Source organism: Dactylosporangium maewongense (assembly GCF_039531485.1).
Classification (GTDB): domain Bacteria; phylum Actinomycetota; class Actinomycetes; order Mycobacteriales; family Micromonosporaceae; genus Dactylosporangium; species Dactylosporangium maewongense.
Genome location: NZ_BAAAQD010000024.1, coordinates 1 through 57,671 on the forward strand (window position 1 = coordinate 1; position 57,671 = coordinate 57,671).

The 57,671-nt window shown below is 72.4% G+C and carries 38 protein-coding genes and 2 pseudogenes; 15 read left to right on the forward strand and 25 right to left on the reverse strand.

What is annotated here, in order from left to right:
• Nucleotides 1-105: pseudogene (locus tag ABD332_RS43915) on the forward strand (IS982 family transposase); the annotation flags it as partial.
• 42 nt (nt 106-147) lie between these two features.
• On the opposite strand, the gene ABD332_RS43920 reads toward ABD332_RS43915, so the two are convergent.
• The gene (locus ABD332_RS43920; protein ID WP_344510147.1) at nt 148-2,673 is read right to left on the reverse strand and encodes an ABC transporter permease; all 2,526 of its coding nucleotides are present in this window, start codon (nt 2,671-2,673) and stop codon (nt 148-150) included.
• A gap of 50 nt (nt 2,674-2,723) precedes the next feature.
• Here ABD332_RS43920 and ABD332_RS43925 point away from each other — a divergent pair, with 50 nt between their 5' ends.
• The 3 genes from ABD332_RS43925 to ABD332_RS43935 are packed head-to-tail and all read left to right on the forward strand — an operon-like array spanning nt 2,724 to nt 3,832.
• A complete protein-coding gene (locus tag ABD332_RS43925) occupies nt 2,724-3,089 on the forward strand; it encodes a YidH family protein (protein ID WP_344510149.1) in 366 nt (121 codons plus the stop codon).
• Nucleotides 3,090-3,145: 56 nt separating this feature from the next.
• Nucleotides 3,146-3,448: a DUF202 domain-containing protein gene (locus tag ABD332_RS43930; RefSeq protein WP_344510151.1), complete on the forward strand. Its 303-nt coding sequence runs from the start codon at nt 3,146-3,148 to the stop codon at nt 3,446-3,448.
• 27 nt (nt 3,449-3,475) lie between these two features.
• The gene (locus ABD332_RS43935) at nt 3,476-3,832 is read left to right on the forward strand and encodes a PLD nuclease N-terminal domain-containing protein (protein ID WP_344510154.1); all 357 of its coding nucleotides are present in this window, start codon (nt 3,476-3,478) and stop codon (nt 3,830-3,832) included.
• Here ABD332_RS43935 and ABD332_RS43940 read toward each other — a convergent pair.
• Nucleotides 3,810-4,787, reverse strand: coding sequence for a diacylglycerol/lipid kinase family protein (locus ABD332_RS43940; RefSeq protein ID WP_344510156.1), 978 nt, complete (start codon nt 4,785-4,787; stop codon nt 3,810-3,812). The genes ABD332_RS43935 and ABD332_RS43940 overlap by 23 nt on opposite strands.
• A gap of 91 nt (nt 4,788-4,878) precedes the next feature.
• Nucleotides 4,879-5,694 carry a DUF1206 domain-containing protein gene (locus ABD332_RS43945; RefSeq protein ID WP_344510158.1) on the reverse strand — a complete coding sequence of 272 codons (816 nt, stop codon included), beginning with the start codon at nt 5,692-5,694 and terminating at the stop codon, nt 4,879-4,881.
• A 36-nt stretch (nt 5,695-5,730) separates the two neighbouring features.
• Here ABD332_RS43945 and ABD332_RS43950 point away from each other — a divergent pair, with 36 nt between their 5' ends.
• Genes ABD332_RS43950 through ABD332_RS43960 form a run of 3 tightly spaced genes read left to right on the forward strand, consistent with a single transcriptional unit; the run spans nt 5,731 to nt 9,476 of the window.
• A complete protein-coding gene (locus tag ABD332_RS43950; RefSeq protein WP_344510160.1) occupies nt 5,731-7,236 on the forward strand; it encodes a phosphatase PAP2 family protein in 1,506 nt (501 codons plus the stop codon).
• Nucleotides 7,233-8,744 carry a phospholipase D family protein gene (locus tag ABD332_RS43955; RefSeq protein WP_344510162.1) on the forward strand — a complete coding sequence of 504 codons (1,512 nt, stop codon included), beginning with the start codon at nt 7,233-7,235 and terminating at the stop codon, nt 8,742-8,744. Before ABD332_RS43950 ends, ABD332_RS43955 begins: the two co-directional genes overlap by 4 nt.
• Nucleotides 8,745-8,795: 51 nt before the next feature.
• The gene (locus ABD332_RS43960) at nt 8,796-9,476 is read left to right on the forward strand and encodes a phosphonatase-like hydrolase (RefSeq protein WP_344510163.1); all 681 of its coding nucleotides are present in this window, start codon (nt 8,796-8,798) and stop codon (nt 9,474-9,476) included.
• A 665-nt stretch (nt 9,477-10,141) separates the two neighbouring features.
• On the opposite strand, the gene ABD332_RS43965 is transcribed toward ABD332_RS43960, so the two are convergent.
• From ABD332_RS43965 to ABD332_RS43980, 4 genes are all read right to left on the reverse strand, one after another.
• Nucleotides 10,142-11,764 (reverse strand): acetolactate synthase, encoded by a 1,623-nt coding sequence (locus ABD332_RS43965; RefSeq protein ID WP_344510165.1) that lies wholly within the window; start codon nt 11,762-11,764, stop codon nt 10,142-10,144.
• Between the two features lie 64 nt (nt 11,765-11,828).
• Nucleotides 11,829-14,174 carry an Hsp70 family protein gene (locus tag ABD332_RS43970; protein WP_344510167.1) on the reverse strand — a complete coding sequence of 782 codons (2,346 nt, stop codon included), beginning with the start codon at nt 14,172-14,174 and terminating at the stop codon, nt 11,829-11,831.
• Between the two features lie 33 nt (nt 14,175-14,207).
• On the reverse strand, nt 14,208-16,223 hold the full coding sequence (locus tag ABD332_RS43975; RefSeq protein ID WP_344510169.1) for an Hsp70 family protein: 2,016 nt from the start codon (nt 16,221-16,223) through the stop codon (nt 14,208-14,210).
• A gap of 17 nt (nt 16,224-16,240) precedes the next feature.
• Nucleotides 16,241-16,711, reverse strand: coding sequence for a DUF6232 family protein (locus ABD332_RS43980; protein WP_344510171.1), 471 nt, complete (start codon nt 16,709-16,711; stop codon nt 16,241-16,243).
• Between the two features lie 62 nt (nt 16,712-16,773).
• Here ABD332_RS43980 and ABD332_RS43985 point away from each other — a divergent pair, with 62 nt between their 5' ends.
• Entirely contained in the window at nt 16,774-17,547 is a 774-nt protein-coding gene (locus ABD332_RS43985; RefSeq protein WP_344510173.1) for an enoyl-CoA hydratase/isomerase family protein, read from the forward strand.
• A 628-nt stretch (nt 17,548-18,175) separates the two neighbouring features.
• Here ABD332_RS43985 and ABD332_RS43990 read toward each other — a convergent pair.
• The 3 genes from ABD332_RS43990 to ABD332_RS44000 form a co-directional block, all read right to left on the reverse strand.
• Complete coding sequence (locus ABD332_RS43990; RefSeq protein WP_344510175.1) at nt 18,176-19,138, reverse strand: hypothetical protein; 963 nt, start codon at nt 19,136-19,138, stop codon at nt 18,176-18,178.
• Nucleotides 19,120-20,055 (reverse strand): transporter substrate-binding domain-containing protein, encoded by a 936-nt coding sequence (locus ABD332_RS43995; RefSeq protein WP_344510177.1) that lies wholly within the window; start codon nt 20,053-20,055, stop codon nt 19,120-19,122. The genes ABD332_RS43990 and ABD332_RS43995 overlap by 19 nt, the downstream gene beginning before the upstream one ends.
• A 115-nt stretch (nt 20,056-20,170) precedes the next feature.
• Nucleotides 20,171-20,953, reverse strand: a complete 783-nt coding sequence (locus ABD332_RS44000) for an ABC transporter ATP-binding protein (protein ID WP_344510179.1) — start codon at nt 20,951-20,953, stop codon at nt 20,171-20,173.
• Nucleotides 20,954-21,032: 79 nt separating this feature from the next.
• On the opposite strand from ABD332_RS44000, the gene ABD332_RS44005 reads away from it, so the two are divergent.
• Nucleotides 21,033-22,055, forward strand: coding sequence for an ATP-binding cassette domain-containing protein (locus ABD332_RS44005; protein ID WP_344510181.1), 1,023 nt, complete (start codon nt 21,033-21,035; stop codon nt 22,053-22,055).
• Entirely contained in the window at nt 22,052-23,053 is a 1,002-nt protein-coding gene (locus ABD332_RS44010) for an ABC transporter permease subunit (protein ID WP_344510183.1), read from the forward strand. The genes ABD332_RS44005 and ABD332_RS44010 overlap by 4 nt, the downstream gene beginning before the upstream one ends.
• 73 nt (nt 23,054-23,126) lie before the next feature.
• Here ABD332_RS44010 and ABD332_RS44015 read toward each other — a convergent pair whose 3' ends face one another.
• Nucleotides 23,127-24,299, reverse strand: a complete 1,173-nt coding sequence (locus tag ABD332_RS44015; protein WP_344510185.1) for an ROK family transcriptional regulator — start codon at nt 24,297-24,299, stop codon at nt 23,127-23,129.
• 175 nt (nt 24,300-24,474) lie between these two features.
• On the opposite strand from ABD332_RS44015, the gene ABD332_RS44020 reads away from it, so the two are divergent.
• Complete coding sequence (locus ABD332_RS44020) at nt 24,475-25,926, forward strand: glycoside hydrolase family 3 protein (protein ID WP_344510187.1); 1,452 nt, start codon at nt 24,475-24,477, stop codon at nt 25,924-25,926.
• A gap of 39 nt (nt 25,927-25,965) precedes the next feature.
• Here the strand turns inward: ABD332_RS44020 and ABD332_RS44025 are convergent, their stop codons facing one another.
• Nucleotides 25,966-26,943 carry a type IV toxin-antitoxin system AbiEi family antitoxin domain-containing protein gene (locus tag ABD332_RS44025; RefSeq protein WP_344510189.1) on the reverse strand — a complete coding sequence of 326 codons (978 nt, stop codon included), beginning with the start codon at nt 26,941-26,943 and terminating at the stop codon, nt 25,966-25,968.
• A gap of 127 nt (nt 26,944-27,070) precedes the next feature.
• Nucleotides 27,071-31,930 carry an NAD-glutamate dehydrogenase gene (locus ABD332_RS44030; RefSeq protein WP_344510191.1) on the reverse strand — a complete coding sequence of 1,620 codons (4,860 nt, stop codon included), beginning with the start codon at nt 31,928-31,930 and terminating at the stop codon, nt 27,071-27,073.
• A gap of 204 nt (nt 31,931-32,134) precedes the next feature.
• Here ABD332_RS44030 and ABD332_RS44035 point away from each other — a divergent pair, with 204 nt between their 5' ends.
• A complete protein-coding gene (locus ABD332_RS44035; RefSeq protein WP_344510193.1) occupies nt 32,135-34,003 on the forward strand; it encodes a penicillin-binding transpeptidase domain-containing protein in 1,869 nt (622 codons plus the stop codon).
• Nucleotides 34,004-35,193: 1,190 nt separating this feature from the next.
• On the opposite strand, the pseudogene ABD332_RS44040 reads toward ABD332_RS44035, so the two are convergent.
• The 12 genes and pseudogenes from ABD332_RS44040 to ABD332_RS44095 form a co-directional block, all read right to left on the reverse strand.
• Nucleotides 35,194-36,094 (reverse strand): annotated as a pseudogene (locus ABD332_RS44040) (arginase family protein); the annotation flags it as partial.
• Between the two features lie 11 nt (nt 36,095-36,105).
• Nucleotides 36,106-36,987 (reverse strand): tetratricopeptide repeat protein, encoded by an 882-nt coding sequence (locus ABD332_RS44045; RefSeq protein WP_344510195.1) that lies wholly within the window; start codon nt 36,985-36,987, stop codon nt 36,106-36,108.
• Nucleotides 36,988-36,991: 4 nt separating this feature from the next.
• Nucleotides 36,992-37,864, reverse strand: a complete 873-nt coding sequence (locus tag ABD332_RS44050; RefSeq protein ID WP_052387520.1) for an ABC transporter ATP-binding protein — start codon at nt 37,862-37,864, stop codon at nt 36,992-36,994.
• A gap of 11 nt (nt 37,865-37,875) precedes the next feature.
• Nucleotides 37,876-40,890, reverse strand: a complete 3,015-nt coding sequence (locus tag ABD332_RS44055) for an FtsX-like permease family protein (RefSeq protein WP_344510199.1) — start codon at nt 40,888-40,890, stop codon at nt 37,876-37,878.
• Nucleotides 40,891-41,064: 174 nt separating this feature from the next.
• Nucleotides 41,065-44,031 carry an FtsX-like permease family protein gene (locus tag ABD332_RS44060; protein ID WP_344510201.1) on the reverse strand — a complete coding sequence of 989 codons (2,967 nt, stop codon included), beginning with the start codon at nt 44,029-44,031 and terminating at the stop codon, nt 41,065-41,067.
• An 85-nt stretch (nt 44,032-44,116) separates the two neighbouring features.
• The gene (icmA, locus tag ABD332_RS44065) at nt 44,117-45,790 is read right to left on the reverse strand and encodes a coenzyme B12-dependent isobutyryl-CoA mutase large subunit (RefSeq protein ID WP_344510202.1); all 1,674 of its coding nucleotides are present in this window, start codon (nt 45,788-45,790) and stop codon (nt 44,117-44,119) included.
• Nucleotides 45,791-45,915: 125 nt separating this feature from the next.
• On the reverse strand, nt 45,916-46,602 hold the full coding sequence (locus ABD332_RS44070) for an Asp23/Gls24 family envelope stress response protein (protein WP_344510203.1): 687 nt from the start codon (nt 46,600-46,602) through the stop codon (nt 45,916-45,918).
• A gap of 69 nt (nt 46,603-46,671) precedes the next feature.
• Nucleotides 46,672-47,322 (reverse strand): ABC transporter ATP-binding protein, encoded by a 651-nt coding sequence (locus ABD332_RS44075; protein WP_344510205.1) that lies wholly within the window; start codon nt 47,320-47,322, stop codon nt 46,672-46,674.
• Complete coding sequence (locus ABD332_RS44080; RefSeq protein ID WP_344510207.1) at nt 47,319-48,206, reverse strand: ABC transporter ATP-binding protein; 888 nt, start codon at nt 48,204-48,206, stop codon at nt 47,319-47,321. Before ABD332_RS44080 ends, ABD332_RS44075 begins: the two co-directional genes overlap by 4 nt.
• Nucleotides 48,203-51,226: an ABC transporter permease gene (locus ABD332_RS44085; RefSeq protein WP_344510209.1), complete on the reverse strand. Its 3,024-nt coding sequence runs from the start codon at nt 51,224-51,226 to the stop codon at nt 48,203-48,205. Before ABD332_RS44085 ends, ABD332_RS44080 begins: the two co-directional genes overlap by 4 nt.
• Nucleotides 51,227-51,271: 45 nt before the next feature.
• On the reverse strand, nt 51,272-52,249 hold the full coding sequence (gene meaB, locus ABD332_RS44090) for a methylmalonyl Co-A mutase-associated GTPase MeaB (protein ID WP_344510211.1): 978 nt from the start codon (nt 52,247-52,249) through the stop codon (nt 51,272-51,274).
• Nucleotides 52,250-52,457: 208 nt separating this feature from the next.
• Nucleotides 52,458-53,645: an acetyl-CoA C-acetyltransferase gene (locus ABD332_RS44095; RefSeq protein WP_344510213.1), complete on the reverse strand. Its 1,188-nt coding sequence runs from the start codon at nt 53,643-53,645 to the stop codon at nt 52,458-52,460.
• Between the two features lie 73 nt (nt 53,646-53,718).
• On the opposite strand from ABD332_RS44095, the gene mce reads away from it, so the two are divergent.
• The 3 genes from mce to ABD332_RS44110 all read left to right on the forward strand — a co-directional run bounded on the left by mce (nt 53,719) and on the right by ABD332_RS44110 (nt 57,566).
• Nucleotides 53,719-54,195, forward strand: coding sequence for a methylmalonyl-CoA epimerase (gene mce, locus ABD332_RS44100; RefSeq protein WP_344510215.1), 477 nt, complete (start codon nt 53,719-53,721; stop codon nt 54,193-54,195).
• A gap of 158 nt (nt 54,196-54,353) precedes the next feature.
• Complete coding sequence (ccrA, locus tag ABD332_RS44105; protein ID WP_344510217.1) at nt 54,354-55,703, forward strand: crotonyl-CoA carboxylase/reductase; 1,350 nt, start codon at nt 54,354-54,356, stop codon at nt 55,701-55,703.
• 618 nt (nt 55,704-56,321) lie between these two features.
• Nucleotides 56,322-57,566, forward strand: a complete 1,245-nt coding sequence (locus ABD332_RS44110) for a coiled-coil domain-containing protein (protein ID WP_344510219.1) — start codon at nt 56,322-56,324, stop codon at nt 57,564-57,566.
• The last annotated feature ends 105 nt before the right edge of the window (nt 57,567-57,671 follow it).

Genomic DNA, 57,671 nt, shown 5'->3' on the forward strand with positions numbered 1-57,671 from the left:
GCCGTCCGCATCCTGCAACGCCTCCTGGCCATGACCGCCGCGATCTGGCACAACTGGCACACCGGCCAACCCGTCATGCGATCCCTGATCGCTTACGACCACTGAACCCTTGGAATAGACCGTCTAGTCGTCGACCATGACCGCGGCTCAGTCGTCGACCATGACCGCTGCGACCTCGGTGCGCGCCGCCCGCCGGGCGGGCAGCAGCGCGGCCACCGCACCGGCGGCCGCGGCGATGACGACGTAGAGCAGCAGCTGGCCGTACGGCACGACGGGGTACCCATGGCCGAACTGCCGGATCAGCCCCACCGACGCGGCCACGCCGACCAGCACGCCGAACCCGACGCCGACCACCGCGCCGACGAAGGCCATGAGCATCGCCTCGAGCACCAGCATCCCGCGCAGCTGGCCGCGGGACAGCCCGAGCGCCCGCAGCAGGGCCGACTCCCGGGTGCGCTCCAGCACCGACAGGGCGAGGGTGTTGGCGATGCCCGTCAGGCCGATCACGATCGACATGCCCAGCAGCGCGGAGAACACGCCGAGCTGCTCGTCGAGCGTGCCGGTGATCCGGGCCCGCCACTCGGCCTGGCTGCTGACCTGGGTGAGCGGCGCCTCTTTCAGCGCCGCGTCGACCGCCGCCCGCGAGTCGACCGGCGCGACCCCCTCGGCGGCCTTGACCAGCACCTGGTCGGGGTCGCCGGCACCGAACACGGTCGCGTAGTCGCTCCAGTCCAGCAGCGCCTGCCCGTCGGTCGGCGCGTCGTCGTACAGTGCGGCGACGGTCAACGTGAGGGTGCGGACCTGCACGGAGGAGCCGACGCGGGCCCCGATCTCGTCGGCGAAGAACCGGTTGAGCGCGACCGTGCCGGGCTTGAGCGCGCCGGCCGAGCCCGCGGTGATCTCGGGGCGCAGGACGGTGTCGAGGGCGCCGGGCTCCATCGTCCAGATCTGGGTGAACCGGCCGCCGACGTCGCCCTCGCGGCTGCGGGACGCGGCGACCGCGGCCAGCTCGCCGTGCGAGCGCAGGGTCGTCGTCACGGCCAGGGGCACCTTCCGGCTCTGCCCGTTGGGCGTGTAGACGCCGCTGATGATGTAGTCGACCGCGAAGTTCTCGTCGAGCTCCTGCTCGGCCTGCGCCCGCGCGGTCGCCAGCAGCACGCTGAAGACGCTCATCAGCGCCAGGCCGACCATGAGGGCGCTCGTGGTGGCCGCGACCCGCTTCGGGTTGCGCAGGGCGTTGGTGACCGCGAGCCGGCCGGCGGCGCCGAACAGCTTCGCCGGCGCCCAGCCCGCCCACGCCGTCAGCCGCGACACGATCAGCGGCGCCGCGATCACGATGCCGGTGAACACGAAGATGGCGCCCAGGAACACGATGGGCACGCCGCTGAACCCCGGCACCCTCGTGCCGGCGAGCATCAGCAGCGCACCGCCGGCCGCGGGCACCCCGGCCAGGACGATCCGCAGCAGCCGCCGGCCGGGCGCGACCTCGGCCAGGGCCGTGGTGCGCAGCGCCGCGATCGGCGGGATGCGGCTCGCGGTCGCGGCCGGCAGCAGCGACGCGATCACCGTGAAGAGCGTGCCGGCGAAGACACCGACCAGCACGGTCGTGGGTGTGACGATCAGCCGGTCGACGCGGACCCCGCTGCCGACGGTGTTGCGCCCGATGAGCAGCCCCTCGCCGACGACGGTGCTCACCAGCAGGCCGCCGAGGGAGGCGACGACGCCGACGACCACCGCCTCCAGGATCACCGAGCCGAACAGCTGCCGCCTGGACGCGCCGACGCAGCGCAGCAGCGCCAGCTCCCGGATCCGCTGCGCGACCAGGATCGCGAACGTGTTGTAGATGACGAACACGGAGACGGCGAGCGCGATCAACCCGAAGCCGAAGATCACGATCAGGAAGCCGTCGACGTACTTGGCGGCGGCCACGGCGTACTCGGCGCGCATCTGCGCACCCGTCATCACCCAGGCCCGGCCGCCGAGGGCCGACTCCAGGCGGGCGGCGAGCTCGGCCTGCGACACGCCCGGCTGCGCGGACACCACGACCTGCGCGTAGCCGTCGGCGCCGGTCAGCGTGCGCATGTCCGCCGGGGTGAGCGCGGCGACGGTGAAGCCCGCGAAGCGCTTGTTGGCGCCGAGATCCATGATGCCGACGAGGGTCAGCGCGACCGGCTTCTGGTCGAGGCCGACCACCGACACCTGCTCGCCGACCTTGAAGCCGTAGATCTCCGCGGTGGTGTCGTCGACCGCGATCTCGCCGGGCCGCTGCGGCTGCCGGCCGGTGCCGACGTCGTACATCGACAGGTGCTCGTCGCCGGGGGTCGACAGCGCCCAGCCGATCCGGCCCAGGTAGGAGATCAGTCGGCCGTTCCGGTCGAGCATGGGCAGCCGCTCGGCCATCCTGCCGTCGGCGTGCGCGACGCCGGGCACGGCCTTGACCTCCTCGACGATGCCGGTCTCGAAGCGCTGCCCCGACTCGCTGAACCCGGACGAGCCCACGGACGCGTCGACGTGCTTCGCGGCGCGCGCGAGATCGTCGTAGAAGGCGGCCTTGGCCGTGTCGCCATAGACCAGGGTGCCGGCGAGGAAACCGACACCGATCATGATGGCCGTAGCGGTCAGCAGCAGCCGGAGCTTGTGCGCCCGGAGCCCGGCGAGAGTTGTACGCAGCATCGGCCGCGACTGTACCCAGAGCAGCTGAGGGGAGTCTGACAATGGTGTCGATGTGGGCACTCATCCGGCGCTGGTTCGACCCCGACGAGGTGCGCTCGGTCGGCGCCACGCCCGACTACCGGTTCTCCCTGGCCAACGAGCGCACGTTCCTGGCCTGGCTGCGCACGGCGCTCGCGCTGGTCGGCGGCGGGCTGGCGGTCGCACAGTTCCTGCCCGGACACCGGCTGCGGATCGTCATCGCCGTGTCACTCTTCGCGCTCGGCGGGCTGGTCGCGATCCGCGCGGTCGACCACTGGGCCCGCAGCGAACGGGCGATGCGGCTGGGTGAGGCGCTGCCACCGTCGCGCTTCCCCGGCATCCTGGCGCTGATCGTCGCGGTGGGGGCGGTCGCGCTGCTGGTGGCGACGTTCCTGTGACGCCCTCCGGCCCGCCCGCGAGACCGCCCGAACCCTCCGACGACGGCCCACACACGGTGCAGCCCTCGGACGACGGGCCGCCGGGCGCGCAGCTGGAGCGCACCATGCTCTCGTGGCGCCGCACGACCGTGTCCTTCACCGCCGTGGCGCTGCTCCTGGCGAGGTTCGCCGTGATCGAGGCACCCCGGCCGGTCGCCCTCGCCGCGGTCGCCGCCGTCGGCCTCACCTGGGCCGTCGCGATTCACCTGATCAGGATGAGAATCGCCGGGCTCACCCGCCCTGTGCGCCGCACACTGCCCCTCGTCGTCACGCTCATCCTCCTGTACAGCCTGACGGGCACCCTCTTGCTGGTGTCATAGGGCGCCCCACTGCGTCATGATGGCGAAATGGGACGTGCGCTGCCCTTTCTCATCGTTCTCGTCGCGACGCTGGTCGCGTTGATCGACTGCCTGTCCACGGACCGCGACGACGTCCGGGGACTGCCCAAGACCGTCTGGTGTCTCGTCATCCTGCTGCTGCCCGTCGTGGGCGTGATCGCCTGGTTCTTCGCGGGCCGACCCTTCACGACCGAACAGCACGCCGGCGTCGCCGCCGCGGGCGGGACCCGTCGCCGGCCGTCGAGGCCCGTCGCCCCCGACGACGACCCCGACTTCCTGCGCAACATCGACACCACCCGGGCCCGCAACGACGCCGAGCTCCTGCGCCGCTGGGAGGAAGACCTCAAGCGCCGCGAGGACGAGTAACCCGCGCCGCCTCCGGTGCTGCCGGCGACTCCGGCGGCTCCAGCGGCGCGGGCGTCCTCGGTACACACAGTGTCAGCGCGGCGGGCGCGATCCGGGCCACGAGCATGCGGGCCGGCGCGACCACGTCGCCGTCCAGCTCGCGGGCCTGGTCCTGGCCGGTGTGCACCTCGACCTTCCGCGCCCGGAAGGTCTCCAGCTGCCGGGTCCCGCCCCGGCGCATGACCACGCCCCAGCCGAGCATGATCCAGTCGGTGAGGTCGCGCGGGGTCAGGACCGCCACGTCGAGCCAGCCGTCGTCCGGCCGCGCGTCCGGCAGCAGCGGGATCCCGCCCTGCAGGCGGCCCACGTTGGCGACGAGGACGCCGCGGGCCCGGCGGCGGATCCAGCGGCCGCCGTCCAGCCGGATCCGCATCAGGACCCGCTTGCGGCTCAGCCTCCGGGCGCCCGCCGCGACGTACGCCAGCCAGCCGAAGCGGCGCTTCGCGGTGTCGGGGGTGGCGTCGAGCATCTCCGCGTCGAAGCCCATGCCCGCCATGACGGTGAACGTGCCGGGGTGCCCGGTGCTGGTGTCGGCGCCGTCCACGATGCCGACGTCGATGCGGCGCCGGTCCCCGTGGATCGCGACCTCGACCGCGGCCCGCACGTCGCGGGTGATGCCCAGGTTGGTGGCGAGCAGGTTCCCGGTGCCGGACGGGACGAGCGCCAGGGCGACGTCCGTGCCGGCGAGCACCGAAGCGACCGCCATCACGGTGCCGTCGCCGCCGCAGACGAACGCCACGTCGACGCCGGCCTCCACCGCCTGGACCGCCATCCCGCAGCCGGGGTCCTCGGGGGTGGTGGTGAGCCACAGCGGCTCCGGCCAGCCCGCCTCGCCGAGCAGGTCGCAGATCTCCCTGCGCCGCTCGTCCAGGTCGAGGACCTTCGACGGGTTGACGATGACCGCGCTGCTGGTCACGCCGCCGCCTCCGCTGCGCTCCGGCGTCGGCCCGACCCGACCTGCAATACCGGCAATACCGGTGAGCGACCCGAGCCGCTCCGCTGGCCGCTCACGTACCCACCTTGCGGAAGCGTGCCTGGAAGAAGCAGTACACCCCGAACGCCGCGACGCCGACAGCGACGGCAAGCAGGAGGAACTTGCCGAACGGCTGGGCGACGAGGGTGTGCAGCGCCGCGTCGAGCCCGCGGGACTTGGCGGGGTCGTTGGTGATCGCGGCCTGGAGCAGCAGGACACCCACGATGCCGAATGCGACCCCCTTGGCGATGTAGCCGATCTGGCCCGCCCTGGTCGCCGCCTTGCGGGTCTTCGGGTTCGCCGCGCCGAAGTTCAGCTTCCGCTCGAACTTGCGCTTCCATCCGTACCAGAGCATCCCGGCACCGAAGGCGAGCACACCCAGCCCGATCAGCCCCACCAGCCAGACCCCGGCGGGCTTCGCCATGATCCCGGCGGTGAACTGCTGCTGCTGGCTGGCGCTGGAGGACGGCGCGCCGGTGATGACCTTGCCGGCGGTCCACGCGAGTGCGGCGTAGATCACGACCCGCCCGGCCGAGGCGACCCGCTCCCAGACCCGCTCCTTGCCCTGCACGTCGCGGTGACCCCAGATCGCGAGGGCGACCTGCCAGAGCGCGAGCGCGACCAGGCAGATGAGCACGAACCACAGCAGCAGCTTGCCGAACGGCTGCTCCGCGAGCTTCTGGAAGGCGCCGGACTGGTCGCCCTCCTGCCCGGCCTCGCCGAACGCGATCTGTGCCGCCACCCAGGCGAGCGCGAGGTGCAGCAGGCCGTACCCGACGAACCCGACCTTGGTCAAATTCTTGAACAGGTCACTCTGCGTGGCGCGGTGTGCTGTGTCGGCGGGGGTCATGTTCTCGTTCTCCCCCGACTGGGCATGTTGGCAAACGTGAGGACGCAGAGATCCGCTCTTTGGCGCATGGCCGGCTTCGGTGCCGCCGCGCTGCTGTTCAGCCTCCTGATCATCGCCGTGCGCGTGCGCTGGGTGCCGCTGGAGTCGGTCGACCGCGGCGTCGCCGAGAGCCTCAACGAGGCTGTCGCCCCGAGTGACTTCCTGGTGACGCTCATGGGCGGTATCAGCAGGATCGGCAGCTTCGGCGTGATGGCCTGGCTGGTCGCGATCGGCACGACGCTCGTGCTGGTCCGCAAGCAGTACAGGCTCGCCGCGTTCCTGGTGGCGACCACCGTCGGCGGGCTCATCCTCGACCCGACGCTGAAGCTGGCCGTCGGCCGGCTGCGGCCGGTCGTCGAGCAGCCCGTCGCGCACGGCGGCGGCAACAGCTTCCCCAGCGGCCACTCGCTCAACTCGCTGATCTGCTACACGGCGCTGCTGCTGGTGTTCCTGCCGGCGCTGCGGCCCCGCTGGCGCAGGCCGGCGGTCATCGCGGTGGGCTTCGTCGTCGCGCTCGTCGGGTTCAGCCGGCTGGCGCTCGGCGTGCACTTCCTGTCCGACGTGATCGGCGGCTGGTCGCTGGGCATCGCCTGGCTCGGGCTGTGCGCCACCGCGTTCGAGCTGATCCGGCACCACGAGGGCCTGCGGGTCACCGAGCCGCTCGAGGAGGGCCTGGAGCCGGAGGCCGCCGACGACCTGCGCCCCACGGAGCCGCACGTGCACCGGCCGGGCACCGCGCGGACCCTCGCCCTGGGCGCCGTCGCCTGGGTCTTCACGTTCGGCACGCTCGTCGCGCTCGGTCTGCCCCTCGCGCGGTACCGCGACGGCAACGGCAACGTCCTGTGGGACTCGACGATCCCGCACTGGTTCGCCGCGCACCGCAGCGACGTCCTCGGCCACGTGTCGATCGTCGGCAGCGAGGTCGGCAACACCCACGCGATCCTCGCGATCGGCCTCGTCATCGGCGCCGTGTCCCTCGCCGCGATCCGCCGCTGGCGGCCGGTGATCTTCCTGGTGGCGGTCATGTTCGGCGAGCTGAGCCTGTTCCTGGCCAGCGCCGCGATCGTCGGCCGGGCCCGGCCCGACGTGGAGAACATGGACGGGCCGATGCCGACGTCGAGCTTCCCGTCCGGGCACGTCGCCGCCACGATCATGATCTGGGCGACCGCGGCCCTGCTGGTCTTCCCGCGGACCCGCGCCTGGTGGCGGTGGGTGCTGCCGGTGCTGGCGGTCGCGATGCCGCTGTGGGTCGCGGTTTCTCGCATGTACCGCGGAATGCACCACCCGACCGACATCGTCGGCAGCGTCCTGCTGGCAGCGCTGTGGCTTTCGGCGATGTACTGGCTGGTCACGCCCAACTGCGACCTCGCCGAGCAGCCGTGCGAGGAGGACCTGGCGGAGCCGGCCGGCGACTTACAGGACGCTCCACCAGCCCGATCCGGCCCACCCGCTCCACCCGCTTCCGGCGCCTCCGTCTCCAAGGCGGCGGGTGCGTCACGATGAAGTCGGACTGGTTCCTCACGGAGGAGGAGCGGGGCAACCCGCACACCAGGATCACAGCGTGGACCGACGGCAACGCCGTCCGGCCGCTGATCGACGGCAAGGCGTACTTCGCCGAGCTGTACACCGCGATCGAACGGATGGAGCGCGGCGACCTGCTGCTGTTCACCGACTGGCGCGGCGACGTCAGCCAGAGGGTCACCAGGAACGGCCCGTCGATCGGCGACGTGCTGTGCGACGCCGCCCGCCGCGGCGTGCGCGTCAAGGGGCTCATCTGGCGCTCGCACTGGAACGCGCTGCAGTTCAGCGCGGCGGAGAACCGGCGCTTCGCCCGGAAGATCGAGGCGGCCGGCGGCGAGTGCCTGCGCGACATGCGGGTCCTCGTCGGCGGCTCGCACCACCAGAAGCTGGTCGTCCTGCGCCACCCCGGCCGGCCGGAGCTGGACCGCGCGTACGTCGGCGGCATCGACCTCTGCCATGGCCGCCGCGACACCCAGTCCCACGAGGGCGACCCGCAGGCGGTCGAGATCACCCCGAAGTACGGCAAGCGCCCACCGTGGCACGACGTGCAGCTGGAGCTGCGCGGCCCGGTGGTCGGCCAGGTCGAGGCCACGTTCCGGGAACGCTGGGAGGACCCGTCGGCGCTGTCGCGCAACCCGCTGCACTGGTTCCAGGGCAAGGTCGAGGACGAGAACCTGGACCCGGACCGGCTGCCGCCGCAGCTTCCCGACCCGCCGCCGGCCGGCTCACTGAGCGTGCAGCTGCTCCGGACATACCCCTACCGGCGCGGCGGCTACCCGTTCGCCCCCGAGGGCGAGTTCAGCGTCGCGCGCGGCTACGGCAAGGCGGTCCGGCGCGCGCGGCGGCTGATCTACCTGGAGGACCAGTACCTCTGGTCGCCGAAGGTCGCCAGCTGCTTCGCCGACGCACTGCGGGAGCACCCGGAGCTGCACCTGATCGCCGTCGTCCCGCGCCATCCGGACCGGCCCGACAAGCTCGGCAGCATGCCGCAGCTGTACGGCCGGGAGCGCGCCCTCGCCATGCTCCGCGAGGCGGGCGGCGACCGGCTGCACGTCTTCAGCCCGGAGAACGCCGCCGGCACCCCCATCTACGTGCACGCCAAGGTCTGCGTCGTGGACGACACCTGGGCCACCACCGGCTCCGACAACGTGTCGCTGCGCTCCTGGACCCACGACTCGGAGCTGACCTGCGCGGTCCTCGACCCCGCCGGCAGCTACGCCCGGGACCTGCGCGAACGGCTGTGCCGGGAGCACCTGGAGCTCGACGAGCTGCCCGAGGGCCCGATCGAGGAGGTCTTCGACGCCTCCGCGAAGGCGCTGCAGGCGTGGCACGACAGCGGCCGGATCGGTCCCCGCCCACCCGGGCGGCTGCTGCCGTACCGCCCACCCACGGTTCCGCGCCGTACCGTCACCTGGGCGCGTGTGGTGTACAACACCATCCACGACCCGGATGGCAGGCCACGGCGGCTGCGCCGGGAGGGTGCCTTCTGAGCGTTTTGCGCCGTTCACCAAGCCGTCTTGTCGGCATGCTCATATTGCGCGATGACAGCGTGGCAGCTCGCCTGCATCGACATGGCGGGGACGACGGTGCGGGACGACGGCCTGGTCGAGCAGGCCTTCACGGTCGCCTTCGCGGGCGAGGGCGTGGCCCCCGGCACCCCGCAGCACGAGCGGATGCTCGCCGTCGTCCGCAAGACGATGGGCCAGAGCCGCATCGAGGTCTTCCGCCTGCTCCTCGACGGTGACGAGAAGCGCGCCCAGGCCGCCAACGAGACCTTCGAGGAGGCCTACGGCCTGCTCGTCGACGAAGGCGCCGTGCTGCCCATCCCCGGCGCGCTGGAGGCCATCAAGACGCTCCGCACGGCGGGGATCAAGGTCGCCCTGACCACCGGCTTCGCCCGCGCCACCCAGGAGGCCATCATGGACGCCCTGGGCTGGTGGGGCCAGGTCGACCTGGTCCTCTCCCCCGCCGACGCCGGCCGCGGCCGCCCCTTCCCAGACTTCATGCTGGTCGCCGCCCTGAAGCTCGGCGTCGAGGACGTCCGCCGCATGCTCGTCGTCGGCGACACCCCGCTCGACCTCATCGCCGGCCGCCGCGCCGGCGCCGGCCTCCTCGTGGGCGTCCTCACCGGCGCCGGCGACCGCCAGGCCCTCCAGTCCTCCGGCGCGGACGAGGTGATCGGCTCGATCGGCTCCCTCCCCCGCCTCCTAGGCCTGGAGTAACCCCACCCCTCGCTTCCCCCGTGATCCGGAAGACTTATCGACGCCAGAGCGACAAATCTCTTCCGGATCACGGGAACAGCGCCGATCGACGCCCGCCTCACATGATCCGGAAGACCTTGTGCACCTATGACTGCACGAAGTCTTCCGGATCACGAGAACGGCAGACAGCGACACCCGCACCGCAACCCGCAGCTCGGCCGAGACCGCACTCCCGCGGCGCTGATCGACGTCCTCAAACCCGTGATCCGGAAGACTTATCGACGCCAGAGCGACGAAAACTCTTCCGGATCATGAGAACTGCGCTGATCGGACGCCGGCGCCACGCGTGATCCGGAAGACCTTGTGCACCTATGACTGCACGAAGTCTTCCGGATCACGAGAACGGCAGACAGCGACACCCGCACCGCGACCCGCAGTCCGAACAAGGCCGGCACGCGTCCAGGAACGCGCAGCAGCAGATGCCGCCGGCACCGCACACCGCGACCGGCCGTGACCGCGCTGATCGACGCCTCCCAAACCCGTGATCCGGAAGACTTATTGACGCCAGAGCGACAAGAACTCTTCCGGATCATGAGGACTGCGCTGATCGGACGCCGGCGCCACGCGTGATCCCGAAGACCTTGTGTACCTATGACTGCACAAGGTCTTCGGGATCATGGCGGGCGCTAGGCGAGGTTGGACGAGCGGGGGTAGGCGTCCTCGGGGTCGGTGAGGACGTTGACCAGGTACGGCACTCCTGAGGCGAACGCCCGCTCGAAGGCGCCCGCGAGGTCGGCCGGCTTCTCGACGGTCTCGCCGGCGCCGCCGAGGGCCTTGACCACGTCGTCGTAGCGGAGGCCGGGCTGCAGGTCGGCGGCGACGTCGTAGCCGTAGATGTTGCGCATCGGGTGCTTCTCCAGGCCCCAGATGCCGTTGTTGCCGACCACGATCACGACGGGCAGCTGCTGGCGGACCAGCGACTCGACGTCCATCAGCGAGAAGCCCGCGGCGCCGTCGCCCATCAGGACGCAGATCTGGCGGTCCGGGTACGTCACCCGGGCGCCCATGGCGTAGCCCATGCCGGTGCCGAGGCAGCCATACGGCCCCGGGTCCAGCCACGTGCCCGGCTGCGACGGCTCGAGGTACTTGCCCGCGTAGGAGACGAAGTCGCCGCCGTCGCCGATCGTGACGGCGTCGTCGGCAAGGACCTTGCGGAGCTCGCCGTAGACCCGGCTCGGCTTGATCGGATCGGTGTCCGCCTCCAGGGCCTGCTGCTCCTTGACCCGGCCGGCGTCCTCCGCGGCCCGCAGCGCCTCGATCCACTCCTCGTGGTCGGCGACCGGTCCACCGTGCGCCGCGAACGCCCCCAGAATCGCGCGCAGGTCGCCCGACGGAGCGGCCGCCGGGGTGACGTGCCCGGCCCGCTGCGACGGCGCGTCGGTGACGTGCACGACCTGCGCCCCGCCGAAGTCGCCGAACCCGAGCCGGAAGTCGAGCGGGGTGCCGACGACGGCGATCACGTCCGCGCCGCCGAACGCCGCCTTGCGCGCCCGCGAGAACGCCAGCGCGTGCGACGGCGGCAGCGTGCCCCGGCCCATACCGTTGGCGAACACGGGGATCCGCAGCGCCTCGGCCGCCTCCCGCAGCGCGGCGGTCGCGTGCCCGGCCCACACGTCAGAGCCCGCGATGATCACGGGCCGCTGCGCGGCGGCGAGCAGCTGGACCGCCCGCGCGACCTCGTCCGGATCCGGTTCTTCAGCCGGTACCGCCGGCGCGGGCGCCAACTCGACGCCGTCCGCCTGCGAGAACACCACCTCCAGCGGCAGGTCCACGAAGACCGGGCCGCGGTGCGGGGTCAGCGCGGCGAGCGCCGCCGCCTGCATGCGGGCGTAGACCTCGTCGGTGGCGAAGATGGTCTCCGCGTGCTTCGTGACCGCGCGGACGATCGGCAGGTGGTCCATCTCCTGCAGGCTGCCCGAGCCCCAGCGGAACTGCGGCGCCCTGCCCCCGATCACGACGACCGGAGCACCGTTGAACGACGCGCTGGTCAGCCCGGACACGCCGTTGGTGACGCCGGGGCCGGCGGTCAGGACGGCAAGGCCCGGACGGCGCTGGAGCTTGGCGACGGCCTCCGCGGCGAACACGGCGGACTGCTCGTGCCGGACGTCGACGATGCGCACGCCGGTCTTGTGGGCGGCGTCGTACAGCGGGAACACGTGCGCACCGGAGAGCGTGAACAGCTCCTCGACCCCGAACCCCCGCAGTGCCGCGAGAGCCAGGTCCCCGCCGTGCCCGTCGATCTGCGTCATGCACCCTCCTCGATCAGCTCCGACCGACGCGAATGTTACTCACTTTCGCCCGCCGGCGGGGGCTTCACCGCACACTCGGGTCGAGCCACCCGGCGACCGGCGGCGGCCAGTGGTCGGTGGTCAGGTAGTAGGAGACATACCCGGCGACGACCGGGGTCACGATCAGCAGCACGAGCACCAGCAGGGTGAGCATCGCACGCGCGAACGGACCCCGCCGCTCACGCTGGCGCGGCCGCCGATCGTCGCGCGGCGTGGGGCGTGACTGCGCCTGCCGCTCCTGCACCGGGCGCTGGCCGCCGGAAGCCTGGCGGATCGGGCCGCCGTGCTCGTCATAGCGCGTCGCGGGCTCGGCCGACGCTCCCCCGGACACGAAGATCTGGCCACCGGCCCTGTTCGGGGGCGCCGACACCGGCGGCCCGCCATAGTTGGCCGGCGGCCCAGACATCGGCTGGTTGTAGTTGGCCGGCGGCGCTGAGGACGGCTGGTTGCGCCCGTACGTCGCGGGCGGCCCAGACATCGGCTGGTTGAAGGCCTGCTGGCCGCCCGCCGGCTGCCCATAGGTCGCCGGCGGCGCGGAGGACGGCTGGTTGCGCCCATACGTCGCGGGCGGCCCAGACATCGGCTGGTTGGTGTTGGCCGGCGGAGCCGACGCGGGCTGACCGTAGCCGGCCGGGGGCGCGGACACCGGCGGCCCGTAGTTGACCGGGGGCGCCGAGGCCGGCACGCCATAGCCGCCCTGCGTGCCCGTGGCCTGCCCACCCGCGTAGTTGCCCGGGGGGGCCGACGCCGGATACGCCGGATACCCACCACCGCCGGCCCCGGGCGGCGCCGACATCGGCACGCCGGACATCGGCGCGTTGCTCCCGGCCGGCTCCGTGGCGAACGTCCCCGCCTCGGGCCACAACGGCGCATCCGCCCCCTGCAACCCACCGCCGCCCTGCCCGGCACCGCCCTGCCCACCGCCGGCCCCGCCGCCCTGACCGCTGCCGGCACCAGGCTGAACCCCACCGCCTTGGCCCGGACCGCCCTGACCCGGACCGCCCTGGCCCGCACCGAACTGGCTGGCACCAGGCCCCCCGCCGGCAGGCTGCCCCGCACCGAACTGCCCCGCCCCGGCCGCACCCGACAGGCCCACCGCGCCGAACTGCCCCGCGCCCGACGGCCCACCCGCCGCGCCGAACTGGCCCGCACCCGACGGCCCGCCCGCCGCGCCGAACTGCGCACCCGCCTGCGGGCCGCCGGACGTCGGCGCCGGAGACTGCCAGTCGACGCCCTGCACCTGCGGGAACCTCCCGGTCGCCGGGCCGGGCGCGGGCGCCGCCGTCGCCTGGATCTCCGTCGAGCCGGTCAGCATGCTGCCCTCAGCGACCACCAGCTCGGGCTGCTCGATCACCACGGGGGCCGTGCCCAGCGCGCGGTGCAGCAGCGTGCCGACCAGGGGCATCCTGCTGGACCCGCCGACCAGGAACACGCCCGCGATGCTGCCCTCGCTCAGCTGCGCCCAGCGCATGACGCCCTGCGTGACGCGGACCGTCTGCTCGAGCAGCGGCTGCGCGAGGCGCTCCAGCTCGTCGCGGGTGAGGTGGACGTCGATGTTGAGCAGCGGCACCGTCAGGTCCGAGGCGGGCTGGCGGGACAGCCGCTCCTTCGCCACCCGCGCGTCGTCGAAGAGCAGCCGCCGGGCCCGGCGGTCCTCGACCGTCTGCGGGCTCATCAGCCGCTGCCACTCCTGCGGCGCCTGTGGCTCGCAGATGGAGGCGATGTGCGCCACGATCGCGTTGTCGACGTCGATGCCGCCGATGTCGTCGCGGCCGTCGACGGCGAGCACCTCGAAGCCACCCTGGGTGCGGGCGACGACGCTGGCGTCGAACGTGCCGGCGCCGAAGTCGTGCACGACGACGACCGAGCCGACGGGCACGTCCTTGCCGAGCACCTGGGTGAAGTAGGCCGCGGCCGCGACCGGCTCGGGCACCAGCCGCACCCGGCCCAGCCCCGCGGCCTGGGCGGCGTCGGAGACGGCGAGCCGGCGGGTGGCGCCCCACGACGCCGGGAAGGTCACGGTCACCTCGGACGCGACGTCGCCGACCGTGCGGGTCCACTCGTCGCGGACGCGCCGCAGGACGGTGGCGACGAGCTCGTTGACGGGGATCTCCCGGTCGCCGAGCAGGACCGTGCCCTCGTCGATGCGACGCTTCGGGTTGGGCTCGAACCGGGCCGGCTCCAGGCGGGCGCTGTGCACCGCGTCGCGACCGACGATGACGGTGCCGCCAGGCTCGGCATAGACAGCGGAGGGCAGCAGCGGAGAGCCGTCGAAGAGCAGCGCACGGGACCGGCCGTCTGGCCACCGCACCACGGCGACGGTGTTGGAGGTGCCGAAGTCGACACCGAGCCGAATCCCTGGCGTTGGCATGCCCCGAAGTCTAGGCGCCGGGTACGACGGTTCTCACTCCTCGGCGTCTGCCGTCGCGTTGCCGACTGAAGGCGCTGGTGGACGCAGCGGACGGACCCAGGCACGGGCGCTCGGCAGCAGGAGCAGCAGCGCCGATCCCAGGTACACACCAGTGACCGCCAGCCAGGCGGGCTGGTGCGCCCCCGAGGCGGTGTACGCGCCACCGAACGCGAGCAGCACGCACAGCGCGATCGGATACCACAGGTGCCCGTTGCTGCCGCGGCGCAGCCGCCGCGCGCCGTGCGTGTACAGGATCGCGAACGCGAGCGAGCCCAGCCCGGCGTACAGGCCTGCCTGCCAGCCCGCGGCCGTCAGCTCCTCCGTGTCGCTCACCTTGTAGACGACCAGCACGAGGGCGACCAGGCCGGTCGAGATGTACATGAGCACGCCGTACAGGGTCAGGAAGCCCGCGGGCCAGCGGATCGCACCGGGCGCGATCCGACGCGGCGGTGGCGGCACGGGCGGCATGACGTACTGCGGCACGTAGACGACCTGCGGCGGAGGCGGCTGGTAGAACACGGGCCGCGGCGGATACACCTGTTGCGGCGGCATCCGGTGTACCGGCGGTGCGGGGCTGAACGGCACGGCACCCGGCGAGACCGGCCCACTCGCACCCGAGACCGGCGCGACGCCCGGCCCGGCACCGGCCGGCGACACCGGCATCACGACCGGCGACCCAGCCGGCGGCAGCACGCCCGGAGGCGTCACGGCCGGCGTCACGGCCGGCGGGAGCAACCCAGAAGGCGGCGGCACCGGCGACCCGACCGGCGGCAGCGGCCCACGCGGCACGGGTGGCACGGACGGGGTCACCGGCGACCCCGGGGGCGGGACCACGACGGCGGGCGACGGCGCCGGCCGTACCGGCGAAACAACCGCGACAGGAGGCTGCGACGGCGACGCGACGGACGCCGAACCCCTGGGGCGGGCGGCCGGGACCACGGCGGCGGACGGCTTGTCGATCCGCGCGCCGACCAGGACGCTGCCCTCGGCGACCACCATCTCCGGCTGCTCGATCGTCACCGGCGGCTTGCCGAACGCGCGGTGCAGCTCGGTGGCGACCAGCGGGATCTGGCTCGCCCCGCCGACCAGGAAGATGCCCGCGACCTGCCCGGCCGTGACCCGCGACAGCCGGACGGTCTCGGTCAGCACCCGCACCGAGCGCTCCACCAGCGGCCGCGCCGCCGCCTCGAACTCGTCGCGGGTGAGCTGCACGTCGACGTCCAGCAGCGGGACCAGGACCGTGACGGAGGAGGCGCGCGACAGTCGCTCCTTCGCCTCCCGGACCTCGTCGCGCAGCAGCCGGGCGGCCCGCGCCTCCTCGATCGTCGACGGCGCGACCAGCCGCTGCCAGCGCTCCGGCGGCAGGGTCCGGCCGATCATCGCGAGGACGACCTCGTCGAAGTCGAGCCCGCCGAGGTCGTCGCGGCCGTCGACGGCGAGCACCTCGAAGCCGTCCGCGGTGCGCGCGACGACGCTGCCGTCGAACGTGCCGGCGCCCAGGTCGTAGACCACGACGGCGGAGCCGACGGGCACCATGTGGCGCAGCACCCGCACGAAGTAGGTGGCGGCGGCGACCGGCTCGGGGACCAGGGTCGCGGCCGGGAGGTCCGCCGCCCGCACCGCGGCCGCCAACGCCTTGCGACGGGTGGACGCCCAGTTGGCGGGGTGTGTCACGGTGACCGCCTCGGGCGGACCACCGGCCGTGCGGGCGAACTCGGCGCGCACCCGCCGGAAGACGGCGACCAGCAGGTCGTGGACCGGCACCTCCTGCTCGCCCAGGAAGACGTGACCGTCGTCGATGCGGCGCTTCGGGTTGGGCTCGAAGCTGGCCGGGGCGCGCCGGGCGCTGTGCAGTGCGTCGCGGCCGACGACGAGCTCGCCGTCCTCCCAGAACGTCGCCGACGGCAGCAGCGGGGTGCCGTCGAAGAGCAGCGGCCGGGCCCGGCCGTCGGGCCAGCGGGCCACGGCGACGGTGTGCGACGTGCCGAAGTCCACGCCCAGGGCCACCATGCCCGGAATCCTAAGGGTTACGCGGACTGCTCCACTGCCCGCTGCAAGGCGCGGTAGATCTGCCCGAACTTCGGTGAGTCCGTGGTCGAGTAGATCATCGACTCGCCCTGCCGGGTGCGCACCCAGATCTCGTGCACGCCCTTGCCGTGGTCGTGCGCCCGGTCGAGCAGGTCCAGCAGCCCCTCCACGCTGAAGGCCACGATCCCGCCGATGACGATGATCCCGAGGATGCCGCCCGCGATGTACATCGTGGAGTCCGGCCCGTTGAAGTCGATCCGGCGCGCGGCCGTGCCGGCGGCGATGAGCAGCCCGATGATCAGCAACACCGCCCCGCCGCGGGTCGCGAGCATGTACGCGCCCTGCACCAACCGCCCGGATCGCCGGTGCCAGATGTACGTCAGCGTCTCCAGCGGATACCAGGCGGCGTCGACCTGCACACCGGCGGAGCTGATGTGCACCTCGTGATCGCGGTAGAACGTCGTCGCCATGGCACATCTGACGGTACGCCGGAATACGCTGCGGGCAACGACAACGACGTTGAGGAGACACAGTGGGCGACACCAGGCTGGTCCAGCTGGAGATCGAAGACGGTATCGGCACCATCCGCCTCTCCAGGCCGCCGGTCAACGCGCTGAACATCCAGATCCAGGAGGAGCTGCGCGAGGCCGCCGCGGCCGCGACCACCGATCCTTCGGTGCGGGCGGTCATCCTGTACGGGGGAGACAAGGTCTTCGCGGCCGGCGTCGACATCAAGGAGATGGCCGGAATGGGCTACTCCGAGATGGCCGCCAGGGCCACCGCGCTCACCGGGGCCTTCGACGCCGTCGCGCGCATCCCGAAGCCCGTCGTCGCGGCCGTCAACGGGTACGCCCTGGGCGGCGGCTGCGAGCTCGCCCTGACCGCGGACTGGCGCGTCGCCGCCGAGGACGCGACCCTGGGCCAGCCGGAGATCACTCTCGGCGTCATCCCCGGCGCGGGCGGCACGCAACGCCTGGCCCGCCTCATCGGCCCTGCCCGCGCCAAGGACCTCATCATGACCGGACGCTTCGTGAAGGCCCCCGAGGCGCTGACGATCGGCCTGGTCGACAAGGTCGTCCCCGCCGCCGAGGTGTACGCGACGGCGAAGGCCATGGTCGAGCCGTTTGTCCACGGCCCGGCCCTCGCCCTGCGCGCCGCGAAGCTCGCCGTCGACAACGGCCTGGACATGGACCTCGCCTCCGGCCTGGCCTGGGAGAGCCAGCTGTTCGCCGCCCTGTTCAGCACCGACGACAAGAACGAGGGCATGACCGCCTTCATCGAGAAGCGCAAGCCCAACTTCGCCTGACCCTCACTTCATGATCCCGTGCGATTCAGGGAGCCAGGACCACCAGAACCGCACGGGATCACGAGGCGAACCGCGATCACGGCACGCACGGCACCCACGAGCGCCGCCCGCCACCATGATCGAAGGCCAGCCCTGGCCGCCCGCACAGCCACCCCGCGACTTCGATCACGACGCCCCCAACGGCGCTGGACCGTGTGAGGACGGCAGCCGGGGAACGTCACGCGACCGCAGCACGGACCGCAACCACGAGAACCGACCGCCACCATGATCGAAGAACAGCCCTGGCCGCCCGGACAGCCACCACGCGACTTCGATCACGGTCGACACGGCGACGACCGCCTCACAGAGAAAGACCGCAGCGGCGGCCAAGTCCGCGGTCAGGGTGCGTTGCGCTGGTCGTGAAGCCCAGGGCGCGAGTGCGACATCGGCGATCGGTGCGACGTGCACGGGTCGTGAAACCAACGACGGCAGGTGCTGCGGCGGCGGTCGGTGGGATGTGGGCTGGTTGTGAAAGCCAACGACGGTGTGGAAGGTATCGAACGACGCCCTCGACGGATCCCCGCACGTGGACAGCGACCACCAAAGGCCGCCAACCCAGCGGAAGGCGCGACCGGCACGGAGGGGTAGGTCAGCGGCGGCCCTCGCAGCGGGGGTCGGGCGGGGTGGGCCGGCGGGCCGGGGCGATCCAGCTCAGCGCCGTCTGCTCCACCGACCAGCCGTGCGCGTCGACGGTGCTGGCCGGCGGCCGGTCGCCCGCGTCGCAGAGGACCTTCGCCTGGACGCTGTCGTTGAGGACGAAGTGGACGGTGCCGCTCGTGTCGAGCAGCGTCGTCATCCGGTCGTCGACGGTGATCACCGAGCCGACGAGCAGCCCGTCGTCGGTGTCGACGGCGACCGTCGGCAGGATCGGGGCGCGCAGGAACACGACCCCGACCAGGAACGGCGCCGCGAACGCGGCCACCACGGCCGGCCAGTGCGTCACGGCCCGCGCCGCCCACGCCGGCACCGGCCCGGTCAGCAGCGGCGTCACCAGCGGCGGCAGCGCCAGCAGTACGAACGTGACCGGCTCACCCTCCCGCAGCGCCGCGACGATCGCCGGGCCGAGGAACGCGTACTCCAGCACGGCCGCGACGAACGGCAGCACCACGCCCGTGGCGGCCGCCGCCGCGCCCACGCCGGCCGCCCGCTGCCGCACGACCAGGCCGAGGATCGACAGCGCGACCATGACCAGCAGCGGCAGGAACCGCAGCTGCCAGGTCAGCCCGCCGATCACCAGCGCCACGACGACCACCCAGTCGGGGATCCGCCGGGCGGCAGCGGCCAGCCGGGACGTCGCCGCGGCGGCCGGGTCGCTGAGCTCCAGCAGCGCGCCCAGCACCCGGGTCAGCAGCAGCATCGCCGGAAACACCCACAGCAGCGCGATCACCAGCGTGCTCAGCAGGCCCAGCGGGCTCACGTACTGCACGAAGAGCAGCATGGTCTGCACGTTCTGCCGGCTGAGATACCACAGCCGCAGCACCAGCAGGACGATCGGGAACGTGGGCAGCAACGGCAGCAGCCACTGCCGGTCGCCTACTTCTCCCACGGCCACTGGCGGACGTCCACCTTCGGCACCTCGGGCTGGTGGTCGATCGCCACCTGCTGATTCGGGCTGAACCGCTGCTCGCTGCGCAGGTACTTGTCATACGCCTGCTCCCACCGCCGGTCGGTGGCGTCGTGCGCCGAGCGGTACAGGTACAGGTTCACCAGGGTTTGTAAGGCCTCGTTGTCACCGCAGTTGATCCCCCACCGCTCGTCGCCGGTGAGCCCGACGTCGTGGTGCACGAGGGTCTGCCCGCCGTCCTCCGCGACGAAGCCGGCGAGGATCGCCGCGTCGGTCGTGACCGCGTCGAACTCGCTCGCCTTGAGCCCGGCGACGCAGGCGCTGATCTCGTTCTTGCCCGAGAGGGTCACGCCGGCGGACCTGGCGACCTCGCTGGAGGTGGAGGTGGCCAGGGTGCAGACCCGCTCGCCGCGCAGGTCCTCGAGGCTGCTGACCGGCTTGTGCGCCTTGAGCGTCACCACCGACTGCTGGGTGCTCAGATACGGCCCGGCGAAGCGCACCCCCGGCTGCTCGGACCGCTCCTTGGTGATGCTGAAGCTGGCCACGACCAGGTCGACGGTGACGAACTTGCCGTCGCCCGACCGGGCCTGCATCCTGGCCCGGTCCTCGGTCTCGATCGACAGGAACTTGACCTGGTCGGGGCGGAACCCGAGATCGCCCGCGACGAGATAGGCGATGTCGATGTCGAAGCCGGCATACTCGCCGGTGGTCCTGTCGCGCAGGCTCACGCCCGGGGTGTCGTCCTTGACCCCGATCAGCAGCTCGCTGCGCCCGCCGATGGCCCGCTGGCGCAGGTCGGCCTCCGACGGCGGCCCGACGTCGACGACCACGACGACCGCGACGACGATGACCGCCACGAGCACCACGACCCACGCGACCAGCCGCGCGACCCGGGTCCGGCGCACCGGCGCAGGGTCCGGGCCAGGGCCAGGATCATCGGGTGGATCAACAACTGGATCAGCCACCGTCGAACCCCCCGTTCAGTTACATCGAACGGTACCGCTGGGGTACGACAGTTTTCTAGGCCGCCTGAGCGTGGTAGCGACCGTCCACGATCGACAGTCGCAGCGGCAGGCCGAACGCCGCGGAGAGGTTCTCGGCGGTCACCGTCTCGTGCAGCAGGCCCTGCGCCACGACGCCGCCGTCGCGCATCAGCAGCGCGTGCGTGAACTCCGGCGGGATCTCCTCGACGTGGTGCGTGACCAGCACGATCGCCGGCGAGTCGGGGTCGGCGGCCAGCTCCGACAGGCGCCGCACGAGGTCCTCGCGGGCGCCGAGGTCCAGGCCGGCGGTCGGCTCGTCGAGCAGCAGCAGCTCCGGATCGACCATCAGCGACCGGGCGATCTGCACCCGCTTGCGCTCGCCCTCCGACAGGGTGCCGTAGAGCCGGTCGGCCAGCGCGCCGACGCCGAACTGCTCCAGCAGCGCCTGCGCCCGCGCCTCGTCCATGCGGTCGTACCGCTCGGTGAAGCGCCCGACGACCGCCCACGACGCGGTCACGACCACGTCACGCACCGTCTCGTCGGGCGGCAGCTGCAGCCCGGACGAGGAGAACCCGAGGCGGGTCTTGAGCTCGTTGATGTTGGTGCGACCGAGCCGCTCGCCGAGCACGGTCACCGTGCCACGGGTCGGGTACAGCCGCGCACCGGCGAGATTCAGCAGCGTGGTCTTGCCCGCGCCGTTGGGGCCGAGCACCACCCAGCGCTCGTCGAGCTCCACCTGCCAGCTCACCGATCGGATGAGATCGGACCGGTTGCGGGTCACCGTCGCTTTGTCCACCGCGATGACAAGGTCATCTGACACGGCCCAATCCAACCACGTGCCCGAAGCGCGGAAGGTCCGGCCCCCCACGCTCAGGGCAAAAGCCGTATCGTGCGCGGGGATGAGTGCCGTACTGGAAATCGCCGGTCTGGTGAAGACCTACCAGACACTGTTCGGCAAGCCGCGCGTCGCACTGGACCACCTCGACATGGAGGTCCACCAGGGCCAGATCCACGGGTTCCTCGGACCCAACGGATCTGGCAAGAGCACCACGCTCAAGACGCTGCTCGGGCTGCTGCGCGCCGAGTCCGGTCACATGCGCATCCTCGGCCAGCCGGTGCCGAGGGCACTGCCGCAGGTCGTGTCGCGGGTCGGCGCGATCGTCGAGGCGCCGGCCTTCTTCGGCAACTTCACCGGCCACAAGACGCTGAGCGTGTTGGCGAAGGCGGGTGGCGTACCGAAGCAGCGCGTCGACGTGGTGCTGGACCAGGTCGGTCTCGCCAACCGTGCCGAGGACCAGGTCAAGTCCTACTCCCTCGGCATGCGGCAGCGCCTCGCGGTGGCCTCCGCCCTGCTGAAGGACCCCGAGCTGCTGATCCTCGACGAGCCGAACAACGGCCTCGACCCGGCCGGCATCCGGGAGATGCGCGACCTGCTCCGCGAGCAGGCGGACCGCGGCACGACCGTGGTGATCTCCAGCCACATCCTCGCCGAGATCCAGCAGATCTGCGACTCGGTCACGATCATCTCCCGCGGCCGGCGGGTCGCGGCCGGGCCGGTGTCGGAGGTGCTCGCCGCCAACGACCGCGGCACGTACCGGGTCCGCGTCGACGACACCGAGCGGGCCGCGCAGGTGCTCGCCGACGCCGGCGCGCAGGTCACGCTGTCCGGCGACCAGATCATCGTGCACGACCTCGCCGACCCGGCCTGGGTCTCGCGGGCCCTGGGCGTCAACGACCTGTGGGTCCGCGAGCTCGCCCCGGTCCAGCAGCTGGAGGACGCGTTCCTGCAGCTCACCGGGGGCGGGCCCCGGCGCGGGCAGTTCCGCCCCGTCGACAACTCCGACTGGCCTGAGCAGGACATACCCGTACAACACCCGCAAAACGACAACGGTCAGATCATCGAGAACGGACGGCCCGCATGAACCAGCTGCTGCGGGCCGAGTGGACCCGACTGTTCAGCCGCCGGGTCACGCTGGTGACTCTCGTGCTCATCGCCGGCCTGCTCGCCTTCCTGACGTTCGGGTTCTCGCTGACCCGCAGCAACCCGTCCAGCGAGGAGTACCGCACCGCCACCGAGCGCGCCGCGTCCGCCGCGGCGATCTACGACGAGAACGTCGCGCTGTGCGAGGACGTGCAGAGCGGCGTGCGCACCGGCCCGGCCGGCATGAAGTTCCCGCGTAACTGCGACTACGGCCCCCGCCCCACCGCCGACTCGATGCTCGACTACGGCTTCTCGTTCGCCCGCCAGTGGCCGGAGCTGTTCACGACCGCGGCGATCGTGCTGACGGTGGCCGGCTTCGTGCTCGGCGCGTCGTTCGTGGGCGTCGAGTGGAGCTCCGGCGGCATGCTCAACCTGCTGCTCTGGGCCCCCCGCCGCGGCGCCGTCCTGGGCAGCAAGCTGATCGCGGCCTGTGCCGGCATGGCGCTGGTGGCGGTGGTGTACCTCGCGGTCTGGACGGGCGCGTTCGTCGCCGTGGCCGCCACGAACGACACCGTCAGCACCATGGGCCTGGCGGACTGGTCGTCGCTGCTGATCACGGCCCTGCGGGTGATCCTGCTGACGATGGCCGGCACGGCGCTCGGCTTCGCGATCGCCTCCATCGGGCGGCACACGTCCGCGGCGCTCGGCGTCGGCATCGCGTACCTGCTGATCTACGAGCTCGGAGCGATCATCATCTTCGGGTTGATCGGCGGCACCGACCACTCCGAGAAGTACCGCCTCTCCAGCTACGTCTCCGCCTGGCTGAACAAGTCCTACACGTTCCAGGGCACGTCGGGGTACTGCACCGAGTCCGGCTGCGTGGTGCCGCAGGACACCTTCTGGGGCAGCTGGCAGCAGGGCGGCCTGGTGATCGGCGCGGTCGTGGCGGTCGTGCTGGCCGGCGCCTTCGCCTCGATGCGCCGGCGCGACACCAACTGAGGCGCCGGCGCGACGCCGACCGAGGCGCCGGCCGGCGATCAGGCGGCGTCGCCGAAGACCGCGTCGAGGGCGGTCAGGCCGTGTCGCCGAAGACCTCTTCGCGGACCGCGTCGAGGCCGGTCAGGATGGCGCCGTTGAGGACCGGCTCGCTGGACACCTCGGTGGCGACCACCCGCGGCGACACCACGGCGATCGCGGCGACCTCGTGCTGCACCCGCTGCGCGAGGTCCGCGCCGCCCGCCTGGCCGATCTCGCCGGCGAGGACGACCAGCTCAGGGTCGAGCACCAGCCCCACCGAGGCCACCCCGAGGGAGATCCGGCGGGCCAGCTCGTCGAGGAAGGGGCTGCCGTCGGTACCGGCGGCGATCGCGGCTCTGATGGCGTCGCCCGCACCGGCGGCCTTGAACCCGTGGGACTTGGCGACCGTCTTGACCGCCGCCGCGTCGGTGAGCATGCGGAAGCCGCTCTTCGCCCGGCGGGTCGCGTCGCGGCTGACCTGTGTGCCCGACACGGGCAGGTAGCCGATCTCGCCGGCCGCGCCGACGCTGCCGCGGTGCAGCCGCCCGCCGAGCACGACGGCGGTGCCGACGCCGCGGTCCAGCCAGACCAGCACGAAGTCCTTCGCCCCGATCGCGGCACCGCTGTGCTGCTCGGCGATGGCGGCGAGGTTCACGTCGTTCTCGAACGCGACGGGCCGGCCGAGGTCCTCCCGCAGGGCCGTGAGCAGCCCCCGGTGCCAGCGCGGCAGGTCCCACGCAAACGTGATCTCGCCGCTCTTCGGGTCGACCAGGCCGGGCGTGCCGAGCACGATGCGGCGGATGCGCTCGATCGGCGCACCGGCCTCGGCGGCCGCCTCGACCACGGCGGCGTGGACGACCTTGACCGGGTCGTCCCCCTCGCCGATGGAGACGTCGGTCCGCCCGACGATTTTGCCCGTGATGTCCGCCACGCCGGCGACCACGTGCTGCGGGCCGGCCTCGACGCCGACGACGTACGCGGTCGAGGGCACCACGGCGTACATCTGGGCGTTCGGCCCGCGGCCGCCCGCCTGCTCGCCGACGCGCGCCACCAGGCCGCGCTCCTCCAGCCGCTCCACCAGCTGCGATGCGGTGACCTTGGACAGCCCGGTCAGCTCCCCGAGCTGCGCGCGGGTCAGTGGTCCCTTGCTCAGCAGCAGCTCGAGGGCGGCGCGGTCGTTGAGCGCGCGCAGCAACCTCGGGGTGCCTGGAAGGCGAGCAGAACTCATGGTGACGAACACCCCTAGTATTTAAGAAACTTTCCTATTAGATTGCCTCGGGCAACCTATACCGGAAAGCGTACGGTCACACCACCCGCACGGCCTACGCACATCTGGTCAAGATGCTCCTACGATCGTGGAAAGCGCATCAGTCTCGCACTGGTTCGCGTTGAGGGGGAACACCGTGGCGAACGATCCAGGACTCCGCAGGCTGGCGCTGGGCACGCTGCTCGGCGCGTTCCCGGGCGCACAGGCCCCGGCCTGGGCCGTCGACCTGCTCGGCGAGGGCATGGCCGGCCACCTGCTGTTCGGTTACAACATCGTCGACCGCGACCAGGTCGCCGCGCTGACCGCCCAGCTGCACGCGGCCCGCGACGGCGTGCTCATCGCGATCGACGAGGAGGGCGGCGACGTCACCCGCTTGGCGCACCGGCTCGGCAGCCCGTACCCGGGCAACGCCGCACTCGGCGCGCTGGGCGACCCGGCGATCACCCGCCGCGTGTACCGCACCATCGGCGCCGAGCTCGACCAGCTGGGCCTCAACCTGAACCTGGCGCCCACCGTCGACGTCAACACCGCCGACGACAACCCGATCATCGGCACCCGCAGCTTCGGCGCCGACCCGCACCTGGTCGCGGCGCACACCGCCGCCGCCGTGCTGGGCCTGCAGAGCGCCCGCGTCGCCGCCTGCGCCAAGCACTTCCCGGGCCACGGCGCCACCCTCGCCGACTCGCACCTCGAGCTGCCGACCGTCGACATCACCCTCGACGAGCTGCGCGGCCGCGAGCTGCCCCCGTTCGTCGCCGCCGTCGAGGCCGGCGCCAAGTCGATCATGAGCGCGCACATCCGCGTGCCCGCCCTCACCGGCGACGCCCCGGCCACCTTCAGCCGCGCCGTCCTCGTCGACCTGCTGCGCACCGAGCTCGGCTTCACCGGCGTCGTCGTCACCGACGCCCTGGAGATGCTCGGCGCCGCCCGGTTTGCCGGCAGCACCCAGGCGGGCGCCGTCCTCGCCCTCGCCGCCGGCGCCGACCTGCTCTGCATCGGCGCCGAGGTCGACGAGAAGCTGACCCTCGCCTGCGTCGACGAGATCGTCACCGCCGTCCAGGACGGCCGCCTGCCCCTGGCCCGCCTGGAGGAGGCCGTCGCCCGGGTCCAGGCCCTGTCCGACTGGACCCGCCAGGGCGACCGGACCGACCGGGAGGAGCCCGGCCTCGGGTACCCGGCGGCGCTCAGCGCCGTCCGCATCGAGGGCTCCGTGGACCGCTCCGACGCCCCGCTGATCGTCCAGCTGGAGTCGGAGTCGTCGATCGCCGCGGGCCGCGTTCCGTGGGGCCTCGGCCCGCACGTCAACGGCACCGAGCAGATCCGCGTCGTGGCCGAGCAGACCGCCCCCGAGGAGCTGCGCGCCAGGGCCGGCGCCCGCCCGATCGTCGTCGTGGGCCGCAACGTCCACCGCCTGCCGGGTGCCCGCACCCTGGTCGACACCCTGGCCGCCGCCCACCCCGTCACCGTCGTCGAGATGGGCTGGCCGTCCTCCTGGCGCCCAGCGCACGCCCGCGCCTTCATCACCACCTGGGGCGCCAGCCACGCCAACGGCCGCGCCGCCGCCGAAACCCTGGGCCTCGCCGCCTAACCCTCCCCCCATGATCCGGAAGACCTTGTGTACCTATGACTACACAAAGTCTTCCGGATCATGGGGAGTGCGGCGGCGGACCGAGCGGCGGACCGGGCAGTCGGGGCGACGGCACGGCTGGAGCCTGCCGTGCCAGCCGCCGGCCTTGAGCGCCCGGGCCACCTGGACCGCGGTCGCGCACGGTGCCACCACGTCCGCCCAGCCGTAGCGGAGGGTCCGTTGCCCGGCTGAGGCCGTCGCGTTGTCCCGCCGCTGGTCGCGCCGGCGGTGCTCCTCAGGGTGATAGGCCCGGCCGTCGAGTTCGACGACCGTGGCGAATGCCCGGTACTCGACGTCCCGGTACTGCGTCGCGCCGGACTCCCGGCGACGGGCCTGCCTGCGACCGGTGGGCAGACGGTGCCCGCGCTCCACGTCTTTCAGATACCGCAGCTCCAGTACGGAGCGCGCACCGACGGCGGCGTCGTCGACCGTGGCCTCCAGCAGCCGGCGCCAGCGCATCTTCTTGCGACGGCGCAGCGCGGCCGCCAGCCGGTCCGGCGTGGTCAGGCCGCGGCCGCACGCCGTGGTGAGCCAGCCGATCGCCGTCGCGAGGCGTCGCTCCAGCTCAGCGAGGTCGAGCACGGTGTCCTCGACACGGGTGCGCCGGAGGGCCGGACCCGGCTGGACCGTGTCGGCGAGCCGGGCCCGGTGATGCACCACGACACCCGCCAACGGCCGGATCCGCCGGTTGCCCGGGATCGTGACATGGACATGGTCGGAGGGGCGGTCGACGAGCCCGACCAGTTCGGCTGCGGTGTCATGGCTCAGCGCCGCGCCCGGCCCTGCCCGCAGCAGCACGGCCCAGAGCACCGTGTGTCGGCTCGGCTCGCCGGTGTACGTCCGAAAGATCCCGTCGAACATCGGGACCCAGCGCCCCGCCGCGACGTGCGAGCGGATCGCGCCCAGGCTGACTCCCGCCGAGCGGGCCTGCTGCCGGGTCACCACCCCGCTCTGCGACTCCAGGAGCTCATCAAGCATCCGCCCAGCCTGTCCAGCTCCGGCCAGACGAGGAAGGTCGACCTCCAGCCTGTGGATAACCTCCCCCGTGATCCGGAAGACCTTGTGCACCTATGACTGCACGAAGTCTTCCGGATCATGAGGCGGGTCAGGCGGCGGAGGCGCGGACCAGGGTGCGGATCTGGCGGAGGAGGACGGAGAGGGCGGCGAGGTCGCCAGGGGACTCGGCGAACTCGCCGATGGCGTTGCGGGTGCGGGCGATCGACGTCGCGTTGCTCTGCTCCCACTCGTCGACCCGGGCCTCCGCGTCGTCGGAGGGGGCGGTGCCGTTGAGGACCTCCGCGGTCAGGGCCGCCAGCGCCGCGTACAGGTCATAGCGCAGCGCCATGCGGGCCAGGGTCTGCCAGCGGTCCTCGCGCGGCAGGTTGGAGATCTTCGACAGCAGGTTGTCGATGCGGAAGCGCTCGGAGAGCACGTAGTAGACCGTCGCGACCTCGTTGACCTCGCGGCCGGTCTGCGAGGCGACCTCCACGATGTCGAGCAGGCCGAACCCATACATGATGCGGGTGGTCTGCTCGGCCAGCTTCTCGGGCACGCCGAGGTCGCGCAGCCGGGCAGTGTTGGCCGTCAGGACGTCGCGCTCGCGCCCCCGGAAGAGGGTGTCGAGCTCGCCGAGCAGGCGCGAGATGCCGGGCCGCAGCCGGGCGATCTCGCCGGGCACGTCGATCGGCAGGCGCCGGTTGGAGACCAGCCAGCGCACGGCGCGGTCGAGCAGCCGGCGGATCTCCAGATAGACCTCGGTCTGCGACTCGGTCGGGATCTGGTTGTCGAGGTCCTCGACGGCGGCGCGCAGGGCGTTCAGCCCATACACCTCGCGGATCACGACGGAGGCCCGCAGCACGTCGGCCGAGCCGGCGCCGGTCTCCTCCGAGGCGCGGTGGAAGAAGGACGTCCCGCCGCGGTTGACCGCCTCGTTGACGACGGCGGTGGTGACGATCTCGCGGCGCAGCGGGTGCTCCGCCATCGACTCGACGAAGCGCTCGCGGAGCGCGGTCGGGAAGTAGCCGACGAGCACCTCGTTGGTCCACTCCTCGTCGGGCAGCCCGGAGTCGAGGATCTCGTGCTCGAGCACGATCTTCACGTACGAGAGCATGACGGCGAACTCGGGTGAGGTCAGGCCGACGCCGAGCGCCGCCCTGGAGTCGAGCTCCTCGTCGGTCGGCAGCCCTTCCAGGGCCCGGTCGAGCTGGCCGCGGCGCTCCAGGTCGGCGATGAGCCGCTTGTGGACCGGCAGCAGCGACCGGGACTGGGCGCGGGCGTTGCCCAGCGCGGTGGCCTGGTCGTAGTTGTCGCGCAGGACCAGCTCGCCGACCTCGTCGGTCATCTGGGCCAGCAGCGGGTTGCGCTCGGCCTTGTCGAGCTCGCCGGCGGCGACCGCGCGGTCGAGCAGGATCTTGATGTTGACCTCGTGGTCGGAGCAGTCGACGCCGGCGGAGTTGTCGATGAAGTCGGTGGCGATGCTGCCGCCGCCGAGCGCGAACTCGATCCTGCCCCGCTGGGTCAGGCCGAGGTTGCCGCCCTCGCCGACGACCTTGACCCGCAGCTCCCGGCCGTTGACCCGCAGGTAGTCGTTGGCCTTGTCACCGACGTCGGCGTGCGACTCGCCGGTGGCCTTGACGTAGGTGCCGATCCCACCGTTCCAGAACAGGTCGACGGGGGCGGCGAGGATGGCGTGCATCAGCTCGTTGGGCGTCATGGAGGTCAGCGATGGCGGGATGCCCAGCGCCTCCTTCGCCTCCGCGGTGAGCTGGATCGACTTCGCGGTGCGCGGGTAGACCCCGCCGCCGGCGGAGATGATCGACTTGTCGTAGTCGCCCCAGGACGAGCGGGGCAGTTCGAACAGCCGCTGCCGCTCCGCGAACGACGTCGCGGCGTCGGGCGTGGGGTCGATGAAGATGTGCCGGTGGTCGAACGCGGCCATGAGCCGGATGTGCCGGGACAGCAGCATCCCGTTGCCGAAGACATCGCCGGACATGTCGCCGACGCCGACGACCGTGAAGTCGGTGGTCTGGGTGTCGACGCCGAGCTCGCGGAAGTGCCGCTTGACCGACTCCCAGGCGCCCCGGGCGGTGATGCCCATCTTCTTGTGGTCATAGCCGGCGGAGCCGCCGGAGGCGAACGCGTCGCCGAGCCAGAACCCGTACTTCACCGAGATCTCGTTGGCGATGTCGGAGAACGTCGCGGTGCCCTTGTCCGCGGCGACCACGAGATACGGGTCGTCGGGGTCGTGGCGGACCACGTCGGCCGGGGCCACGACCTTGCCGCCGTCGAGGTTGTCGGTGACGTCGAGCAGGGCGGAGATGAACAGCTGGTAGCAGGCGACGGCCTCGTCGCGGTCGCCCGGGTTCTGCTTCAGGACGAAGCCGCCCTTGGCGCCGGTCGGCACGATGACCGCGTTCTTCACCATCTGGGCCTTGACCAGGCCGAGGATCTCGGTGCGGAAGTCCTCGCGCCGGTCGGACCAGCGCAGGCCACCGCGGGCGACCGAGCCGAAGCGCAGGTGCACACCCTCGAACCTGGGCGAGTAGACGAAGATCTCGAACTTCGGCCGGGGCGCCGGCAGGTCGGGGATCGACTGCGGGTCGAGCTTGAACGCTGTGTAGGACTTCGGCCGGCCCGCCTCGCCGCGCTGGAAGAACGACGTGCGCAGCGTCGCCTGGATCAGGGTCAGGAGCGAGCGCAGGATGCGGTCCTGGTCGAGGCTGGTCACCTCGTCGAGGTCGGCGTGGATCGCCGAGACCAGCTCCTTGGACTGCACGGCGCGGCTCTCCTCCGAAAGCTGCAGCCGCGGGTCGAAGCGGGCCGCGAAGAGCGCCACCAGCTTGGAGGCGATCGCCGGGTACTGCAGCAGCGTGGTCTCCATGTAGTCCTGCGAGAAGACCGTGCCGGCCTGGCGCAGGTACTTGGCGTAGGCGCGGAGGACGACGACCTCGCGCCAGGTGAGGCCGGCCTTGATGACGAGGGTGTTGAAGTTGTCGACCTCGGCCTCGCCGCGCCAGGTGGCGGAGAACGCGTTCTCCAGGTGGGGCCGCACCTCGGCGATCGCCCGCGAGTCGGCGGGCAGCTGCAGGCCGAAGTCGTAGAGGTAGATGGTGCCGTCGGAGCGGACGACCTCGTAGGGCCGCTCGTCGGTGACCCGCACGCCGAGGGAGTGCAGCACCGGCAGGACGGCGGACAGGATCATGGGCTCGCCGTAGCGGTACACCTTGAACCGGATGTCGCTCTCGTCCTGGCGGCGCCGGTAGACGTGCATGACGAGCTGGCCCGGCTCGTCGAGCAGCTCCAGCTTCGCGACGTCCTTCACCGCCTCAAACGGCGTGTGCTCGTCCTTGTAGGTCTCCGAGATCGCCGTGCCATAGCGCTGGTAGAGCTCCTTCGCCTGATGCTCGTCGTCGAGCTTGCGCTCCAGCACGAGCCGGAAGTCGTCGTCCCACAGGCGGGTCGCCTCCGACAGCCGCTCGGTCAGGTCGTCGACGTCGATGTCGCCGGGCGGGTTGCCGGGCTCGGTGCGCACGATGAAGTGGACCCGCGCGAACTTCGACTCGCCGACCCGGGTGGCGTAGTCGACGCCGATGCCGTTGAGCTCGGCGAGCAGGATCTGCTGGATGCGCAGCCGGTTGGCGGTGGTGAACCGGTCCCGGGGCAGGTAGACCAGGCAGGAGATGAACCGGCCGTAGGCGTCGCGGCGCAGGAACAGCCGCAGCTGCCGCCGGCCGGCGAGGCGCAGCACGCTCATCGCGGAGCGGTAGAGCTCATCGGTGGTGATCTGGAAGAGCTCGTCGCGCGGGTAGGTCTCCAGCGTCTCCATGAGGTCCTTGCCGGAGTGGGAGCGCGGCGAGAGGCCCGAGCGCTCCACCACCTCGGCGACCTTGCGCTTGACCACCGGCAGGTCCTGCACGCTGGTGCGGTACGCCGCCGAGGAGAACAGCCCCAGGAAGCGCTTCTCGCCGGTCACGTTGCCGTCGGCGTCGAAGAGCTTGAAGCCGACGTAGTCCAGATACGCCGAGCGGTGCACGGTCGCCCTGGAGTTGGCCTTGGTGATGATCAGCAGGCGCTTCTCCAGGGCCTTGGCGTAGGCCTCGGCGGTCATGGAGCTCAGCACCCGCGGGTGCGGCTGGTCGGCGCGCAGGATGCCCAGGCCGGAGCCGAGGACGGCCTGCAGCAGGTCCTCCCCGTGCTCGCCCTTCACCAGCTTGTACTGCCGGAAGCCCAGGAACGTGAAGTGGTCGTCGGCGAGCCAGCGCAGCAGCTCCACCGAGTCGGTGATGTCCTTGTCGGGCACCGGCAGCTGCGCGCTGCCGAGCTCGTCGGCGAGCGTGAGCGCCTGGGTGCGCATCTTCGGCCAGTCCTCGACCGCTTCGCGCACGTCGTTGAGCACGCGGGCCAGGTCTGTGCGCACGATCTCGAGGTCTTGCTCGTCGCGGATGCGGTCGATCTCGATGCGGATCCAGCTCTCGACGATGTCGCCGGGGGCGGCGTCCTCGGGCTCCACCCCGCCCCGGATCTCCTCCAGGGCGCCCAGCGGCTGGCGGCGCACCACGACGAGCGGGTGGACGAGCAGGTTGACGTCGAGGTTGCGGGCCGACAGCGCGCTGGTGACGGAGTCGACCAGGAACGGCATGTCGTCGGTCACGATCTCCAGCGATGTGCCGCCGGTCACACTGAGCCCAATGCGGAGCTTCAGCTCGCCGGGCACCCGCTGCTGGGCGAGCTCGAGGTGCGACCGGGTGGCCGCCACCATCTTCGCCACCTGGCAGCTGGCCAGCTCCTCGTCGGGGACGAGTCGCCAGTAGTGCGCGACGAGTGTGGGATCGGTGTCCTGCGCTGCCGCGAGGACCACCGCCTCGGCGACGAGGTGCTCAGCGTTGGGCACTGGCTGCTCTAACTCGTCGTCTTCGATCGTTGGCTCGGCGACCGCAGTGCGCACCGTTGCCGTGGGCCGGTTCATCGGTCTGTTCTCCCCTCACCCACGACGCTGTGGGTTGTCCCGCACAGCCTAAGACGTACCCCCGACAATTCTGATCGGCCCAGCGTCGGTTAGCCGATCGACCAGTACGCCCCATACCAATTGTCCAACTTTTCCGATCTTGGGGCGTGCGGATCGTGGCTTTCATGACGCAGAATCGCCCCCATGGCCGTTTCATTTCGTCGCATGATCGCCCTCCTCGCCGGGCTGGCGATGCTCGGCGCCCTGCCCGCCTGCTCCAGCAAGCCGCCGGACGACGCGCTGAAGACGTTCCTCGCGGCGTGGGAGAAGGGCAACATCGCCGGGATGAAGTTCGTGGGCACGGACGGCAAAGCGCTCAGCGGTGACGCGGCGCAGAAGCTGTGGACCACCGTCGCCGGCGACCTCGCCGCCACCCCGCCCAAGCTGACGATCAAGGGTGCGCCCGCGGTCAAGAAGGATGAGGCCAGCGCCGTCGTGACGGTGAAGTGGCCGGTCGCCGAGTCGACGTGGGAGTACGACACCACCGTCCAGGCCAAGCGCGTCGACAAGCAGTGGACCGTGGTCTGGGGCGCCAAGACCATCAACCCGGAGCTGGAGCCCACCGACAAGCTCACCGTGAAGAAGTCGGCCGGTCCGCGCGGCAGCATCCTCGACGGCTCCGGCCAGCCGATCGTGAGCAGCAAGCCCGTGGTCATCATCGGTGTCCAGCCACGCTCCGTCACCGATATCAACATCGTGACGAAGAACCTCACCGACGCGTTCGCCGCGGCCAAGGTGCAGGTCGACCTGTCGACCCTGCCCAACAAGGTGAAGAACGCCAAGCCCGACGCGTTCGTCGAGGTCGTGACGCTGCGCAAGGAGATCTACGACACGATCTCCAACAAGCTCAACTCGACGCCGGGCATCGTCACCCGCAACTCGACGCAGACCCTGGGGCCCTCGGCGCAGTTCGCCCGCGCGCTGATCGGCACGTCCGGCGAGGTGACCAAGGAGATCATGGACAAGAACCCGGGCAAGTACAAAGTCGGCGACGTCGTCGGACTGTCCGGGATCCAACAGAAGTACGACACGGCGCTGCAGGGCAAGCCCGGCGTCTCCGTCATCGTCCCGATGCCGACCGGCACCCCGGACAAGAAGCTCTTCACCACCGAAGCGGCGCCCGGGGCGGCGATCAAGATCACCCTCGACGTCAACATGCAGAACGCGGCCGAGGCGGCCCTCGCCCTCGACACCCGCCGGTCCGCCCTCGTCGCGATCCGCATCAGCGACAACTCGATCGTCGCGGTCGCCAACGGACCCGGCGCGGCCGGCAACAACTTCGCGCTCGTCGGGCAGACCCCGCCCGGCTCGACGTTCAAGACGATCACCGCGCTCGGCGTGCTGAACAAGGGCACGACCGGCGAGACGGTGGTCCCGTGCCCGAAGACCCTCACCGTCGACGGCCGCACGTTCAAGAACTCCCACGACATGGAGCTCGGCAACGTGCCGCTGCGGACCGACTTCGCGAAGTCGTGCAACACCGCGTTCGCGTCCCTCGCCCCGCAGCTCGCGCCCGACGGCCTGGCGCAGACCGCGCAGAGCGTCGGCATCGGCATCCCGTGGGACCTCGGCGTCGACGTCTTCACCGGCAAGGTCTCCGCGAACGGCTCCAAGTCCGAGCAGGCCGCGGCCGCGTTCGGGCAGGGCACCACGCTGTCCTCGCCGGTCGCCCTGGCCGGCGCGGCCGCCGCGATCGCCCGCGGCCAGTGGAAGCAGCCGCAGCTCGTGCTCGACCCCGCGCCGAAGAACCCCTCACAGGACGGCCCGCAGCTCAGCCAGGCCGCGCTGGACCCGCTGCGGCAGATGATGCGCGAGGTCGTCACCGTCGGCACCGCCGACCAGCTCAAGAACCTGCCCGGCGACCTGCGGGGCAAGACCGGCACCGCGGAGTACGACAACGACCCCGCCCACACGCACTCGTGGTTCATGGGGTACCGCGGCGACATCGCCTTCTGCGTCTTCGTGGAAAACGGTGGCGCGAGCACCGCGGCGGCCGTCCCGATCGCCGGGAAGTTCTTCCAGACCATCGGCTGACAACCGACCGGCCCCACTCGCCGCCGCGGGTGGGGCCGCGTCGTGTCAATGCTGCTTCGGTGTCGGTTCTTCCTCGGGTGTACGAGCTGCAGGCACCACATCGGTCAGCGGCCCTTCGGGCCCCTCGACGGGCGTCCTGGACTGCGCCGGCACGAACGGCACGACGGCGCCATGGCCGGCGGGCGCGGCGGCGTCCTCGGGCTGGTCGGCGCGCCGGGCGAGCCGCCCCGACACGGGCGGCGCGGAGATCGGCGCGAGGGTCAGGGCCAGCCGGGGAGCCCGGCGCCCCTTGCGCCCCGGACGCCCGAACGGCAGCGCACCGCCCTGCTCGACCGGCTCCTCGGCGGGCTGCTCGACGGGCTCGCCCGCGACCTCGGTGACCTCTGTGACCTCTGTGACCTCGGTGACCTCCGCCGCCTCGGCCGCACCGCCGACGGCCACCCAGTCGTCGTCCACCTCGCCGAGCGCCGCCTCGGCATCCACGTCGATCGGCTTGCGGGTGGTGATCCCGATCACGGCGCCGCGACTGTACGCCGGAAGCAACGGCGCGTCGGCCTTCCCCTCCTCCGCACGCCCGGCCCTCCGGCCCGCGGCCAGGTCGACCACCGCCCCGGTCCGCACGTCCACCCAGCCGAGGGGCGGCAGCTCGACCCCGACCGTCGCGGTGTCGCCGGGCTCCGGGGAGGCCGGCTCCAACCCCGCGGCATCCGACGGCTCGCCGTTCTCATCCAAGTGGATGAACTTGATCGGGGGGAGGAGCCCGGCTTCCGGCCCGAGCTCCAGGTCCGGCTCCGGCTCGAACTGCAGCTCCGGCCCGAACTCCACGTCCGGCTCCGGCTCGCTGGCTGGCTCGGGCTCTGCGTCGGACTCGAACTCCGGCTCCGCCCCGTCCTCGGCGACGTCGTGGGGCAGCGCGGCGCCGACCGGCTCGACATCCTGGTCCGGCTCCTGGTCCAGGTCCGGCTCCTGGTCCAGGTCCGGCTCCTGGTCCACATCCAGGCCCAGGTCCAGGTCCACATCCAGGTCCAGCGCTGGCTCCAGGTCCGGCTCCTGGTCCAGCTCCGTGTCTGGCTCCGGGGCGGCGGGCGGCGGCGGGGTGGGGAGTGCCGGGGTGAGCAGGTCCGTGTGCAGCGGCGGAGCCGACACCACCGGGGTGAGGTCGGTGGCGGCCAGGGCCGACGACGTGACGAGGGGCTCCAGGCCGGCGACGAGGACGTCGGTGACCTCGCGGGCGTACTGGCCGTCGGGGTCGTAGTCCGGGTCGAAGACGGTGACCTGCACGCCCACGCAGCGTGGGTCGGAGACCAGGCCGCTGAGCAGGATCTCCAGCTCCCGGTAGGCGATCCCGCCCACGTCGGGCGCGTCGACGGCCGGCATCACCGCCGGGTCCAGGACGTCGACGTCGACGTGCACCCAGAAGCCCGCGCAGTCGCGCAGCTGGTCGCGGGCCCACTGGGCGGAGCGGGCCGCGCCGTGCGAGCGCAGCTCCGGCACCGCCCGGGCGACGATCCCCGCGGCCTGCAGATCCAGGCGATACTCGTCGTGGGTGCGGATGCCCAGCAGGACGACGTCGACGTCGCGGAAGTACGGCCGGCGCTGCTCGATCGAGGCGAGGTTGCTCTGCCCGCGGCCGGTCGCCAGGGCGAGCGCCTCACCCGCGGCGGCGCCGACGTAGGAGGCGTTGCCCTCGTGGCGGAAGTCGGAGTGGCCGTCGACGTAGACCAGGCCGATCCGGCCGGCGAGGTCGGCCGAGTATCGCCGCATCGCCAGTCCCGCGCCGAGCAGGATCGAGCAGTCGCCGCCGAGGACGACCGGGAAGTCGCCGGAGGCGAGGATGGCGCCGATCCGGTCGGCCAGCCGGCGGACGAAGACGGCGATCTCGTCGGCCTGCGCGACGCCGTCGCCGGGCTGCCAGCCGGCCGGATCATACCGCGAGGGGGTGATGCACCCCGCGTCGCGGGCGCCCAGCCGGGCCAGCAGGCCGCTGTCGCGCAGCGCGCCGGGAGCTTTCGCGCAGCCGGGGACCGAGGTTGCGGTCGGTGGCCGCAACCCCAGGTTGCTCGGTGCGTCGACGACGGCGATCCGGCGCATCCCGCCCCGGCTCAGAACAGCGCGCTCGCCAGCGCCCGGCGGGCTTTGGCGACCGCGGGGTCGTCGGGCCCCGCGACGGTGAACAGCGAGACGAGGTGCTTGCGCACCGTCTCGCGGTCGTCGCCGGGGGTGCGGCGGACAAGGTCGATGAGGCGCTTGTAGGCCAGGTCGGCCTGGCCGGTGAGCACCTCGATGTCGGCGGCGAGCAGCTGGGAGGGGATGTCCTCACCCGCCGCCGCCAGGACCGCCGCCGGGTCGAGCCCGGAGGTGCGGCGCAGCAGGGCGACCTGGGCCAGGCCCGACTCGGCGATCGGGTCGGCCGGCGTGTCGGCGAGGATGGCGCGGTAGGCCCCCTCGGCACCGTCGAGGTCGCCGTCCATGAGGGCGTCGTCCGCGGCGAGCAGGCGCGGGTCGTCGCCGCGCTGGACCTCGATGCCGGCGGCCTTGAGCACCGCGTCGATCCACTGGCGGAGGTGGGTCTCGGGCAGCATCTGGTTGAACGCGTCGACGGGCTGCCCACCGACGATCGCGACGACGAACGGGATGCCCTGGATGCGGAACATCTGGGCGAGCCGCGGGTTGGCCTCGATGTCGACGCGGCCGAGCAGCCAGGTGCCATCACCTTCGGCGGCGAGCTTCTCCAGCAGCGGGGAGAACTGCTGGTGCGGCTGGCTGTCGGCGACGTAGAAGTCCAGGACGACCGGGGTCGTGACCGAACGCTGCAGGGCGGCGTCCTGGAAATTGGCCTCGGTGACGTCGAACACGAACGCCGAGCTCGGCGCGGCGGAGGGTTGGGCAGATCGCTGCGCCGCGGCCTGATTGCTCCGGGCCAGGGCTCCGAGGTCCACCGCCCCGCGGGTGAAGATCGACTGGGTCTGCCTTGGGTCGCTCATGGAGCTAGTTTTGCACGTGCCCCAAGTGGTCCGCCGCAAGTGACCGGTCGGATCCCCCTGCCACCAGTGTGACGGCGCCGTCGATGTGCTCCACGGTGAAGAGGGTGCCGGGCGGGAAGTCGCCGAGGACCTCCGGCGGCAGCTGGACGGTGCCGTCCCCGGCGACGACGGCGAAGTCCTGCCCGTCGCGGCCTTCGGCGCCGACGCGGCCGTCGCGGATGGTGACGGCGCGGCCGAGGCGGGTGCCCACGTCACCGTCGTGGGTGACGACGACGATGGTCGTGTTGCGCTCCTGGTTGACGGTCTCCAAGGCCTCGAGGACCTCGTCGCGGCCGGCGGTGTCGAGCTGGCTGGTGGGCTCGTCGACGAGCAGGAGACCGGGCCCGGCGGCGATGCCGACGGCGAGTGCCGCGCGCTGGCGGGCGCCGGGCGCGAGCTCGTCGATGCGGGCGCGGCCGAGGCCGGGCAGGCCGACGAGGTCCAGGATGCGGTCCGGGTCGTCGAGCTTGATGCCCTCGGTCCGGGCCGCGCGGCGCTGGGCGAGCCAGATGTTGCGGTGCAGCGTCGCGTAGGGCAGCAGGTTGCGGGCGGCGCCCTGCAGCACCACGCCGATCTCGGTGCCGCGGAGGCGGGCGATCTCGCCGTCGGAGAGCTTGCCCATGTCGTACGTGCCGATGTTGACCCTGCCGGCGGAGGGCCGCATGAGCCCGGCGAGCAGCGCGATCAGCGTCGACTTGCCGGAGCCGGACGGCCCGACGAGGGCGAGGGTCTCCCCCGGCCCGATCGACAGGTCGACGCCGGCGAGGGCCACGACGTCGCCCGCCTCGGCCCGGTAGATGTGCACGACCCGCCGGCAGGCCACCGCCAACCCGTTCATGAGCAGTCCCCTTATCGCTGTCTGGTCGCGGCACGGAGCCGGGCGCCGGCGAGGAGCGCCACGCCGGCGAGGATGAGCACGGCCGCCGCCCAGGCGACGGCGACCGGAAGTGGTGACGGCCAGATCGGCACCGGGAAGGTGCCGGGGTCGTCGGTGAACACCGGAAGATGTTCGCGCACCAGCAGCCAGCTTGCCAGAGCGGCGAACGGCCCGATGACCGCCGCGGTGCCGACCAGCGTCAGGTAGCCGTTGGCGGACGCGTCGCGGCGGGCGACGCCCTGCGCCCGCAGCGCCCGCAGCTCGCCGCGGCGGCGCTGCCGGTCCAGGGCGGTGACCAGCCAGAGCGCACCGCCGGCCAGGACGACGGCGAGGCCGGCGGCGAGCTCGTGGAAGCGCAGCGCGACGGCCGGCCCCTGCTCGTCGAGGGCGTCCCGCAGCGGGCCGATGCGCTGGTCCTTCATCACCTTCAGACCCTGCGCCTGCACCCGGTCGAGGACGTCGGCCGGGGCGTTGGCGTTGAGCCAGACCTGCGGGGTGATGGTGTCGACGGGCTCGGTGGAGAGCCGCTCGGCGTAGTCGAGGTCGACGATGCCGCCGCGCGAGCCGAGGCGGGGCACCTGGACGACCTCGCCGGCGACCTGCACGGCGGTCTGGGACCCGTCGAAGGTCGCCATGTGGTCGCCCATGCCCGCGGTGCGGGCCATGACGACCGGCATCGGCGACGGCACATCCGCCGGCATGAGCCGGTAGGCGACGTCGGCGCCCTTGTAGTTGGCCACCTCCAGGCGCAGCCCGCCGTCGGCGAGGGACACCTGCGGCACGAGCAGCTTGGGGCCGGGGGTCTCCGGGACCCGCCACTCGTCGGCCTGGCTGAAGTCGGTGACGGTCTGGCCGCGCTGGGCCATGGAGTGCAGGGTGATCGTGGCGTCGAAGCCGCGGTCCTCCGGCTGGTCGATGCGCAGCGCGGCGAGGCGGCACTTGTTGACGCACATCGGGAGGTTCTTGACGTACGTGTGGCGCCCCAGCTGCGGCGCACCGAAGTCGACGGCGCCGGCGGCGCCCCCGTCCAGGGGCACCACGGCCAGGATGAACCTGACCCGGAACGCGTCGGCGAGCTTGTCGACGGTGATGTCGAGGCTCACGTCCTTGTTGTCCAGGATGATGCTCTCCCGCGGGACGTCGGGGCGCAGCACGGCGGCGGCCTCGGCGGCGGTGAGATGGGCGTCGTTCCACAGCGCGACCTTGGCGAGGCGGGTGGAGTCGACGGCGAGCACCGGCGGGACCGCCGAGTCCTCCGACTTCGGCAGCATCGCCGCCGCCATCGCGAAGTCGCCGGCCGGGTCCAGCGCCCGGACCTTCGTGAGCAGCTCGGTGCGGCTGACGGGCTCGACGGTGAGCACCCGGTCGGCGCCCTGCTCGACCCTGATCCGCAGGTCACGGTTGTCGTCGGAGGCGGTCGCCGCGGTCGCCGCGAAGCAGGCCAGGGCGATCGCGACCACGAACAGGGCGAGGATGCGCTGGCTGCCGGGGCGGCGGGCCATCGCGTACGCGGCGAGGGTCGGGCCGATCCTGCCGCGGCGCAGGGCGCGCCGGCCGCTGCGCTCGGCGAGGGGCAGCACGCCGCGGGCGGCGAGCAGGCCCGCCGCGATGACGACCAGCGAGGGGCCGAACGTCGCGAAGCCGGTCAGGCCGTTGTCGCCCTCGCGCAGCTGCAGCACGGCGACGACGGCGAGCACCACCACCGCGACCTCGAAGACCGGGGCGCCCCAGCGCGACAGCCGGCTCGGCACGTTGCGCAGCAGGTCGATGGTCTTCTTGGCCAGCTCCGCCCGCTGGGCGAGCACCGCCGCGAACAGGGCGCCGACGACGGCGACCAGCGCCCACGCGCTGGCTCCCTCGGACAGCGGCACGTCGCCGCTGGCGCCCAGCAGCAGCCAGGCGGCGAGCCGGACGAGGTAGTTGCCGGCGATGAAGCCGGCGGCGGCGCCGAACAGGATCGGCACGATGCTCTCGCCGGCGGCGAGCCACCAGCGGCGCGGGAAGGTGACCCCGCGCAGGGCCATCAGGCCGAGCTCGAGCCGGCGTTCGGCGGTCGCGGACGCGACGGCGACGAAGAGCACGAACCAGCACAGCAGCACGAGCGGCACCGCGGCGACCGGCACGACCTGGGCGACCAGGCCGCGGTCGCGCTCGATCCTGGTCAGCAGGTGCGGCAGGTCCGCCTTGACCGTCGGCGACCCGGACAGGCCCTGCAGCTGGGAACGGCCGCTCTCGACGGCGCCGTTGACCGCGGCGAGGCTCTCGCCGGTGATCGCGTCGTGGTCGATGACGACATCGAGGGCCTGACGCTCGGTCAGGCGCTCGATCGACTCCAGCGAGAGCCGGCTGGCGAAGATCGGTGCGGTGACGCGCCGGGCGGACTCCCGGCTGTCGAAGTAGCCGAAGTCGGCCCAGTACTGCTCGGTCACGTCGACCGGCTCGTACGCGCCGACGACCGACATGGCCGTGGGCTTGCCGGACGGCACCCATTCCTGGCCCTCGGCGTCGAACGTGGACCAGTCGACGTCCAGCACCGTCCCGATGCCGACCTTGAGCAGGTCGAGCGTCGGCTTGCTGAGGATGATCTCGCTCGGGCTGATGAAGCAGCGACCCTCGACGATCCGCACGTGCTCGCAGGTGCCGTCGCGGTACACGAACCGGGGCGCGACCGGCTCGACGCCGGGCACCGGGCCGGTCACGTACGTATTGGTCTCGGCGCTGAACACGGTCGAGAACCCGGGGAAGACGAAGACCTTGGGCGCCAGGTCCTCGAAGGCGCGGTCACCGGCCTTCGTCTCCCGGCGGGCCTGCACGACCAGCTCGTTGACGGGCGCGGCGGCGACCTCGCTCGCCACCACCGCCCGGTCGGCGGTGGTGATGTAGACCGGCGCGCTCACCGCGGCCGCCATGGCGAACATGGCCATCACGAACGCGGTCACGGCCTGCCCGGGCCGTGCCCTGATCATCGACAGCACAAGCCCGATCACGCCGCCACCTCCGCTTCGCTCCGGCGTCGGCCTGATCCAGACACTGCGCCCATGGTTCGCGACCCTCCGCTGCGCTCCGGCTCGGTCATGCCGCCGCCTCCGCTTCGCTGCGGCGCCGGCCTGACTCCAGCACTGCGCCCATGGTTCGCGACCCTCCGCTGCGCTCCGGCTCGCTCACGGAGTGCTCCATCCGTCGGCGAAGTAGGGCAGGACGTCACCGATGTAGGTGCGGATGAGCACGACGAGCAGCAACCCGGTGAGGAGGGAGGCGCCGACGAGGATCAGGTAGCCCTCGACGGCGACGCGCTGCACGAGCCGGGCCGGTGCGCCCTGGTTGCGCAGCGCGCTGAGCTCCGCGGACCGCGGCCGGCGCTCGACCGCGGCGACGACGGTGGCCGAGCCGATCGCCAGCGCGACCCCGACGATCGCCGACAGCAGCATGAACTGCAGGGTCAGCGGCGGGCCGAAGGACGCGTAGCGGGCGGCGGTGCCGTCGATCGTCTCCTCGCCCTGCACGATCAGCCCCTGCGCCTCGAGCCGCCCCACGACGTCGCGCGGCGCGTCGGAGGCGAGCCAGACCTGCATCGACTCGCCGGCGCCGAAGTCGGCGCCGAGCCGGTCGGCGTATTCGAGGTCGACGAGCACGCCCTGGTCGCCGATGCGCGGCAGCCGGGTCGCGGAGCCGGCGATCCGCTCGGAGATGGACGCCGAGCCGTACGTGACCCGCTGGTCGCCGGCGATGCGCTGCTGGAGCCGCTTGGCCCGGATGGAGGCGATCGGCGCCGGCGTGTCGATCGGGTAGACGCCGGGGTCGGTCGCCGGACCGGGCCTGATCGGCGCCACCCGCAGCACCAGGCCGGCGGCGGCCGGCGCGACGATCAGGTTGGGCGGCGCCGGCGAGACGGACAGGCGCCATCGGGTCCGGTCGCTCAGGGTCTCCTTGCCGAGCACGGGCGACCCGGCCGACAGGCCGCGGACGGTGACCTCGATGCCGGGGCGGGCGGCGAAGAACACCTTCTGGTCGAGGGTGCTCTGGGTGATCGCCAGCGAGCTCAGCCGGCAGCCCGGCGCCTTGGCGCAGGCGGGCACCTGGGCCTTCAGCGTCGCGGGGCCCGCCACGAGCGGGCCGACCCTGGCGACCAGCCGGGCACCGGCCGGGTCGGCGAGCACGGCCTCGAAGAAGAGCGTCCGGCCCCGCTCGGGCGCGGTCATGGCCACGTCCAGGTCGAACGTCAGCTCCCCGCCGGTGACCATGACGGGGTCGGGCGCCTGCGGGTGCAGGGTGGCCGCGGCCTGCTCGGCGGTCATCCCGTATTCGGGGCGCCAGGCCGCCACGGCCGGCAGCCGCGGGCTGTCCACGAGCAGGACCCGGTCCTGGGCGGAGCGCAGCGACTGCACGACCGCCATCGCCTGCTTGCCCGACGGGTCGGCGGCACGGACCGCGTGGAGCAGGGCGAGCCGGTTCTCGGCGCGGACGATGAGCACGCGGTCGGCGCCGACCTCCAGCTCGGCCCGGTCGCGCCCGGCATCGACGCCCGCGCTCCAGGTGATGTACGAGGTGCCGAGCAGCGCGACCGTGACGATCATGAGCGCGGCCAGCCGGTGGACGCCGGGCCGGCGCGCCAGGTAGATGGCGGTGAGCGCGCGGGCCGGGCGGCCGTGCCGCAGCGCGCCCTCGACCATCCGGCCGGCGATCGCCGTGATCGCGCGGGACGCGACCAGGGCGCAGGCGAGGGCGGCGAGGCCGGGCGCCAGCAACGCGAGCCCCGCGGCGTCCCCGGAGGCGCGGTGCTTCACCTGGTACACGGCGATCCCGGCGACGATGACCAGCACCAGGTCGAACAGGTCCCGCCAGGCGCGGGCCCGGCCCGGGGCCTGGCGCAGCAGATCGGCGACGGTCGAGCCGAGCGCGCGACGCTCCGCGAGCAGCGCGGCCAGCAGCGCGCCGAGGACGGCGACGACCACCGCGCCGACGGACAGCGACGCGGCCTGCGAGACGACCGCGGGCTCCTGGATCGCGCCGGTGACGGCGGTGGCCACCAGATACCCCAGCGGCAGCCCGATCAGCGCCCCGGCGATCATCGGCACCGCGCTCTGCCCGCCGACGAGGGCCCAGGTGCGGCCGCGGGTGGCGCCGCGCAGCTTGACCAGGCCGACGTCCGGGCGGCGCTCCTCACCGGTGTACTTGACCGCCAGGTACAGGGCGAACCAGCAGAGCAGGAGCAGCTGGAACGCGCCGACGGGGACGCCGAGGCTGAGCAGCTGCCGGTCCCGCTCGACCCGGTCGGCCGTGACGGTGAGGCTGGTGTACATGCTGAGCCGGTTGTTGGCCGCCTTGACCGTCGCCGCGGCGAGGAACGCGCGGACCTCCGACGGGGTGTTCTCGACGAAGAGCTTCGGCTCGGCGACCATGTCGACGACGAAGCGCAGCTTCGCCGGCTGGATCTTGTCGAACACGGCCCCGCCGACAAGCGCCGCGTCGTCGACCGGCTCCGTGATCTCCGGCGGCGCGCCGGCGGGCAGGTCGACCGCGATCAGCTGGGCGTTGCTGCTCCAGAACGGGTCGACCGGGTCGATCGGCCGGTAGATCCCGGTGACGGTGAGCTGGAGCGCGTCGTGGACGTCGACCGCCTCGTAGCTGACCTGGTCGCCGGGCTTGACGCCCAGCCAGTGAGCGGTGCGGTAGCTGAGCATCACCTCGCCCGCGCCGGTGGCGCACCGGCCCTCGACGGTGGCGCGGTCGCACCCGCCGGTGCGCAGGGTCAGCGGCGAGTCGGTCTCGCGCTTCACGCCCAGGGCGCTGCCGCCGTCCTGCGGCGCGGCGGAGACCAGCGAGCCCGTCAGGTAGGCCCCGGTGTAGGTGGTGAACCCGCCCAGCTCCACGACCGACTGTGTCAGCTGCGCGTTGGCCTCCAGGTGCGCCGCGACGGAGCCGCCCTCGATCTGGCCCTCACCGACGGTTTCGAGGGACCGCTCGGTGATCGGCGCCGACTCGACGTGACGGGTCGCGATGCGCTCCGTGGACGCGAGGACATACCAGGGTGCGGCCGCCGCGGCGGCCGCGGCGAGCGTGCTCAGCAGGAGCAGCGTCAGCGCCTGTGTCCGCCTGGCCCGCAACGCTGCGAGCACGAGTGCCAGCAAGGCCCCTCCCCCGTCGGTCAAGGTCGTTCGTAAGAAGACCAACCGGGAGAGGGGCCGGTTGCATTGCGATTAGGTAACTGCCAGCTCAGAACCGCGCGGGCTCGCGGTAGATGCCCCATTCGTCCTTGAGTGCCCCGCAGATCTCGCCGAGGGTCGCCTCGGCACGGCACGCGTCCAGCATCGCCGGGATCATGTTCCCGCCGGTACGAGCCGCCGCCACCATCTCCTGAATCCGCCGCTCCACGAGGGCGTTGTCCCGCTCGGCCCGGCGGGCGCCGAGGAGCTTGTTCTGCTCGGTCTCGACCTCGTGCGAGACCCGCAGGATGTCCAGGTCCCGGGTCAGCGAGCCGGTGTGCACGTTGACGCCGACGACCCGCTTGTCGCCCTTCTCGAGGGCCTGCTGGTAGACGAAGGCACTGTCGGCGATCTCCGACATGAACCAGCCGTCCTCGATGCCGCGCAGGATGCCGGCGGTGATGGTGCCGTCGCCGCCCATGTCGCGGATGCGCTGGAAGATCGCCTCCGCCTCGGCCTCGATGCGGTCGGTCAGCGCCTCGACATACCAGGAGCCGCCGAGCGGGTCGGCGACGTTGGTGACGCCGGTCTCCTCCATCAGCACCTGCTGGGTGCGCAGGGCGATCTCGGCGGCTTCGTCGGTGGGCAGCGCCAGGGTCTCGTCCAGCGCGTTGGTGTGCAGCGACTGGGTGCCGCCGAGGACCGCGCTGAGCGCCTCGACCGCCGTGCGCACGACGTTGTTGTACGGCTGCTGGGCGGTCAGCGAGACGCCGGCCGTCTGCGTGTGGAACTTGAGCCACAGGGCCTTCTCGCTGGTGGCGCCATACACGTCGCGCAGCCAGCGGGCCCAGATCCGCCGGGCCGCGCGGAACTTCGCGATCTCCTCGAAGAAGTCGATGTGCGCGTCGAAGAAGAAGCTCAGACCGGGCGCGAACCTGTTGACGTCCAGCCCCCGGGACTGGCCGAGCTCCACGTACCCGAAGCCGTCGGCGAGGGTGTATGCCAGCTCCTGCGCGGCCGTCGAGCCGGCCTCACGGATGTGGTAGCCGGAGACGGACAGCGGCTTGTAGCGCGGGATCTCCTTGCCGCAGAACTCCATCAGGTCGCCGATGAGGCGCAGGTGCGGCTCGGGCGGGAAGAGCCACTCCTTCTGCGCGATGTACTCCTTGAAGATGTCGGTCTGCAGGGTGCCGTCGAGAACGCCGAGGTCGGCGCCCTGCCGCTCGGCCGCCACCAGGTACATGCAGAAGACGGGCACCGCCGGCCCGGAGATGGTCATGCTGGTGGTGACGTCGGCGAGGGGGATGCCGTCGAAGAGCACGTCCATGTCGGCGGCGGAGTCGATCGCGACCCCGCAGTGGCCGACCTCGCCGAGCGACTGCGGGTCGTCGGAGTCGCGGCCCATCAGCGTCGGCATGTCGAAGGCGACGGAGAGCCCGCCGCCGCCCGCGCCGAGCAGCATCTTGTAGCGGGCGTTGGTCTGCTGCGCGTTGCCGAAGCCGGAGAACTGCCGGATGGTCCACGTGCGGCCGCGGTACCCCGTGGGGTGCAGCCCTCGCGTGTACGGATACTCACCAGGCCAGCCGATGCGCTCGAAGCCGGGTACGTCGGCACCCTCCGGCGGCCCGTAGACCGGGTCGACCCGGGTCCCGGACAGGGTGGTGAAGTCGGCGTCGCGCTTGCGGGCCTCGTCGTAACGGCGCTGCCAGCGGGCGCGGCCCTCGGCGATGTCGTGGGCGTCCATGGGGTGTCGGCGCTCCTCGAGAAACTCGGCGTGATCGGGTTGTCCGTCTCACCGTCGATGGTATGCGCTCCCTGAACGATCGCTAAGGAGGGTGGGACAAGTCCCACCCTCCGTTCACGACGACGTTACGCGGCGGAGGCGGCCTCAGACTCCGGAAGCGTGTCGCTCACGTGGACGTCGTCCACGACGATGTCGACGGAGGTGACCTCGAGTCCGAGCAGGTTCTCGATCGCGCCGATGACGTTGGCGCGGACCTTCTCGGCGACGGAGTAGAGCACGAAGCCGTACTCGATCACGAGCGTGACCCGCACGGCGGCGCTGCGGCCCTCCAGGCGGACGTGCACGCCACGGTTGCCGTTCTCCCGCTCCTCGCCGTCGCCGAGGCCGATGCGGTCGCGGACCGAGGCGAAGACCCGGGCGACGTCGCCGCCGAGGTCGTACACGCCGGGGACCTCACGGGTGGCGATGCCGGCGATCTTCTCGACCACCTCGTCGGCGATGGTCGTGGTGCCCCGCTCGGCGGCGAGCTCGGCGGAGTTGCGCAGCCGGTCGACGACCTGCGAGGCGATCCGCCCCGACGCGGCGGCGGTCGTCGTGGCGAGCTCACCGACCCGGTCGGCGGTGGTGGTGGCGAACTCGCCGACCCGCTCGGCGGCGTCGGACGCGAAGGCGCTGACCCGCTCGCCGGTGGAGGCGGCGGTGCCCGCGACAGAGCCCGGAGCCGCCGGCTCGATGGAGAGCGCGTCGCCGGTCATGTCGGGATCGTCCACGTCATTGCGCTGCGCGGGGATGCCCGCGGTCACCTCGGTCATTGCTGCTCCTCCCCTGGGTCCGTCGGCCGAGCGCGAGCGTACTCGCGCCCGGCGAACGCGGGCAGAGGCTTAACGGACCAGTTGGGCAACTCCGTCGGACAGGTGGAGCTCGCGGTCGCAGGCGGCCGCGGCCTCCGGGTCGTGGGTGGCGAAGACGACCGCCGCGCCGCGGCGGGCCTCTTCATGCAGGAGCTCCATGACCTTCTGCCGGTTGGTGGAGTCCAGCTCGCTGGTCACCTCGTCGGCGAGCACCACGGCGCCGTGCAGGGCCAGGCCCCGGGCGATCGCGGTGCGCTGCTGCTGGCCGCCGGAGAGCTCCTCGACCAGCTGGTCGGCCTGGCTGCCGAGGCCCAGGCGCTCCAGCGACGCCACGGTCGCCCGCCGGGCGTCGGCCGGTGCCGCACCGCCGGCGATCATCGCCACCTGGATGTTCTCCTGCGCGGTGAGGATCGCGGCGAGGCCGTTGTCCTGCGGGATCAGCACGACCTTCTCGGACACGGCGTGGTCGCGGTCGCGCAGCGGCGTGCTGTCGACGGCCACCGTCCCGGCCGCCGGCTTCAGCAGCCCGGCCATCGCCCACAGCAGCGTCGTCTTGCCGGCCCCGGACGGCCCGGTCACGGCGAGGATCTGCCCCGGTGAGACGACCACGGACACGTCGCGCAGCACGGGGTGGTCGCGCTCGTACGCGACCGTGACACCGTCGACCGTCAACGTCTTCACTGCATGTCCTCCAACAACGTGTGAGACCGGGCGGGCACCAGCAGCACCGTGCCGTCGGGCTGCGGCTCCACCCCGACCAGGGTGCCGGGCGGCAGCATGCGCAGCACCTCCTGCGGCAGGTGCACCGTACCGTCGCGACCGACCACCGCGTAGTCCTCTCCGCGACGTCCCTCGGCGCCGACCCGCCCGTCGCGGATCGTGACGGTGCGGCCCATCCGCAGGCCGACGTCCGGGTCGTGCGTCACGACGACGACGGTCGTGCCGGCCCGGCGGACCGCGTCCAGGGCGAGGAGCACCTCGTCGCGGGCGTGGGTGTCGAGCTGGCTGGTCGGCTCGTCGGCGAGCAGCAGTCCCGGCCGGGCGGCCAGCCCGACGGCGAGCGCCAACCGTTGACGCTCACCAGGAGAGAGTCGCTGCGGCAGCTGCCGGTTGCGTCCCCGCCCGCTGAGGCCGACCATCGCGAGCACCTCGCGGGGATCGGCCAGCTGCCGGGAGCTGCCGGAAGGGCGTGACACCCGGCGCCGGTCACCGGGGACGCCGCGCTGGGCGAAGCGCACGTTCTGCTCCGCGGTCAGGTACGGCAGCAGGTTGCGCGACGCGCCCTGCAGCACGACGCCGACGTCGGTGGCCCGCAGCTGCTGCAGCTCGGCGGGCGTGGCGCGGGCGAGGTCGTGCTCGCCGACGCTGACCCGGCCCGCCGACGGTGGCAGGAGCCCGGCGAGCAGCGACAGCAGGGTCGATTTGCCCGACCCGGACGGCCCGAGCAGCGCGACCGACTCCCCGGCGGAGATGTCGAGGTCGACCCCCGACAACGCCACGACGTCGTAGCCCTCAAGGCGGTAGATGTAGACCAGCCCACGGCAGGTCACCGAAAGCCCGCTCATGCCGCACCGTCCCGCAGTCGTTCGGGCGTGGCGCGACCCATCAGCCGCAGCGCCATCAGTACAGCGGCCGCCAACGCCAACACGATGGCGGCGACGGCAACGGGCAGGGCGCCCATGCCGAGCTCCCACGTGATCGGCGACGCGACCCCGACGGTCACGAGCGGGATCCCCGGCAGCATCACCATCGCGCCGAGCAGTCCGGCGCCGAGACCGACGACGAGCGGGACGCCGAGCAGCGCCCGGTACTCCCGGAACACCGCCCTGCGCAGCTGCCCCGACCGCACCCCGGCGACCCGCAGCGCGGCGAGCTCGTAGAGGCGGGCGCGGACCCCGACGTAGGCGGTCAGCAGCACCACGCCGATCGCGAGGAGGATCGCGACCCCGCCGGCCAGCAGGTAGAGCCACAGCCCGAGCGCCGGTGCGCGGCGGGCGAGCTGCTCCAGCTGCCCGTCGATCGTCTCCGTCCGCAGCACCTGCACCCCGGCGGACGCGAGCCGCCGGTCGAGGTCCGCGGGCGCGGCCGAGGAGGCCCACACCTCGTAGCGCAGGGTCGCGTTGTCGGCGAGGCTCGCGCCGCGCTCGGCCATCCGCGTCGCGTAGTCGAGGTCGAACAGCACCCCGCGCCGGCCGGCCCTGGGCAGGCTGCCGGCGTGCGCCGCGACCGTGAACGGCTGCGGCTGGTCGGAGAAGCCGGGCAGCTTGAACGTCGCAGCCGCCGCGTCGTCGGTGGGCGCGCCACCGGCGAGGACGGCGGGCAGCGCCTCCGGGGTGTCGAAGTGCTCGACGACGGCGTCGGAGGGGTCGCTGCCGGAGACGTCGACGCCGAGCGCCACGCCCGTCCGGACGACGACCTGTGCGGCGCCCGGCCGGGCCCGCCAGCGCCCGGGGAGGTCGAAGCTGGACGCGAGGGGGGCGCCGTCGCTGCTCAGGCCGCGGACGGCGACGGTGACCGCGAAGGGCTCGCTGCCGCCGGCCGCGCGGCCGATCGCGAGGCCGACGAGCCGGCAGCCGCTCCCGCAGCCGGGGAGGCTCGCATGGTACGAACGGGTCCCCTTCGCCAGCCCGCCGAGCCCGATGGTGCGGGGCGGCTGGCCGGGCGCGGCGACGACCGCGGCGACCCGCAGCGCCGGTTTGGCCGGCAGCGTGTCGACGGAGATCTCCGCGGCGACGTCCTTGCCGAGCCGCAGCGGCGCGGCGACGTCCGGGTGCAGGCGTGCGGCGATGTCGCTGACGTCGGCGCGGGAGTGCCCGCGCCACACCGCGACCTCCGCCAGCCGGCCGGACTGCACCCCGAGCAGCTCGACGGGGGCGTTGTCGAAGCGCTGGCTGGCCCGCACGACGGCCATCGAGTGCCCGCCCGGGTCGGCCTTGTCGACCGCGGCCTCCAGGGCCGACGGGTGGTCGGCGGCGACGGTGAGGACCCGCTGCGCGCCGACGGTGTCGTCGGCGGTGTCGCGGCGGGCCCGCCCGGCCGCGTCCCACGCGGTCGCGGCGAAGGTCAGCAGCGCCACCGCGACCGTCACCACGACCACGAGCCGCCGGCCGCCGGGGCGGCGGGACAGCTGCGCGGCCGACAGCAGCGGCACGATCCGGCCGCGGCGGCGGGCGATCCGCAGCCGCGCCTGCGACCACAGGCCGAGCAGCCGGGCCGCGGCGACGCCGACGACGACCGCGAGCAGCGGCGGCGCCAGCAGCGCCAGGGGCGAGCCGCGGTCGTTGGCGGCGGCGGCGAGGCTGGCCGCGGCGAGCGCGACGACGACGCCGTCCGCGACGCCGGCCCGCCGGCCGCCCCGCTCCGGCACGCGCCGCAGCAGGCCGAGGATCGGCCGGGCGAGGGTCTGCCGGCCGGCGAGCACCGCGGCGGCGATCCCGGCGGCCAGGGCGAGAGCGGCGCCGGCGAACACCGGCCAGCGCACCTCGACCCCGACCCCCTCGGCCAGCAGCGCCCCGGCGGCGACCTGCACGAGCAGCAGCCCGGCGGCGATCCCGGCGGGGACCGCGGCGATGATCAGCAGCAGCACCTCGCCGAGGCCGAACCTGGTGGCCCGTCCGGACGGGTAGCCGCGCAGCTTCGCCAGGGCGATCTCCGGCGCGCGCTCCTCGGTCAGCGAGGCGACGAGCAGGAACAGCACGAACCAGCACAGCAGCAGCAGCGGCACCGCGATGACCGGCGCCGTCCGTCCGATGCTGGCCTGGTCGGCGTCGATGTCGCGCAGGACCGCCGGGAGGGTGGTGGTCAGCTCCAGCTCCTCGCCGCGCAGCCGGTCACCCAGGGTCTGGATGCCGTCGCGGAGCCCGGCGACGTCGTCGAGCCTGACCCGGTCCGCGCGCAGCGGGTACTCCAGGCGGGTCGCGAGCGTCGCGGTGCGCTCCAGCCGCAGGTCGTCCTCGGTCATCGAGAACAGGGCGTCGGCCGTGCTGTCGCTGGCGCTGAAGTAGGAGGTGCGGCCCCAGTACGCGGCGTCGGCGTCGGTCGGGGTGTAGAGGCCGCTGATCGTGAACGTCTTGTCGTGCCCGCCGGTCGCCGGCCCGAGGTGGACGGTGAGGTGGTCCCCGGTCTTCAGGTCCCGGGCGGCGGCGGTGCGCTTGCTGACCACGATCTGGCCCGGGTCGTCCGGGCAGGTGCCGTCGATCGTCAGGTGGTAGCAGGCGTTGTCGCGGTACGCGAGCTTGGCGTTGGTGTCGCCGAACGAGATCTCGGTGTCGATGGCCGCGACCGGCAGGTCCAGCCGGTCGGCGAGCAGTTGGTCCTTGGCGAGCGCGGTGTTCATGGCCAGCCGGATCTCGGCGAGGTCCTTGAACGCGGCGCTGTCTGCGGTGCCCTTTGCCCCGGCGGTCAGCCCGGTCGCGTCGGTGGACGCGGCGGACAGGCCGTCGGTGAGCACGGACTGCTGCGCGGCACGGCTGTACGCGGGTGCGAGCACGGCCGCCGTGGTCGCCGTCACGGCGAGGAGGAAGACCACGAACGACCGGCCGGCCCGGTACCTGATGCCACGCAGCATGACGGTCCAGGCCGTCAAGATGTGCCCCCTGTGCTGGTCGAGCTGAAGGTTGACCCGCAGACCTTAGCGGTCGTTCCGCCGCTCGGTCATGGTCACCAGCTCGCTCGCGGCGGTGTGTGGATCCAGGTCACCGTCCGCCACCTGCCTCGCCAGGCCGGCGAGCACGGCGCCGTCCCGCAGGGCTTCCATCCGGCCACGCAGCGTGCCCAGCGCGATCGCCTCGATCTCGGCCGCGGCCCGCCGCTCGCGACGCCGGCGCAGCTCGCCGGTGTCGTGCAGGTGCTCGCGGTGCTCGGTGATCGTCGCAACGATCTCGTCGATGCCCTCGCCCCGCGCCGCGACGGCCCGCAGCACCTTGGGCCGCCACTGGCCGGGCGCGCGCTCGCCGAGCCCGATCATGCCCTGGATGTCGCGGTACGTGGCGTCGGCGCCGTCCCGGTCCGCCTTGTTGACCACGAAGATGTCGGCGATCTCCAGCACGCCCGCCTTCGCCGCCTGGATCGAGTCGCCCATGCCCGGGGCGAGCAGGACCAGCGTCGTGTCGGCGAGCCCCGCGATCTCGACCTCGGCCTGGCCGACGCCGACGGTCTCCACGACGACGGGGTCGCAGCCGGCGCCGTCGAGCACCCGCACCGCCTGCGGGGTCGCCGCCGACAGCCCGCCGAGGTGCCCGCGGCTGGACATCGAGCGGATGTAGACGCCCGGGTCGGTCGCGTGGTCCTGCATCCGGACGCGGTCGCCGAGGATCGCCCCGCCGGTGAACGGGCTGGACGGGTCGACGGCGAGCACACCCACCCGCCTGTCCTGCTTGCGGAACGCGCGGACCAGCTCGTTGGTGGTGGTGGACTTGCCGACGCCGGGCGAGCCGGTCAGCCCCACGACGTGGGCGTCGCCGGCGTGCGGCGCGAGGGCGGCGGCCACCTGCGGTAGCAGCTCGTCACCGTCCTCCACCAGCGACACCAGGCGGGCGACGGCGCGGGGGTCACCCTCTCGCGCCTTCGCCACCAGGTCCGGCACGTCCCGCGATCGCCGGACGCTCACCGCTGCGGTTCCTTGTCGCCGTTTTCGCTCATGTACGGCATGATCGCCGCTCCAGGCGCTCCGCGCCCGGGGGTGAGCCCCGTTCCTCCCCCTCGACCGAGCCGACCGTCCACCCCGAGCACCGCTCGATATGCGGGGCGGCGGCCGGTGATCGCCGTTCCGGGCGTTCGACCGGCCGCCGGGACCGCTGGCGCGAGTCGCCGCAGGGTCACTGCTTGGGGACGCGGAGCAGGAGTGCGTCGCCCTGGCCGCCGCCGCCGCACAGGGCCGCGGCGCCGAGCCCGCCGCCGCGGCGGCGCAGCTCCAGCGCGAGGGTCAGGGCGAGCCTGGCGCCGGACATGCCGATCGGGTGGCCGAGCGCGATCGCTCCCCCGTTGACGTTGACGATCGCCGGGTCGATGCCCAGGTCGGCGGTCGACTGCACGCCGACGGCCGCGAACGCCTCGTTGATCTCCACGAGGTCGAGGTCGGCGGCGGTCAGGCCGGCCTTGCCGAGCGCGTGCTTGATCGCGTTGGACGGCTGGCTGGTCAGCGAGTTGTCGGGGCCCGCGACGTTGCCGTGCGCGCCGATCTCGGCGAGCCAGGTCAGCCCGAGCTCCTCCGCCTTCGCCTTGCTCATGACGACGACCGCGCAGGCCCCGTCGGAGATCGGCGAGGACGTCGCGGCGGTGATGGTGCCGTCCTTGCTGAACGCGGGCCGCAGCTTCGCCAGGGTCTCGGCCGTGGTCTCGGGCCGGATCTGCTCGTCGTCGGTGACCAGCAGCGGGTCGCCCTTCCTCTGCGGGATCTCCACCGGCACGATCTCCTCGGCGAGGCGCCCCTCCTTCTGCGCGGCGGCGGCCCGCTGGTGGCTCGCCGCGCCGAACGCGTCCTGCGCCTCGCGGGTGATGCCGAGCCGGGACACGTGCCGCTCGGTCGACTCGCCCATCGACACCTGGTCCCAGGCGTCGGTGAGGCCGTCGAGGGCCATGTGGTCGCGGATGACGACGTCGCCGTACTTGTAGCCCTGACGCTGCCCGGCGAGCAGGTGCGGGGCGTTGGTCATCGACTCCATGCCGCCGGCGACCACGATCTCGAACTCGCCGGCCCGGATCAGCTGGTCGGCCAGGGCGATCGCGTCGAGGCCGGAGAGGCAGACCTTGTTGATCGTCAGGGCGGGCACCGACATCGGGATGCCGGCCTCGACCGCGGCCTGCCGGGCGGGCATCTGGCCGGCGCCGGCGGTCAGCACCTGGCCCATGATCACGTACTGCACCTGCTCGGGCGCCACGCCCGAACGCTCGAGCGCCGCCTTGATGGCGACACTCCCGAGCCTGGTGGCGGGAAAGTCTTTGAGGGCGCCGAGCAGCCGCCCCATCGGCGTGCGGGCGCCGCTGACGATCACCGCTTGAGTCATCGTGAGGCCTTTCGAGAGATGGTTCACATCGCACCGTCGCGACTGAACGATTACTAGGGTTCAGACTATCGCCATGACGACCTCGGACCCGAAGTTGGATATCTCACCCGTCGGCATTCTCCGCATCGATCACGTCGGTATCGCCGTCGCGGATCTCGACGAGGCGATCGCGTTCTACGGGCGCGTGTTCGGCATGCGTTGCGTGCACGAGGAGACGAATGAGGAGCAAGGGGTGCGCGAGGCGATGCTGTCGGTCGGACCCACCCCCGAAGGGGGTTGCCTGCAGCTGCTCGCGCCGCTGAGCCCGGCCTCGACGATCGCGAAGTTCCTGGACCGCAGCGGTCCGGGCATGCAGCAGCTCGCCTACACGGTGAGCGACATCGATGCGACCTGCGCCGAGCTGCGGTCCCGTGGCGTCCGGCTGCTGTACGAGACGCCCCGCCGCGGCACGTCCGATTCCCGCATCAACTTCGTGCATCCGAAAGACGCCGGAGGCGTACTTGTGGAGCTGGTGGAGCCGTTCCGAGCAGCTTCGAGCAACCACTCCTGAGGAGGTCAGTGGACTTCTTCACAGGCCGGTTCCCGATTTAGCTACCGTTCAGTAACGTCCGCTTCAGGGCATCGAGATGTGTTGCCGATCCCCATAGGCACCCCGCTTTCCGGGGTCCCACGCTTTATGCCTTCATCCCGGACGTTAGGAGCCCAGCGGTGCAGCAGATCCTCGACGCGATCATGCAGGCGGAGCGGGCGGCGGACCCCGCGGCCGAGCTCCGCGCCGTGGCGGGCCTGCCGGTGCCCTCGTCGTACCGTGGCGTGGTCGTCCGCGCCGACGAGACCGACATGTTCGACGGCCTCGCCACCCGCGACAAGGACCCCCGCAAGTCCCTGCACGTGCAGGAGGTCCCCACGCCCGAGGTCGGTCCGGGCGAGGCCCTGATCGCCGTGATGGGCAGCGCCGTCAACTACAACACCGTCTGGACGTCGATCTTCGAGCCGGTCTCGACGTTCGGCTTCCTTCAGCGGTACGGCCGCCTCAACGACCTCTCGAAGCGCCACGACCTGCCCTATCACGTGGTCGGCTCGGACGCGGCCGGCGTGGTCCTGAAGGTCGGCCCGGGGGTGAGCAAGTGGAAGCCCGGCGACGAGGTGGTCGCGCACTGCCTCAGCGTCGAGCTGGAGGACGCCACCGGGCACGACGACACGATGCTCGACCCGCAGCAGCGGATCTGGGGCTTCGAGACCAACTTCGGCGGCCTCGCCGAGCTGGCCCTGGTCAAGGCCAACCAGCTCATGCCGAAGCCCACCCACCTGTCGTGGGAGGAGGCGGCCTGCCCCGGGCTGGTCAACTCCACCGCCTACCGGCAGCTCGTGTCCCACCACGGCGCGCAGATGAAGCAGGGCGACACCGTCCTCATCTGGGGCGCGTCCGGCGGCCTCGGCTCCTACGCGACGCAGTTCGCCCTCAACGGCGGGGCGACCCCCGTCTGTGTCGTGTCCAGTCCGCAGAAGGCCGACCTGTGCCGGGCCATGGGCGCCGAGCTGGTGATCGACCGCTCGTCGTTCACCTTCTGGAAGGACGAGCACACGCAGGACACCGCCGAGTGGCGCCGCTTCGGGGCGGAGATCCGCGCCCTGACCGGCGGCGACGACCCGGACATCGTGTTCGAGCACCCGGGCCGCGAGACCTTCGGCGTCAGCGTCTACGTCGCCAAGCGCGGCGGCACCATCGTCACCTGCGCGTCGACGTCGGGCTTCATGCACCAGTACGACAACCGGTACCTCTGGATGAACCTCAAACGCATCATCGGCAGCCACTTCGCCAACTACCGCGAGGCGTGGGAGGCCAACCGGCTCATCGCCCTCGGCAAGATCCACCCGACGCTGTCGCGCACCTACTCCCTGGACCAGACCGGCCAGGCCGCACACGACGTGCACCGCAACGCGCACCAGGGCAAGGTCGGCGTGCTCTGCCTGGCCCCCACCGAGGGCCTCGGCGTCCGCGACCCCGAGCTGCGCGCGAAGCACGAGACCGCGATCAACCGCTTCCGCAACCAGTAGCCGGCCGACACCCGCCGCACCCAGCCGCGGCGGTTACCACCCCTCAAGCCGGGTACGCACCAGACCCCGCGACGGGACGCCACAGCGTCGTGGCTCCCGCCGCGGCCCACCACTCCGGCCACGGCCCCACCCCGCTCGCCGAGCCGCCGCCATCACCCCTCGGGCCATATACGTTGGTCAATGCCCCGAGACGTCCCGTTCCGGATGGGGGGCGGATAGAGGGTGCGCGATGTGGACCCGAATCAGAGATCATCTTGTGGGTGGATCGCGCGGGGTCTATGGAACGAAAGCCGCGAACCGGGGCATTGATCAACGTCGTCAATGGGGTGGGGGCGGGTGTGGTTGAGTTCAGTGAGCAAGAAGACCCACCGGGGTGGCGAGGCGGCGGGGCAGGTGGCGGCGGGGGTGTGTCATCCGAGGTGAGGGGCGGTATGGACGTTGTCTCGGTGGGTGCACTTTTCGGTGATTGCGACCTGGCCGTACGGTCACTCGACACGCCGACAAAGCATGACAAAAACATGGCGTGTCCTGGTCCGGTGAAGTTGACCTTGCGACCATCTCGGAAGAGTGCCGTTGCACCCTTGCGAAAGCCCCCCGGTGGTCTGCAAGTATGTGCCAATGCCCCAGCAGCAGTCCTCGGTTGACTTCTTTCAGAACGGCTCGGATCACGAAGAGCTGAGTGTGGTCCTGCGCGGTTACGACCGTGCCCAGGTCGACGCCAAGCTGCAGCGGATCAACGCGCAGCTCCAGCAGGCCAACCAGGCTCGCGAAGAGGCCGAGAGCCGGCTCGCCGAGTCCCAGCGGCGCATCCGTCAGACCGAGCAGCGGCTCGGCACGATGGAGCAGAAGCTGAGCGACACCAACAAGCAGCTGGAGGAGAACAACCGGCCGACGCTGTCGGGGCTGGGCACGCGGGTCGAGCAGATCCTGCGGCTCGCCGAGGAGCAGGCCAACGACCACCGGGGCGAGGCCAAGCGGGAGTCCGAGGGCATCATCTCCGCCGCGCGTCTCGAGGCTCGCGAGATCACCGACAAGGCGCGGGCCGAGTCCGCCGCCATGAAGGCGACCGCTGAGCGCGAGGCGGGCAACCTGCGCACCGCCGCCGAGCGGGAGGCCGCCGAGGTCCGGGTGCAGGCCCGGCGCGAGGCCGACACGCTGCGCGCCGACGCGGAGCGCGAGACCAAGCAGCTGCGCACGGCCACGGCACACGAGGTCGCCGAGCTGAAGGCCACGGTCGAGCGCGAGGTGGCGACGCTGCGGGCCACCGCCGAGCGGGAGATCACCCAGCTGCGCGCCAAGGCCGCCCGCGAGGCGGAGGAGAAGCGCGCCGAGGCGACGAAGCTGCTGACCGACGCGCGGGACAAGCGCGACAAGGACCTGCAGTCCCTCGCGCTGGAGATCGCCGAGCGGCAGGAGAAGGCGGAGCGCGACGAGTCGGCCCGTCACCAGTCCGCGGTCGCCGCGACCCAGAAGCTCGTCAACGAGGCCGAGAGCCGCGCCCGGGCCGCCGAGGACCGTGCGAAGGAGATCGAGCAGCGGGCCGAGGCGCGCCGGGTCGAGTCCGAGCGCAGCGCCGCCGAGACGGTCGAGAAGGCCAAGAACCTGGCCGACAAGACGGTCAACGAGGCCCGCGCCGAGGCGCACCGCCAGCTCAGCGAGGCGCGTGCCGAGGCCGAGGAGACCACGCAGCGGGCCCGGCGCGAGGTCGAGGACCTCACCCGCCAGAAGGACGCGGTCACGTCGCAGCTGGGTCAGATGCTCTCCGGCCTCGCCGGGATCATGCCGACGGTCCAGCCGCCGCAGCAGGCCGGCCCGGCAGACGCCAAGAAGGAGTCCGGAGACGGCAAGAAGGTCTCCGCCTGACGTTCGCGGGGCGCGGTGATCCGGCCGCTTCTCGATCATTCACGGGGAGTTCGATCGCACGTCCCGTCATGCGCGGTGTGTAATTGCGCGTGGCGGGACGTTGCG

Excerpts from the sequence above, each read along its gene's own strand:
- ABD332_RS43920 (WP_344510147.1), bottom strand. The coding sequence starts at position 2,673 with ATGCTGCGTACAACTCTCGCCGGGCTCCGGGCGCACAAGCTCCGGCTG.
- ABD332_RS43925 (WP_344510149.1), top strand. The coding sequence starts at position 2,724 with ATGTGGGCACTCATCCGGCGCTGGTTCGACCCCGACGAGGTGCGCTCG.
- ABD332_RS43935 (WP_344510154.1), top strand. The coding sequence starts at position 3,476 with ATGGGACGTGCGCTGCCCTTTCTCATCGTTCTCGTCGCGACGCTGGTC.
- ABD332_RS43945 (WP_344510158.1), bottom strand. The coding sequence starts at position 5,694 with ATGACCCCCGCCGACACAGCACACCGCGCCACGCAGAGTGACCTGTTC.
- ABD332_RS43955 (WP_344510162.1), top strand. The coding sequence starts at position 7,233 with ATGAAGTCGGACTGGTTCCTCACGGAGGAGGAGCGGGGCAACCCGCAC.
- ABD332_RS43960 (WP_344510163.1), top strand. The coding sequence starts at position 8,796 with ATGACAGCGTGGCAGCTCGCCTGCATCGACATGGCGGGGACGACGGTG.
- ABD332_RS43965 (WP_344510165.1), bottom strand. The coding sequence starts at position 11,764 with ATGACGCAGATCGACGGGCACGGCGGGGACCTGGCTCTCGCGGCACTG.
- ABD332_RS43970 (WP_344510167.1), bottom strand. The coding sequence starts at position 14,174 with ATGCCAACGCCAGGGATTCGGCTCGGTGTCGACTTCGGCACCTCCAAC.
- ABD332_RS43975 (WP_344510169.1), bottom strand. The coding sequence starts at position 16,223 with ATGGTGGCCCTGGGCGTGGACTTCGGCACGTCGCACACCGTCGCCGTG.
- ABD332_RS43980 (WP_344510171.1), bottom strand. The coding sequence starts at position 16,711 with ATGGCGACGACGTTCTACCGCGATCACGAGGTGCACATCAGCTCCGCC.
- ABD332_RS44005 (WP_344510181.1), top strand. The coding sequence starts at position 21,033 with ATGAGTGCCGTACTGGAAATCGCCGGTCTGGTGAAGACCTACCAGACA.
- ABD332_RS44010 (WP_344510183.1), top strand. The coding sequence starts at position 22,052 with ATGAACCAGCTGCTGCGGGCCGAGTGGACCCGACTGTTCAGCCGCCGG.
- ABD332_RS44015 (WP_344510185.1), bottom strand. The coding sequence starts at position 24,299 with ATGAGTTCTGCTCGCCTTCCAGGCACCCCGAGGTTGCTGCGCGCGCTC.
- ABD332_RS44025 (WP_344510189.1), bottom strand. The coding sequence starts at position 26,943 with ATGCTTGATGAGCTCCTGGAGTCGCAGAGCGGGGTGGTGACCCGGCAG.
- ABD332_RS44030 (WP_344510191.1), bottom strand. The coding sequence starts at position 31,930 with ATGAACCGGCCCACGGCAACGGTGCGCACTGCGGTCGCCGAGCCAACG.
- ABD332_RS44035 (WP_344510193.1), top strand. The coding sequence starts at position 32,135 with ATGATCGCCCTCCTCGCCGGGCTGGCGATGCTCGGCGCCCTGCCCGCC.
- ABD332_RS44045 (WP_344510195.1), bottom strand. The coding sequence starts at position 36,987 with ATGAGCGACCCAAGGCAGACCCAGTCGATCTTCACCCGCGGGGCGGTG.
- ABD332_RS44050 (WP_052387520.1), bottom strand. The coding sequence starts at position 37,864 with ATGAACGGGTTGGCGGTGGCCTGCCGGCGGGTCGTGCACATCTACCGG.
- icmA (WP_344510202.1), bottom strand. The coding sequence starts at position 45,790 with ATGGACGCCCACGACATCGCCGAGGGCCGCGCCCGCTGGCAGCGCCGT.
- ABD332_RS44070 (WP_344510203.1), bottom strand. The coding sequence starts at position 46,602 with ATGACCGAGGTGACCGCGGGCATCCCCGCGCAGCGCAATGACGTGGAC.
- ABD332_RS44080 (WP_344510207.1), bottom strand. The coding sequence starts at position 48,206 with ATGAGCGGGCTTTCGGTGACCTGCCGTGGGCTGGTCTACATCTACCGC.
- ABD332_RS44095 (WP_344510213.1), bottom strand. The coding sequence starts at position 53,645 with ATGACTCAAGCGGTGATCGTCAGCGGCGCCCGCACGCCGATGGGGCGG.
- mce (WP_344510215.1), top strand. The coding sequence starts at position 53,719 with ATGACGACCTCGGACCCGAAGTTGGATATCTCACCCGTCGGCATTCTC.
- ABD332_RS44110 (WP_344510219.1), top strand. The coding sequence starts at position 56,322 with ATGCCCCAGCAGCAGTCCTCGGTTGACTTCTTTCAGAACGGCTCGGAT.